General features: G+C 30.6%; 51 protein-coding genes, 1 tRNA gene and 5 pseudogenes (2 of these 57 cut by a window edge). 41 read left to right on the forward strand and 16 right to left on the reverse strand.

The window, feature by feature from the left end; all coding sequences use genetic code 11:
- The 3 genes from BST83_RS01260 to BST83_RS01270 all read right to left on the reverse strand — a co-directional run.
- Positions 1-295, reverse strand: the 5' portion of a protein-coding gene (locus BST83_RS01260) for a thioredoxin family protein (RefSeq protein ID WP_104808223.1). 251 nt of this gene lie to the left of the window's left edge; 295 of the gene's 546 nt are visible here — the first part of the coding sequence; its start codon is at positions 293-295; its stop codon lies off the left edge, out of view.
- Positions 296-410: 115 nt separating this feature from the next.
- The gene (locus BST83_RS01265) at positions 411-1,919 is read right to left on the reverse strand and encodes a peptide MFS transporter (protein WP_104808224.1); all 1,509 of its coding nucleotides are present in this window, start codon (positions 1,917-1,919) and stop codon (positions 411-413) included.
- 459 nt (positions 1,920-2,378) lie between these two features.
- A complete protein-coding gene (locus BST83_RS01270) occupies positions 2,379-3,176 on the reverse strand; it encodes a prohibitin family protein (protein WP_104808225.1) in 798 nt (265 codons plus the stop codon).
- Positions 3,177-3,456: 280 nt separating this feature from the next.
- On the opposite strand from BST83_RS01270, the pseudogene BST83_RS01275 reads away from it, so the two are divergent.
- The 5 genes and pseudogenes from BST83_RS01275 to BST83_RS01290 all read left to right on the forward strand — a co-directional run.
- Positions 3,457-4,725: pseudogene (locus BST83_RS01275) on the forward strand (hydroxymethylglutaryl-CoA reductase, degradative); the annotation flags it as partial.
- Positions 4,726-4,833: 108 nt separating this feature from the next.
- Positions 4,834-5,190, forward strand: a complete 357-nt coding sequence (locus BST83_RS20275) for a DUF1569 domain-containing protein (protein WP_240614599.1) — start codon at positions 4,834-4,836, stop codon at positions 5,188-5,190.
- Positions 5,191-5,462: 272 nt separating this feature from the next.
- Positions 5,463-6,404: a GYDIA family GHMP kinase gene (locus BST83_RS01280; RefSeq protein WP_104808227.1), complete on the forward strand. Its 942-nt coding sequence runs from the start codon at positions 5,463-5,465 to the stop codon at positions 6,402-6,404.
- A 138-nt stretch (positions 6,405-6,542) separates the two neighbouring features.
- A complete protein-coding gene (locus BST83_RS01285) occupies positions 6,543-7,754 on the forward strand; it encodes a BaiN/RdsA family NAD(P)/FAD-dependent oxidoreductase (RefSeq protein ID WP_104808228.1) in 1,212 nt (403 codons plus the stop codon).
- A 73-nt stretch (positions 7,755-7,827) separates the two neighbouring features.
- Entirely contained in the window at positions 7,828-8,385 is a 558-nt protein-coding gene (locus BST83_RS01290; protein WP_104808229.1) for a thioredoxin family protein, read from the forward strand.
- A gap of 130 nt (positions 8,386-8,515) precedes the next feature.
- Here BST83_RS01290 and BST83_RS01295 read toward each other — a convergent pair.
- From BST83_RS01295 to BST83_RS01315, 5 genes and pseudogenes are all read right to left on the reverse strand, one after another.
- Positions 8,516-8,748: pseudogene (locus tag BST83_RS01295) on the reverse strand (hypothetical protein).
- Between the two features lie 39 nt (positions 8,749-8,787).
- Positions 8,788-9,363, reverse strand: a pseudogene (locus BST83_RS01300) (thiamine diphosphokinase); the annotation flags it as partial.
- A gap of 37 nt (positions 9,364-9,400) precedes the next feature.
- Positions 9,401-10,309, reverse strand: coding sequence for a DUF6624 domain-containing protein (locus BST83_RS01305; RefSeq protein WP_104808230.1), 909 nt, complete (start codon positions 10,307-10,309; stop codon positions 9,401-9,403).
- Between the two features lie 3 nt (positions 10,310-10,312).
- Complete coding sequence (locus BST83_RS01310; RefSeq protein WP_146092084.1) at positions 10,313-10,660, reverse strand: hypothetical protein; 348 nt, start codon at positions 10,658-10,660, stop codon at positions 10,313-10,315.
- A 166-nt stretch (positions 10,661-10,826) separates the two neighbouring features.
- Positions 10,827-11,162 carry a MotA/TolQ/ExbB proton channel family protein gene (locus BST83_RS01315; protein WP_104808232.1) on the reverse strand — a complete coding sequence of 112 codons (336 nt, stop codon included), beginning with the start codon at positions 11,160-11,162 and terminating at the stop codon, positions 10,827-10,829.
- Between the two features lie 204 nt (positions 11,163-11,366).
- Here BST83_RS01315 and BST83_RS01320 point away from each other — a divergent pair, with 204 nt between their 5' ends.
- The 8 genes from BST83_RS01320 to BST83_RS01355 all read left to right on the forward strand — a co-directional run bounded on the left by BST83_RS01320 (position 11,367) and on the right by BST83_RS01355 (position 18,172).
- Entirely contained in the window at positions 11,367-12,422 is a 1,056-nt protein-coding gene (locus tag BST83_RS01320) for a sensor histidine kinase (RefSeq protein WP_104808233.1), read from the forward strand.
- The gene (locus BST83_RS01325; protein ID WP_104808234.1) at positions 12,412-13,098 is read left to right on the forward strand and encodes a LytR/AlgR family response regulator transcription factor; all 687 of its coding nucleotides are present in this window, start codon (positions 12,412-12,414) and stop codon (positions 13,096-13,098) included. Before BST83_RS01320 ends, BST83_RS01325 begins: the two co-directional genes overlap by 11 nt.
- Before the next feature lie 36 nt (positions 13,099-13,134).
- On the forward strand, positions 13,135-14,214 hold the full coding sequence (locus tag BST83_RS01330; RefSeq protein WP_104808235.1) for a diphosphomevalonate decarboxylase: 1,080 nt from the start codon (positions 13,135-13,137) through the stop codon (positions 14,212-14,214).
- Positions 14,215-14,242: 28 nt separating this feature from the next.
- A complete protein-coding gene (locus BST83_RS01335; protein ID WP_104808236.1) occupies positions 14,243-14,734 on the forward strand; it encodes a toxin-antitoxin system YwqK family antitoxin in 492 nt (163 codons plus the stop codon).
- 54 nt (positions 14,735-14,788) lie between these two features.
- Complete coding sequence (locus BST83_RS01340) at positions 14,789-15,715, forward strand: mevalonate kinase family protein (RefSeq protein WP_104808237.1); 927 nt, start codon at positions 14,789-14,791, stop codon at positions 15,713-15,715.
- Between the two features lie 10 nt (positions 15,716-15,725).
- A complete protein-coding gene (locus BST83_RS01345; RefSeq protein ID WP_104808238.1) occupies positions 15,726-16,643 on the forward strand; it encodes a geranylgeranylglycerol-phosphate geranylgeranyltransferase in 918 nt (305 codons plus the stop codon).
- A 37-nt stretch (positions 16,644-16,680) separates the two neighbouring features.
- Positions 16,681-17,649: a pseudouridine synthase gene (locus BST83_RS01350; protein ID WP_104808239.1), complete on the forward strand. Its 969-nt coding sequence runs from the start codon at positions 16,681-16,683 to the stop codon at positions 17,647-17,649.
- Positions 17,650-17,722: 73 nt separating this feature from the next.
- Entirely contained in the window at positions 17,723-18,172 is a 450-nt protein-coding gene (locus BST83_RS01355) for a DUF1569 domain-containing protein (protein WP_146092086.1), read from the forward strand.
- Positions 18,173-18,185: 13 nt separating this feature from the next.
- Here the strand turns inward: BST83_RS01355 and BST83_RS01360 are convergent, their stop codons facing one another.
- On the reverse strand, positions 18,186-18,656 hold the full coding sequence (locus tag BST83_RS01360) for an Lrp/AsnC family transcriptional regulator (protein ID WP_104808241.1): 471 nt from the start codon (positions 18,654-18,656) through the stop codon (positions 18,186-18,188).
- 159 nt (positions 18,657-18,815) lie between these two features.
- Between BST83_RS01360 and BST83_RS01365 the strand changes: the two genes are divergently transcribed.
- Entirely contained in the window at positions 18,816-19,748 is a 933-nt protein-coding gene (locus tag BST83_RS01365; RefSeq protein ID WP_104808242.1) for an NAD-dependent epimerase/dehydratase family protein, read from the forward strand.
- 274 nt (positions 19,749-20,022) lie between these two features.
- Here BST83_RS01365 and BST83_RS01375 read toward each other — a convergent pair whose 3' ends face one another.
- Positions 20,023-20,622 carry an RNA polymerase sigma factor gene (locus tag BST83_RS01375; protein WP_367889115.1) on the reverse strand — a complete coding sequence of 200 codons (600 nt, stop codon included), beginning with the start codon at positions 20,620-20,622 and terminating at the stop codon, positions 20,023-20,025.
- Between the two features lie 102 nt (positions 20,623-20,724).
- On the opposite strand from BST83_RS01375, the gene BST83_RS01380 reads away from it, so the two are divergent.
- The 15 genes and pseudogenes from BST83_RS01380 (at position 20,725) to BST83_RS01450 (ending at position 40,697) form a co-directional block, all read left to right on the forward strand.
- Complete coding sequence (locus tag BST83_RS01380) at positions 20,725-21,906, forward strand: FecR family protein (RefSeq protein WP_146092087.1); 1,182 nt, start codon at positions 20,725-20,727, stop codon at positions 21,904-21,906.
- 162 nt (positions 21,907-22,068) lie between these two features.
- Entirely contained in the window at positions 22,069-25,374 is a 3,306-nt protein-coding gene (locus tag BST83_RS01385) for a SusC/RagA family TonB-linked outer membrane protein (RefSeq protein WP_104808244.1), read from the forward strand.
- An 11-nt stretch (positions 25,375-25,385) separates the two neighbouring features.
- A complete protein-coding gene (locus BST83_RS01390) occupies positions 25,386-26,513 on the forward strand; it encodes a RagB/SusD family nutrient uptake outer membrane protein (protein WP_104808245.1) in 1,128 nt (375 codons plus the stop codon).
- Positions 26,514-26,542: 29 nt separating this feature from the next.
- Positions 26,543-27,124: pseudogene (locus tag BST83_RS01395) on the forward strand (RagB/SusD family nutrient uptake outer membrane protein); the annotation flags it as partial.
- A gap of 5 nt (positions 27,125-27,129) precedes the next feature.
- Entirely contained in the window at positions 27,130-29,025 is a 1,896-nt protein-coding gene (locus BST83_RS01400; RefSeq protein WP_104808247.1) for a hypothetical protein, read from the forward strand.
- Between the two features lie 11 nt (positions 29,026-29,036).
- Positions 29,037-29,891, forward strand: coding sequence for a carbohydrate binding domain-containing protein (locus BST83_RS01405; protein WP_146092088.1), 855 nt, complete (start codon positions 29,037-29,039; stop codon positions 29,889-29,891).
- A 72-nt stretch (positions 29,892-29,963) separates the two neighbouring features.
- Entirely contained in the window at positions 29,964-31,622 is a 1,659-nt protein-coding gene (locus BST83_RS01410) for a T9SS type A sorting domain-containing protein (RefSeq protein WP_104808249.1), read from the forward strand.
- An 83-nt stretch (positions 31,623-31,705) separates the two neighbouring features.
- Positions 31,706-33,160, forward strand: coding sequence for a glucoamylase family protein (locus BST83_RS01415; protein WP_104808250.1), 1,455 nt, complete (start codon positions 31,706-31,708; stop codon positions 33,158-33,160).
- An 18-nt stretch (positions 33,161-33,178) separates the two neighbouring features.
- A complete protein-coding gene (locus tag BST83_RS01420; RefSeq protein WP_104808251.1) occupies positions 33,179-34,384 on the forward strand; it encodes a GH35 family beta-galactosidase in 1,206 nt (401 codons plus the stop codon).
- Positions 34,353-34,676: a DUF5597 domain-containing protein gene (locus tag BST83_RS01425; RefSeq protein ID WP_104808252.1), complete on the forward strand. Its 324-nt coding sequence runs from the start codon at positions 34,353-34,355 to the stop codon at positions 34,674-34,676. The genes BST83_RS01420 and BST83_RS01425 overlap by 32 nt, the downstream gene beginning before the upstream one ends.
- Positions 34,660-35,367 (forward strand): T9SS type A sorting domain-containing protein, encoded by a 708-nt coding sequence (locus tag BST83_RS01430; protein ID WP_104808253.1) that lies wholly within the window; start codon positions 34,660-34,662, stop codon positions 35,365-35,367. Before BST83_RS01425 ends, BST83_RS01430 begins: the two co-directional genes overlap by 17 nt.
- A 49-nt stretch (positions 35,368-35,416) precedes the next feature.
- The gene (locus tag BST83_RS01435) at positions 35,417-37,006 is read left to right on the forward strand and encodes a sulfatase (protein ID WP_240614589.1); all 1,590 of its coding nucleotides are present in this window, start codon (positions 35,417-35,419) and stop codon (positions 37,004-37,006) included.
- 221 nt (positions 37,007-37,227) lie between these two features.
- A pseudogene (locus BST83_RS01440) lies at positions 37,228-38,787 on the forward strand (GH35 family beta-galactosidase); the annotation flags it as partial.
- Positions 38,788-38,809: 22 nt separating this feature from the next.
- Positions 38,810-40,390 carry a solute:sodium symporter family transporter gene (locus BST83_RS01445; protein WP_104808256.1) on the forward strand — a complete coding sequence of 527 codons (1,581 nt, stop codon included), beginning with the start codon at positions 38,810-38,812 and terminating at the stop codon, positions 40,388-40,390.
- Between the two features lies 1 nt (position 40,391).
- Complete coding sequence (locus BST83_RS01450; RefSeq protein ID WP_104808257.1) at positions 40,392-40,697, forward strand: SDR family NAD(P)-dependent oxidoreductase; 306 nt, start codon at positions 40,392-40,394, stop codon at positions 40,695-40,697.
- 134 nt (positions 40,698-40,831) lie between these two features.
- Here the strand turns inward: BST83_RS01450 and BST83_RS01455 are convergent.
- A tRNA-Phe gene (locus tag BST83_RS01455) sits at positions 40,832-40,904 on the reverse strand.
- A gap of 97 nt (positions 40,905-41,001) precedes the next feature.
- Between BST83_RS01455 and BST83_RS01460 the strand changes: the two genes are divergently transcribed.
- From BST83_RS01460 to BST83_RS01490, 7 genes are all read left to right on the forward strand, one after another.
- Positions 41,002-41,730 carry a type III pantothenate kinase gene (locus tag BST83_RS01460; protein WP_104808258.1) on the forward strand — a complete coding sequence of 243 codons (729 nt, stop codon included), beginning with the start codon at positions 41,002-41,004 and terminating at the stop codon, positions 41,728-41,730.
- Positions 41,727-42,989, forward strand: a complete 1,263-nt coding sequence (gene bamG, locus BST83_RS01465; protein ID WP_104808259.1) for a BamG family beta-barrel-assembly machinery protein — start codon at positions 41,727-41,729, stop codon at positions 42,987-42,989. Before BST83_RS01460 ends, bamG begins: the two co-directional genes overlap by 4 nt.
- 14 nt (positions 42,990-43,003) lie before the next feature.
- Entirely contained in the window at positions 43,004-44,335 is a 1,332-nt protein-coding gene (locus BST83_RS01470; RefSeq protein WP_104808260.1) for a tetratricopeptide repeat protein, read from the forward strand.
- Between the two features lie 6 nt (positions 44,336-44,341).
- Complete coding sequence (lptC, locus tag BST83_RS01475; RefSeq protein ID WP_104808261.1) at positions 44,342-44,908, forward strand: LPS export ABC transporter periplasmic protein LptC; 567 nt, start codon at positions 44,342-44,344, stop codon at positions 44,906-44,908.
- 218 nt (positions 44,909-45,126) lie between these two features.
- A complete protein-coding gene (locus tag BST83_RS01485; protein WP_104808263.1) occupies positions 45,127-46,392 on the forward strand; it encodes a hemolysin family protein in 1,266 nt (421 codons plus the stop codon).
- 121 nt (positions 46,393-46,513) lie between these two features.
- Positions 46,514-46,798, forward strand: a complete 285-nt coding sequence (locus BST83_RS20280; RefSeq protein WP_240614590.1) for a SurA N-terminal domain-containing protein — start codon at positions 46,514-46,516, stop codon at positions 46,796-46,798.
- Positions 46,799-46,860: 62 nt separating this feature from the next.
- Complete coding sequence (locus BST83_RS01490) at positions 46,861-48,603, forward strand: peptidylprolyl isomerase (RefSeq protein WP_240614591.1); 1,743 nt, start codon at positions 46,861-46,863, stop codon at positions 48,601-48,603.
- A 335-nt stretch (positions 48,604-48,938) separates the two neighbouring features.
- On the opposite strand, the gene rho is transcribed toward BST83_RS01490, so the two are convergent.
- Positions 48,939-50,675: a transcription termination factor Rho gene (gene rho, locus BST83_RS01495; protein ID WP_104808264.1), complete on the reverse strand. Its 1,737-nt coding sequence runs from the start codon at positions 50,673-50,675 to the stop codon at positions 48,939-48,941.
- A 193-nt stretch (positions 50,676-50,868) separates the two neighbouring features.
- On the opposite strand from rho, the gene BST83_RS01500 reads away from it, so the two are divergent.
- A complete protein-coding gene (locus BST83_RS01500) occupies positions 50,869-51,300 on the forward strand; it encodes a DUF4293 domain-containing protein (protein WP_104808265.1) in 432 nt (143 codons plus the stop codon).
- A 587-nt stretch (positions 51,301-51,887) separates the two neighbouring features.
- The gene (locus tag BST83_RS21265) at positions 51,888-52,172 is read left to right on the forward strand and encodes a sensor histidine kinase (protein WP_367889121.1); all 285 of its coding nucleotides are present in this window, start codon (positions 51,888-51,890) and stop codon (positions 52,170-52,172) included.
- On the opposite strand, the gene BST83_RS01505 is transcribed toward BST83_RS21265, so the two are convergent.
- Complete coding sequence (locus tag BST83_RS01505) at positions 52,155-52,658, reverse strand: metallophosphoesterase family protein (protein WP_104808266.1); 504 nt, start codon at positions 52,656-52,658, stop codon at positions 52,155-52,157. The genes BST83_RS21265 and BST83_RS01505 overlap by 18 nt on opposite strands.
- Positions 52,659-52,749: 91 nt before the next feature.
- Between BST83_RS01505 and truA the strand changes: the two genes are divergently transcribed.
- Both truA and BST83_RS01515 read left to right on the forward strand, forming a co-directional pair.
- Complete coding sequence (truA, locus tag BST83_RS01510; RefSeq protein WP_104808267.1) at positions 52,750-53,475, forward strand: tRNA pseudouridine(38-40) synthase TruA; 726 nt, start codon at positions 52,750-52,752, stop codon at positions 53,473-53,475.
- Between the two features lie 3 nt (positions 53,476-53,478).
- Positions 53,479-55,245, forward strand: a complete 1,767-nt coding sequence (locus tag BST83_RS01515; protein WP_104808268.1) for an ABC transporter ATP-binding protein — start codon at positions 53,479-53,481, stop codon at positions 55,243-55,245.
- Positions 55,246-55,288: 43 nt separating this feature from the next.
- Here BST83_RS01515 and cdaA read toward each other — a convergent pair whose 3' ends face one another.
- The 3 genes from cdaA to BST83_RS01530 are packed head-to-tail and all read right to left on the reverse strand — an operon-like array spanning position 55,289 to position 57,501.
- Positions 55,289-56,065, reverse strand: a complete 777-nt coding sequence (gene cdaA / locus BST83_RS01520) for a diadenylate cyclase CdaA (protein WP_104808269.1) — start codon at positions 56,063-56,065, stop codon at positions 55,289-55,291.
- Between the two features lie 33 nt (positions 56,066-56,098).
- The gene (gene folP, locus BST83_RS01525; protein WP_104808270.1) at positions 56,099-56,920 is read right to left on the reverse strand and encodes a dihydropteroate synthase; all 822 of its coding nucleotides are present in this window, start codon (positions 56,918-56,920) and stop codon (positions 56,099-56,101) included.
- A complete protein-coding gene (locus BST83_RS01530; RefSeq protein ID WP_104808271.1) occupies positions 56,920-57,501 on the reverse strand; it encodes an LOG family protein in 582 nt (193 codons plus the stop codon). Before BST83_RS01530 ends, folP begins: the two co-directional genes overlap by 1 nt.
- 84 nt (positions 57,502-57,585) lie before the next feature.
- Here BST83_RS01530 and BST83_RS01535 point away from each other — a divergent pair, with 84 nt between their 5' ends.
- A protein-coding gene (locus BST83_RS01535) for a DUF1599 domain-containing protein (protein WP_104808272.1) crosses the window boundary here: on the forward strand, positions 57,586-57,671 show its start. 448 nt of this gene lie beyond the right edge of the window; the window shows 86 of its 534 coding nt (coding positions 1-86); the start codon lies at positions 57,586-57,588; its stop codon lies beyond the right edge, outside the window.

Raw genomic sequence — 57,671 nt, forward strand, 5'->3', positions numbered from 1 at the left:
AGTTAGGATTACCATAAGAATCTTCTTTATAATTGACGGTTTCATTTCCTTCTCCATTAAATTTCACTGCATAATAATGTTCATTAACATACGTTGCAACATCTTGGTTTTGAAAAGTTTCTTTGTCTAAAAGTTTACAAGGTCCGCACCAATTTGTATACACATCCATCATTATTTTTTTAGGATTTTCTTTCTGAAGTTCTAAAGCTTTATTTAAAGAAAGCCATTTTATTTCTTGTGATGTCGCTTTTAAACTAAACGCTAAAATGGTTAAAAGTAAAATTATTTTATTCATGGGTATGATTTCTCAAATTAGTTGCTAAATTTACAATAAAAAGATTTTCTTAAAGATTTTTAAAATCAGAAAAACCTCACAAATTTTTGTTTATGAGGTTTTGATTGATGTTTTTTTAGTGTACGTTACCTAGTAGTTTCTTCATTAATGGAGAAAATAATAATACGATTGCGCCAGCTCCAATTGCATATAAAGCAATTAAGTGAAAGCCATCTGTATAGATTTCTAATGTATCTAAAGGATTAATAACGCGTCCTTCTATATTTTCTACAGCCAATTGTTCAGAAATAAAACCTACAATTTGAAAAGCAAAAGCAGATGATAGAAACCAAACTCCCATCATAAAAGCTACAATATTTTTTGGTGATAAATCTGTAATTTTAGATAATCCAACAGGAGACATAAATAACTCCCCAATAGAAATAATAAAATACATTGCAAATAAATAGTAGAAAGGAACCATTCCGTTTTCATTTGCGCTTGCACCACTTATAGATAGAATGTAGAAACTTGCACCGGCTAAAAGTAATCCTAAACCAAATTTATAAGGAGTTCTTGGGTTCATTTTCTTTTTAGATAAATAACCCCATAAAAGTGAAATAGGAATTGCTAAAATGATAATGAACATTGAATTTAATCCGTTTGTTTGACTAGCGCTCATAATACCATCTAGATCAACATTTCTTGACGCAAATAAAGTAATTACACTACCGGACAATTCATGAAAACCCCAGAAAAGTGTCATGAAAAAGGTAATTAAAACCGCCATAAATAACTTTTTTCGAGCTTCATTGGTTTTTAAATTATAAATAATATACCCAAGATATACTAAAACAGCTACACCTATAAATTTAAAAATTCCACTAACATAATTATGTTTCCATGAAGCCAATAACCAAGCTATTCCAGGAGCACATAAAAATGCAATAATTGGAATTAGTGTTTTTTGAGGAATACCTATTATTTTTTTCTCATAAACTTCTTTACTTGGTGGCATTCCTTTGTCACCAAAAACATTAGTTTTTATTCCTCTCCAAAATACAATCAGTCCAGTTAACATTCCCACTCCTGCCAATCCAAACCCATAATGATACCCATATTTAAGAGCTAATAGTCCACACAAAAATGGCGCAACCATACCTCCAATATTAATTCCCATATAGAAAATAGTAAAACCAGAATCTTTTCTAACATCTCCTTCTTTATATAAAGCCCCAACAAAAGTCGAGATATTTGGTTTAAAAAAGCCATTACCAACTACAATTAAAGCCAATGCTAAAAAGAACGCAATATCATTTTCTACAGCTAAAATAAAATGACCTAAAGCCATTAAAATTCCACCTAAAAAAATTGAAGCTCTCATTCCTAGTATTTTATCAGAAATTTGCCCACCAATTACGGTTGAAGCATACACTAAAGAACCATAAGATGCATAAACTACCGCAGATGCAGTATCTCGCTCAACAATGGCATTAAATATTTTTTCTACCATGTAAAGCATTAATAATGCTCTCATACCATAGAAACTAAAACGTTCCCAAAGTTCTGCAAAGAACAAATAAAATAATCCTTTTGGATGACCGAACAATTGTTGTTCTTCTGTTGAAATAATTGATTTTGACATATATGTATCCTTTATTTTTGGTTATTAGTGTTCATTAAATATTTGTTACTAAAATTAGTCTTTTTTAAAAACAAATTCAAAAGCGTATTCCTTCCTTTTATCATCCTAGTATTTTTATTTAGAATACTAAATAGGTCAAATTTTTTCAAGAATAATTTCTTTTAATTTTTTATTCTGTGAAGTTAAAGTTGATATAATTTATAAAAAAGTATACTTGTTATTAAAACTAAAAATTGGTTCACTTAGATATTGAATTATTAAAACTTTGCCAAGTTTACGGAAAAATTTATGAAAAACAGCTTTAAAAATTGGATTCTATTGCAGCCTTAGGGTAGTTAATTCATTTATTTTTTTGAGATGAAACAAGTAAAGCTGATTCCATCAATAAAAAAATCTCGATAAATTATTAATTTATCGAGATTTAACTGCACTGATTAAAGCTTATTTCTTATTAGAATCCTATTTTTTTGATTCTGAATCATTAGAGTCTCCAACAATTAAGGGCGTTTTACCATCTGTAATTATAACTTTTGCATTTGCAGATCTTGCTAATTCTCTAAAAGCTTCAATTGCTTTGATTCTTATAATTTCGCTTGTTAAACCTTCCGCAATAATAAGTTGCGCATCTCTTTCTCCTTTTGCATTTATTATTTTCCTTTGTGCTTCTAATGTTTCCTGATCTAAAACAAAGGTCATTCGCATTGCATCTTGTTCTGCTTGTAATTTTCTTTCTATAGAACTTGCCAAGCCACTAGGTAATTGAATTCTTTTTAATAAAACAGCTATAAGTTCTATGCCATTTGCTTGTTTTTCAATATTTACCATCATCTTGTCTAAGATTTCACTTTCTATTTTTGCCCTCATACCAGAATGCATGTCTTTTGCAAAAAATTGAGCACAAACATCCGAAGCAGCAGATCTAAAGACACTTGTAATTACAGATTCGTAGTCTTTTCCTAAATTTTCAAGAACAGAGGCAACTTTATTTGCTTGCAATCTGTAAAGTATAGATATTTCAGAATTTACACTCAAACCTTCTTTACTAGGCAAGCTTAAAACTAATTTTATATTACTGGTTTTTGTAGATTCTTTAATTACTCTGCTTACTAAAGGGTTATAAATGATGGTGCCTTGGGTTTTAACTTCTTTAGAAAACTTTCCTAAAGTTTGTTTAATTCCTACTTCTCCCGGTCTTACTACTGCGCAACTTGAAAGTATAAATATTCCTAAAAGTGCTACTAAACTTATATTTTTCATGATTTCTATATTTAGATTTACTCAAAGATAAATTATTGAATATGTAAAAAGTGTGGATATATATTAAACTTAATTATAATAAACATTAAATATTTTTATTAAAAATGTAATCTTTTTGCAAAAATTAGTAATAAATTAACAGATAATAATTATTTTTTTGTGCAATTTAGACGGGTAAGATTTTATTTTTAAAAAGCCTGGATCAGAAATCAATAAAATAAATGAAGCCAATTTTTTGAAGATTAACATATCTTTGCTTTTCTAAGAAAAAAGAACATAGATGTCTAAGATTATTTCTGGGTTTTCCAAATTATCAAAAAAAGAAAAAATTGAATGGTTAACTAAAAACTACTTTCATAATCAAACAGAAACTGTAAATATTATTAAGCAATACTGGAATATTGACACCGATTTACAAGAACTTCACGATGATTTTATAGAAAACACCATTTCTAATTTCTATATGCCTTATGGTGTTGCGCCTAATTTTGTTATAAATGATCGTGAATATGTAATTCCAATGGTTGTTGAAGAGAGTTCTGTGGTTGCCGCAGCTTCTTTAGTGGCGAAGTTTTGGAGCACAAGAGGAGGTTTTAAAACAAAAGTGTTTGGTACTAAAAAAATTGGTCAAGTTCATTTTATGTTTGCGGGTGATAAAAAGGATTTAGAAAATTATTTCAATAAAAATAAAACGGAACTATTTGCTGCGACTGCTTCTATTACTAAAAATATGGAAAAGCGTGGTGGTGGAATTTTAGCCATCAATTTGATTGATAAAACCGATAAATTGCCTAATTATTATCAATTGCACATCACTTTTGAAACGAAAGATTCGATGGGTGCAAACTTTATAAACTCCTGTTTAGAGGCGATTGCAAAAAAGTTTGAAAACGAACATATAGAAATTGTGATGAGCATTCTCTCTAATTTCGTTCCAGAATGTTTGGTTAGAGCAGAAGTGAGTTGTAAGATTGATGAGTTGGGAGGAGAAAACCCGCAGAAATTTGCAGAGAAATTTTACCAAGCAGTAAAAATTGCTGAAATAGAACCTTATAGAGCAGTAACTCATAATAAAGGGATTATGAACGGAATTGACGCTGTCGTTCTCGCTACAGGAAATGATTTTAGAGCAATCGAAGCTGGCGCACATGCGTATGCATCAAAATCCGGACAGTATACAAGTTTATCTCATTGTTCTATAGATAACGGAATTTTTAAATTTTGGATTGAAATCCCGCTAGCTTTAGGAACTGTAGGAGGCTTAACGGCCTTACATCCAATGGCAAAACTTTCTTTAGAAATGTTGCAAAAACCATCGGCAAGAACGTTGATGCAAATTATAGCCGCCGCAGGTTTAGCGCAGAATTTTGCAGCTTTAAGAGCGTTAACAACGAAAGGAATTCAGCATGGACACATGAAAATGCACTTACAAAATATTCTAAATCAGTTTGAAGCAAACGAAGCAGAGAAGGAAATAATTACCGCTTATTTTGATAAAAGAACAGTTTCACATTCTGCTGTAGTAGAAAAATTAAATTCGTTAAGAAAGCCTAAAATTAATTGGATTAATTTTTTGGATGAAAATTTAGTTAGAACTCATTTATCAAAATTAAATACAATTTCTGAACCTAATTTTGGTTCGATGAATGCACAACAAATGATCGAACATTTAAGTGCAGTAACTCAAATTGCAAATGGTAATTGGGTTGTAAATAGGTTTGTTTCTGATGAAAAGACCGCTCGTAGAAAACCATTTTTAAATACGGATGCCGAATTACAAATAGGTTTTAAAGCATCTTTTTTAGAGGAAGAACCAAATGAATTAAAATTTAATTCTATTCAAGAAGCAATTGATGATTTGTTAGGTCAGGTAGCAATTTTTGTAAAAGTTTTTACTGATGATGATAAAAGAACTGTGGTTCATCCATTTTTTGGAGAGTTAAATTTTGACGATTGGCAAAAGTTTCAAGTAAAACATTTTACGCATCATTTTAAGCAATTTGGTTTGTTGTAATTGGTTAGCAATGGGTTTTAACTTTTATAAAATATTGTATACATTTTGTTTGGAGTACAAAAAGCAGAATTCCTTTTTTAGCAACAAAAGCGGTCATGGAGAAGGTATAGTTTCATAGAAAAGAGAAAGGATTTTATAAACGGATATTCTGAGCATTGTCATTGTTTAGTTTCTCTTGGTGTTGATCAGATAATTCAAAAAGTGACGCAATTCCGCAGAATTCAAATCAAAAAAATGGTAATTAATTGAAAGTAGTTTATCAATATAAAAAAATGAAAAACTTTTACTCAAACGGAAAATTATTATTAACAGGAGAATATTTGGTGCTAGATGGCGCAAAATCATTAGCGCTGCCCACGAAATTTGGACAAGATTTAATTGTTGAAAAAATTAAAGAGCCTCAATTAATTTGGGGTAGTTTTACACATTCTGGAGAGTGTTGGTTTGAAGCTGTTTTTGATATACAGAAACTATGTTTAGTCAATTGTACTTTTAATTCGGATAAAGAAGGAAATGCAGATTTGATAGCAGAAACGTTGTTGGATATTTTAAAAGAAGCCAAAAATTTGAATCCAGCGTTTTTAACTTCGGACGAAGGTTTTGTAGTAAAAGCAACACTTACTTTTCCGAGAAATTGGGGGTTGGGAAGTTCATCAACTTTAATAAATTCTATTGCTAGTTGGGCAAAAGTAGATGCTTTTAAGTTATTATGGAATTCCTTTAAAGGAAGCGGCTATGATATTGCTTGTGCACAAAATGATTGTCCTATTTTTTATCAAATTAAAGGTGAAGAACCAACTATAAAAAAAGTAGAATTCAATCCAATTTTTAAAGATAATTTGTTTTTTGTACATTTAAATCAGAAACAAGATTCTAAAGAAGGGATTGCAAAATATAGAGAATATCTCGATTCCGCTCGTTATGACCTTCAAGGAAAAATAAAAAGAATTTCAGCGATTTCTGATGAATTTTTATCAGCAAAATCGATAGAAGGTTTTAATCAATTAATAGTTGAACATGAACAAATTATCAGTTCAATTATTAAACTAAAACCGGTAAAAGAGAAATTGTTTCCAGATTATTCTGGAGAAATAAAAAGTTTAGGCGCTTGGGGAGGAGATTTTGTGTTGGTAACAGGAAATGAATCAACACCAGCGTATTTTAAAAATAAAGGATTTGAAACCATTATTTCTTATTCGGAAATGGTTTTATAATGAATATTTTAGGTCTGGACTGCGCTCGACCTGACAAGTAATATACTAAATATCTCCTCAAGCATTACTGGAATCAAATTGTAATTTGATTGGAAGTACAAAACGCAGTTTTTTGAGAGGTGTAAACAATATAAAGAAATGAACAAAATAATAATTATTGGAGGTGGAGCAGCTGGTTATTTCACAGCAATTAACGCAAAAGAAAATAATCCTGATTTAGATATTATCATCCTTGAAAAAGGAAACGATGTTTTACAAAAAGTAAGAATTTCTGGTGGCGGAAGATGTAATGTTACACATGCATGTTTTACACCAAAAGAACTCTGTGAATTTTATCCTAGGGGAGAAAAAGAATTATTGGGACCTTTTCATCAATTTATGACAGGCGATACTTTCGAGTGGTTTGAAAACAGAGGAATTCCGTTGAAGATCGAAGATGATAATCGTGTTTTTCCAGAAGCAAATACGAGTCAGGCGATTATAGATTGCTTTCAAAATGCTATTGATAACCTAGGGATTAAAGTGTTCACAAACTGCGGAGTAAATTCAGTTTATCAACAAGAAAATAAATGGGTTATCAACACAAAAGAGAAAAATTTTGAAGCTGATAAAGTAGTTATTGCTGCAGGTAGTTCTAAACGTATTTGGGATTTGTGTGAAACATTAGATCACACGATTATTGAGCCTGTTCCTTCTTTATTTACTTTTAATATCAATGATAAAAGATTGGTAGATTTATTGGGGACTTCTGTTCAGAATGCAACTGTGAAAATTGTAGGTACAAAATTAGAAGCTTCAGGGCCTTTGCTAATTACACATTGGGGAATGAGTGGGCCAGCAGTTTTGAAATTATCTGCCTTTGGAGCTAGAATCTTAGCAGACAAAAAGTATCAATACAATGTGGAGGTAAATTGGTTGTCAAGACCAACTGAAAAGGTCTTAAATGTGCTCTTAAATTTAAAAAAGAAAGAACCTCGTAAAACGGTGATTTTAAAATCACCATTTACAGAAATTTCTAAAAGATTATGGGAACGTTTTGTGGCAGCATCAGATATAAGAATTGGTCAAAATTGGGCAGATTTAAATAGCGCACAGCTAGAAAATTTAGCAAATCAATTAACAAAAGGAATTTTTAACGCAAACGGAAGAACAACTTTTAAAGATGAATTTGTTACTGCAGGCGGAATCGATTTAAAAGAAATAGATTTTAAACGTTTTGAAAGTAGAAAGCATACGAACCTCTTTTTTGTTGGTGAAGTTTTAAATATTGACGCAGTTACTGGTGGATTTAATTTCCAGAACGCTTGGACTAGCGGCTTTATTTGTGCGAAAGCTTTGGCAGAAAAATAGGTGAATTTCTAGCATTATGGAAAACTATCAACTAAGAACTAAAAATCAAGAACTAATTACCAACAACCAATAAATGGCCAGAGCAGAATCAAACGAATTTAAAAACGGAACATTAGCTCCAGATTTTAGTTTAATAAATACAGTAGATGACCATTTACTTCCTTTAAATGATGCAAAAGGTAAAAAAGGTACTGTAATTATGTTCATCTGTAATCATTGTCCGTTTGTACTTAATGTAAATGATGAGTTAGTGAAAATGGCGAATGAATATCAACAAAAAGGAATCAATTTTATTGCAATAAGTTCTAATGATGTAGAAAATTATCCGCAAGATTCACCTGAATTAATGAAGCAACTGGCGAAAGATGTAAAGTACCCTTTTCCTTATTTATATGATGAAACTCAAGAAATAGCCAAAAAGTACGATGCTGCTTGTACGCCAGATTTTTATGTTTTTGATGCTGATTTAAAATCCATGTATCACGGACAATTAGATAGTTCAAGACCTGGAAATGGAATACCCGTTACAGGAAATGATTTACGAAACTCTTTGGAATTATTGTTAGAAAGGAAATCTGTTTTAGAAAATCAAAAACCAAGTGTTGGTTGCGGTATTAAATGGAAATTATAAAAAAAGAAGATTAATTCTGATATTTTTAATTTTTAGAAGCTTAACGCTAATGTATTATTAGTTTTAATCCTGAAAGGAGTTTATCGCTTTTGGCGAAGAGCTGTTTTTTTACGGAAATACATAAATTAAACTATCCAACTTCACCTCTGTGCGGCTTTAAAGCGTCTCTGTAAATTTTCATATCCGCTTCATCAACAACTATAAATGCAGAAAATAACATTGGGTTTTTTCTTGAATATCAATTTCATAAAAAGTTAAGTTTTCTATGGTTGCAAATTCTTTTAAATGAATGGTGTGATGTTCTGCTGTTTTTTTGGCATCAGGACCTCTAAAATCCCACAATAATTTTATTTTGTTAGACATTTTTTCTTTTTTATGATTGATGAAAATGAATAAATTACCACTTTCAAAAGAGATTTTTATGTTGTTTTTGAGGGCTTTATTTCTTGTGCCAATTCTTTCACCGAATGTTAAATCCTCTTTATTTAGAGCATATTGTAATCCTTCAGTAAAAATATTTGTGACATTTGGGAAAGGAACTAAAGAGATAATTTTGCCTTTACAATTCGCGATTTCTGTGCTTTTATCGGCTAAAAAATAACGACTGTGATTATCAAAGAAATTCAGTTTTAATTGATCTCTCCATTGAATAGCAGTATGCAAGTTTCCTAAAAAATGATCTTGTTCTTTTCCGCTTGCGCCAAAAACATCAATTTCTGTAAAACCTTTATCTAATAAGATTTGTAGCGTTTTGTCAAAATCTGTAAAATCTTGATTTGGCGTATGAATTACTTCTACCTCTTCTGGAATTTTTTGAGATGAATCTAAATCGCCACAAACTAAATCTGGTACAATATTGTTTTCTTCTAAATGATGATAAGCGCCATCCGTTGCACAAATAATAGCATAGTTTGATAAATTTGGAAGCATTGTTGGAGCTTCGCCATTTAACAATAAAAAGACTTTTTTTTCTTTCATCCGCAGCAAAAATAGCTATTTCAAATGAATGAGATAGCTATTTTTCTTGTTTTACAGTAAACTCATAGTTTATTTTTCTTTTTAGATATTTTTTAAGGGGTTCTAAGCCAATTTCGGCTCTTCTTTTATCTACAAATTCTGGCTTTAAAATAGGAAAAGGAATACGATTTCTATCTTTGTCATAAGTCAACTGCATGCCAAATAATTGAGGTTTTTCTGTGTTCACTAATATTCTATCCTGAATTTTTGCGTACTCAAAACAGCTGCCTTCATTTTCTAAACAAGCCTCTTTTATTTGTTGAAGATATTTTATTCTTATCTCCTCTTTTGGATGATGGTTAATAATTAATAAAGGACTATCTGCTGCCAATTTACCAACTACAGAGTATGTTGGCCAACCATCTTCTTTAATAAGTGCTTCCATTTTCTCGAAATTCCCTTCCGTTATTTCCTGTTTCATCTGGGCAATAGGGTAATACCAATGAGGTGCTTTTCCAGTTTTAAAAAAATAGTCTTTTGCCATGTCTAATTGATAATCTAAAGATTGGTCTTTCATGATCAATCGCAATAATTGTTTGGCAAATTCAGGTTTTTGTATTTTTCCTTTTTCTGTTTGATACTTTTCTAATTGTTGATTTTCTATAGTTTCCCAGCGTTTATCATTTGTTAAAGAGTACAAATCATTATCAGCTAAAGCCCAAAGTGATTTATTATTTTCTAAAGCTATATTTAAATACTGAAAAGCACTGTCTTTATTGTACATAATTGCATAGATACAGGCAATATTGTAATTGTTTTTATAAATATCAGTAATAGTTTTTAAGGACTTTTTATAGGCTTTAATGGCACCTTCTAAGTTTCCTTTTCTTCTCAAGGAATCTCCATTGGTTTGAGCACTAATGCTTAATGAAGTAATGATGTATACTAAGAATAATTTCTTTTTCATATTTTATTTTTTTGATGAAATAGGTGTTGACAATAGTTTTATAATCATGGCAATTATAATTCCTAAGGTTGGTGTAATGATCACATTTGCTAAACCACCAAAAAGAAGATTATTAGCGATTCCGTTTACTTTAGAAATAAAATAAAAGCTATGTAAAAGACCAAGCATTAAGGAAAAAGCGCTCATAAATATAGACCATGTTACCAGTTTATTCATTTTTAAATTAAGGCGTTCTTGTTGTTCTTTGTTGATAATTTTTTTGACAAAATAATAAATAGCGATTGATAAAAAGAGGAATAAGATAATGACAAATTTTAAATCTCCGTTAGCTAAAAAATCTGATAGAGGCATTCTCATAAGTATAAGTTTAATTGTTGTTAAAATATTTTAATTTTTGGAAAATTAAGATGCAAATTTCCTTGAGAATTGCATGAAAATTCTCAAATAGTTATAGAAAGGCATCATTGCTTTACAGTATAAAGATGCTTTTATTAAGCAGGAAACTATGAATTTGTAGTTATTTTCTCATCCAAGTTAAAATAATAGTAAATAATTTCCCAGCTAAAAAAATTACCATCCCAAAAGTAGGAGCGAGCAAACCAACTTTAAATCCGCCAGCTAAAACTTGGTGAGAAATATCACTTGCATTTGCAATATCTTCTAATGCTCCTAAAAATCCAATAACGAAACCTAAAACTCCAAAAACAAATGCAAATAAGCTTATTTCTTTAATAAGTTTGTTGTTTTTTTCGGAGTTGTCTTTTAATCCTTTTACAAAAAGAATTACAATAACAATTAGTAAAATTAATAACGAAACCATAAATACGGGTCCACCTTCTAAAATAAAATTCATAATTTATGTTTTAAGATTATGCTGCTAAAGTATTTGGTTAATTGCGCCAAAAATTATTTTAGCGACCAACGACCAATTTTGGTTCGGTTTTAACAAATATCGTATTTTTAATGAATTTATAGCAAAAATTGTCAAAACACGTGTTAATTTGGTATTTCGTCTATTTTTACAGCGATTAATTTAAAAAAACAGTTTATTTGTAAGATGAACAAATCTGTATTAAAAATTTTAAAGAATGCTTTTTTACATCTTATTTTTTGGATGTTGATTTGGTTTTTCTTCTCTAGTTTTTTTAGTGTAGGCTCTAAAAATGAAAACTTTATTTTTTGGTTTTCTTCTATTTTAAGTATAATTACAATTGTATCTTCTTATGTTTTTGTGTATTATTTAGTTCCTGATTTTTTAATCGCTAAAAAATACAAACAGTTTATTTTATATGCCTTTTATGCAGGCGTTTTTATTGTTTGTGCTGTATTAATGACCGTTGTTTTTGGCTTTGTCTTTTTCTACAATTTAGAATATCAAAAAATGCCCGCTTTAACCAAAAATGCTGGAGTTATTTTGGTGTGTGTGTTGTTGATAATTGCGCTGGCAAGTGCATTTAAAATTTTAAAGGATACTTATAAATCTTTGGATGAAAAGAAAACGTTGGAGAACAAATTTCTGCAAACACAATTGCAATTAAAAGAGCAAGAATTGAAGTTTTTGAAGATGCAAATTCATCCTCATTTTTTGTTTAATACGTTAAATACTTTATACGGATTATCGTTAAAGAAATCAGAAAAAACTCCAGAAATGATTTTAAAATTATCTAACTTGTTGGATTATATTTTATATCAGGTTGATAAGCCTTTAGTTTTATTAAAAGATGAAATCAATCATATTGAAGATTATATTTCTTTAGAGAAATCACGTTTTCAAGATAGTTTAAAAATTATTTTTAATAAAAACATAATCGATGATAACCTTGAAATTGCACCGATGTTATTATTGCCTTTTGTCGAAAATGCGTTTAAACATGGAGCACAAATTGATGGAATCGTAAACGTACTTATTAGTTTAAAAGTGGATGAAAACGAACTGAATTTTACGATTAAAAATTCGGCAATTAGCAAAGAGAACTCTAAAAAAGGAATTGGATTAGATAATATTAAAAAAAGATTGGAAATGTTTTATCCAGCGCAACATTTTTTAGAGGTTTTGCAAGAAGAAAAGGTTTTTATAGTCAATTTTAAAATACCTATAAGAAATGAGGAGTAAACTAAAGTGTGTTATTGTCGACGACGAGCCAATGGCAAGAGAAATTATTGAAACCTATATTGCTAAAATTCCAAATTTAGATATAACAGCCAGTTGTAAAAATGCTGCCGAAGCTATTTTATTTGCGCAAGAAAACGAAGTAGATTTATTTTTTCTAGATATTAATATGCCAGAAATTTCAGGTTTAAGTTTGGCTAAAATTATCCATAAAAAAGCACAAATAATTTTTACCACAGCCTATAGAGAGTATGCAATTGATGGTTTTAATTTAAATGTGGTCGATTATTTGTTAAAACCTATTTCGTTTGATCGGTTTTTACAAGCGGTTCAAAAGGTTACACAATCAGAAATCACAGAAAATAATACTGATTTTATGTTTGTAAGATCAGATAGAAAAATGGTAAAAATTGACTTTAATACCATTTTATACATAGAAAGTTTAAGCGATTATGTAAAGATTTTTACATCAGAAAAAACAATTGTTATTAGAGAAACAATCACAAGTTTAGAAGAAAAATTGCCGGTAAAAAAGTTTATCAGAATTCATAGATCTTTTATAATTTCTCTTCAAAATATTACTTCGTACACCAACGAATTTATAGAAATTAATCAAAAAGCCTTGCCAATAAGTAGAAGTTATAAAAAATCCGTTTTACAAAAATTAGCAGAAGTCTAGTGTAATACTTTATCTTTGTTTCAAAATTTTTAGACTTTGAATACAGATCAGTTTTTAGTTAAATCGGCATTAAAATATATTGATACAGCAAGTTTTACATGGCAAACACCAAGTAATATTGCGTTGGTAAAATATTGGGGGAAAAGTAATCCTCAAATCCCAAAAAATGCTTCTATCAGTTTTACGTTAAACAATTGTCATACAATTACAACAATAGATTTCGTTAAGAAAGAAAAGTGTAATGAAGCTTTTTTTAATTTGCTTTTTGAAGGAAAAGAGAAAGCCGAATTCAAGCCAAAAATTGCAGAATTTTTTAAAAGAGTACAACAATATTGTCCTTATATTTTAGAATATGAGATGACAATTAATTCAGAAAATTCTTTTCCGCATTCTAGCGGAATTGCGTCTTCAGCGAGTGGTTTAAGTGCCATTGCAATGTGTTTAATGAGTTTGGAAAAGGAACTAAATCCTGATTTATCAGTAAAAAATAGCAACAAAAAAGCCTCCTTTTTAGCGAGATTAGGATCTGGAAGTGCAAGTAGAAGCATAGAAGGGCCTTTGGTTGTTTGGGGAAAACATTCAGAAATTGAAGGAAGTTCAGATTTATTTGGAGTTCAATTCCCTTACAAAGTGCATGCTATATTTGAAAATTACCAAGACGTAATTTTATTGGTTGATAAGGGTGAAAAACAAGTTTCAAGTACCGTTGGCCATAATTTAATGCATGAACATCCTTTTGCGGAAAATCGTTTTAAACAAGCGAATGAAAATTTGTCTAAAATGTCGAAAATCCTTCAAGAAGGAAATACCAAAGACTTTATCAATTTGGTAGAAAGTGAGGCGTTAACCTTGCACGCAATGATGTTAACAAGTAATCCTTATTTTATATTGATGAAACCAAACACTTTAGAAATCATTCATAAAATTTGGGAGTATCGTCAGGAAAACAACAGCACCATTTGTTTTACTTTAGATGCTGGGGCAAATGTGCACGTGCTGTTTCCAGAAAAGGAAAAAGAAAACGTGCTGCAATTTATTGAGAGTCAATTATCTAAATACTGCTATAAAAATCAGTATATTTGTGATGCTGTGGGTTTTGGGGCAAGAAAGCTTTAAAATTTTCAGCAACCTAAAACATATCATTATGAAAACTTCAATGTCACTGATTGCATTAGTTGTTTGGTTTTTAACAACTTCTGTTTACGCTCAAGAAATTGTTTGGTTTGATTCTAATTGGAAAGTATCAACCAAAGAAGAAGCTACTTATTATAGGCCAAATCCGAAGAAAAAGGACAATGGTTTTTGGATTGTAGATTATTATATTTCTGGAAAAGTACAAATGGAAGGTTTTAGTAAAACATCCGAAGCAAATGTAGAAAAGTTTCAAGGAAAGGTAAATTATTTTCATGAAAACGGAAAAATTTTTCAAAAAGTAAATTATGTAAACGGTCAGCCAGAAGGTAGTTTCTCTGAGTTTTTTGAAACTGGTGAGACACAGAGAATTGGAAAATATAAAAATGGGTTGCGTGAAGGAATTTGGAAAACCTTCTACAAAAATGGCAAAATACAATCTGGAGGAAAATATAGTGCGGGAGAGAAAGTAGGAATTTGGAAGACTTACTATAAAAATATTTAAAAGGTAATACCTAATAATTTAAGTTGTATTTTTGTACTGTAATTGAAAAAGAAAATGAAAGGACCACTATTTTACGCTAAAATTTTACTTTTTGGAGAATATGGTATTATAAAAGACTCTAAAGGTTTAGCAATTCCCTTTAATGCCTATAGGGGAGGTTTAAAAACATCAAAAATTTTAGAAGGCAAGGCAAAAGCATCAAATGAAAATTTGTATAAGTTTTACAACTATATAGCGGCTTTAAATTCAGATTTAGTTTCTTTTAATTTAAAAAAATTTAAAGCTGATTTAGAAAAAGGAATGTATTTTGATTCTTCTATACCTCAAGGTTATGGGGTTGGTAGTTCTGGTGCTCTGGTAGCTTCGATTTATGATAAATATGCTTCAGATAAAATTACTGTTTTAGAGAATTTAACAAGAGATAAGTTACTAATTCTTAAAGAAATTTTTGCTTTGATGGAGTCTTTTTTTCACGGAAAAAGTTCTGGTTTAGATCCTTTAAATTCATACTTAAGTTTACCAATATTAATTAACTCTAGACAGCACATAGAACCTGCAGGAATTCCGTCTCAAAAGGAAGGAAAAGGAGCTGTTTTCTTATTAGATTCAGAGCAAATTGGTGAAACTGAGCCTATGGTTACCATTTTTATGAATAAGATGAAAAACGAAGGTTTTAGAAAAATGTTGAACGAAGAATTTGTTGCCTATTCGGATGCTTGTATCGAAGACTTCCTGCATGGAAATGTTACTTCTTTATTTACAAACGTTAAAAGCTTGTCTAAAGTAGTTCTTAAAAACTTTAAACCAATGATACCTGATGCATTTCATAAAGTTTGGGCAAACGGTATTAAAACAAACGATTATTATTTAAAGCTTTGTGGTTCTGGTGGTGGAGGTTATATTTTAGGTTTTACTGAGGATTATGAGAAAGCTCAAATAAGCTTAAAAGAGTACAAGACGGAACTAGTTTATAGGTTCTAAAACAGGGATTATGGGTGCTTCAAAAACGAAGGCGTTCTTAAAAAAAATATTCAGTTTACTATCTGTTGTTAGAGGCTATAACATACTTGTTTTAATTATTGCGCAATATCTAGCTTCGCTTTTTATCTTTTCATCCGGAACATCAATAAGACACGTTATTTTTGATATTGATTTACTTTGTATTGTTATCGCATCTGTTTGCGTGGTGGCCGCTGGGTATATTATAAATAATTTTTATGATGTCAAAGTTGATCGAATTAACAGACCTTTAAAAACATCTTTAGATAATTATGTAAAACAAGAAACGAAGCTATCGCTCTATTTTTTCTTAAACTTTTTAGGGTTTACTTTTGGTTTGTTTGTGTCTTTTAAATCTGCGTTGTTCTTTTCGGTCTATATTTTTTCCATTTGGTTTTATTCTCATAAATTAAAAAAATATGCTTTTACAGGATTAATTACTGCGACTATACTTACTATTTTACCTTTTTTCGCTGTATTTGTTTACTATAAAAACTTTTCAAAAATTATTTTTGTGTATGCAATTTTCTTATTTTTAGTAATTATGGTAAGAGAATTAATAAAAGATTTGGAAAATATAAAAGGTGCACTAGCGAATAATTATAAGACTTTTTCCATCGTCTACGGAGAGGTGAAAACAAAGCAATTATCAATATTTTTATTAGTATTGACCCTATTCCCTACATTCTTTTTGCTGAGTGATCCGGCATTAAGTTATATGAAATATTTTTTTTATTTATCATTTTTAACATTGTTTTATGTTGGGTTTTATCTCTGGAAATCGAACCAACAGAGGGAGTATACATTTCTGCATAACATTCTAAAAATCTTATTATTAATCGGTGTTTTTAGTCTAGTTTTTATAGATATTTCTATGCTTATAGAAAAAGTAATTGATAGATTGAATTAGAGATTCTAATTGAGTATCTTTGCAAAAATTTTTAAAAATGGATTCAAATAAAAACTCGTCGCGAGGACGACAAGAAGGTAGTAAAAGTAGACCTCAAAAAGATACTAAAAAAAACACTTCTCAAAAAGAAGGTAGCAAAAGTGCTTCTCCAAGAGATTCTAAAAAAAGCACATTTCAAAGAGATGCCAACAAGCCTACATTTCAAAGAGATGCTAAAAAAAGTGCACCACTAAACAGAAAGATTGTTAAAAAGGACTTTAAAAAAATAAGTCCTATTAAAAAATCTGATGATTCTTCTGGAATTCGTTTAAATAAATACATCGCCAACTCGGGTGTTTGTTCGCGTAGAGAGGCAGATACTTATATCGAGCACGGAAGTGTAGAAGTAAATGGGAAACTGGTTACAGAGATGGGTTACAAAGTTCAGCCAGACGATATTGTTCGTTTCGACGGAACTTCAATAACTCCAGAACAAAAAAAATATGTCCTTTTAAATAAGCCGAAGAATTACATAACAACCATGGATGATGAGCGTGGTAGAAAGACAGTTATGGAATTGATTATGAATGCATCAAAAGAAAGAATTTATCCCGTAGGAAGATTAGATAGAAATACTACCGGTTTATTATTGTTTACAAATGATGGCGATTTAGCTAAAAAACTAACGCATCCAAAACATAATGTACGTAAATTATACCATGCTTCTTTAGATAAAAAGCTAGAGTTAAATGATTTAGAGAAGTTAAGAGGCGAAGTTATGATTGAAGGTAAAAAAGTATTTATTGATGCAATTTCGTACGTTAACGGAGAACCGAAAACAGAAATTGGAATAGAAATTCATTCTGGTAGAAATAGAATTGTTCGTAAAATATTTGAACACGTTGGTTATAAGGTAAATAAACTTGATAGAGTTGTTTTTGCTGAATTAACGAAGAAAAATTTACCAAGAGGAAGATGGAGAGAGCTTACCAATTTAGAGGTTACAAATCTTAAAATGATGAAATAAAATTATAATCCAGCTATTAGCTGGATTTTTTTTGAACTATATTTATCTATATTCCTATAAATTGAGAGACCAAATGTTACACAAAGAATTTAGCTTCATAAAAGCAAACATACAGCATCTAGAAAAAGAAAATTTAAAGGTTTCAAAAGGAAATCTCGGTTGGCATTTAGATCATTCCTTAAAAGTGATAAATAGTGTTTATGAAAATATAAAAGAATCAAAACCTGCTGATTACGAGAAGGAATTTAATTTATTGCGTTTGCTCACTTTCACTTTAGGATCCTTTCCAAGAGGAAAAGTAAAATCGCCAAAAAGAGTTTTACCGCCAGAAATTATCTTAAAAGAAGATGTGGAAAATCAGTTAGGTGAGGCAATTAAAAATCTAGAAATTATAGAAGGTTTTGATGAAAATCAATTTTTTACGCATCCGTTATTTAAGCAATTAAATAAAAAACAAACCATTAAGTTTTTAGGATTGCACACCAATCATCATTTAAAAATTGTGAAAGAAATTTTAAAATAATTCTTAAGAAAGCTTAAATATAATACTCTGTGCTTGCCATTATTTCTTTTAATACAAAATAACTCTCTAGTACACCAATATTTTCAATTCTTGATAATTTAGTTCTTACAAATTCATGATAATTATCTAAACTTTCCATATTTATTTTTAAGAAGAAATCAACTTTTCCTGCCATGTGATAACATTCTTGTACTTCTTTTAGTTCTTTAATTTGCTTCTCAAACTTATCAATAAATCCTTCGTTATGATATCTTAATGAAACCATGCAAATTACTGTTATTGGTATGTTTAACCTTTTTTTATCTAAAATTGCCACATATTTTAGTATCAATTTTTGTTTTTCTAATCTTTTAATTCTCTCATAAATAGGTGAAGAAGTTAGATGCAGCATTTCAGCAATTTCTTTAGTTGTTTTTTTAGCATCTTTTTGTAGGATTCTTAAAATTTGAAGATCGGTTCCGTCTATTTTTTCATTTGGCAGCATATTTTTCTTTTTAGAGGATAAATTTAATACTTTAAAAGATAAAAAACTTTTTATTCGTTTAAATATAGATTAAAATACTTAATTTACTTTAATTTAAAGTAAATATGGCCTTTTTATTTATAATTATTATAATTTTATTCTTTTAATATTTTATAAGATATGAGTAAAACTGTTATTTTAATTATTGGTTCTAATGGTCAATTAGGAACCGTTTTATCCGAAGAATTGCGCAAAATTTATGGTGATTCTTATGTTATTACTTCTGATTTGTTTAAAAGAATTGATTCGGTAGATAATTTTATAAAATTGGATGCCACAGATTTTAAAGCAGTAGAAGAGGTTGTTGTAAAAAATAAAATTACCCAGATTTATCATCTTGCAGCAATTTTATCAGCAAAAGGAGAACAAAACCCTTTGGCTACTTGGGATTTGAACATGAAAACGTTATTCAATGTTTTAGAGGTTTCGAGATTGCATAAAGTCGAAAGAGTATTTTTTCCTAGTTCAATTGCGGTATTTGGTAATAATGTAGATAAAGAAAATACCCTACAATCCTCAAATTTAACACCATCAAGTGTGTATGGTATGAGCAAGGTTGCTGGCGAAAATTGGGCGCATTATTATTATGTAAAATATGGTTTAGATGTTCGTTCTCTGAGGTATCCTGGAGTAATTGGTTATCAATCTTTACCAGGAGGAGGAACGACAGATTATGCTGTTAGTATTTATCACGAAGCGATAAAAAACATTGAATTCGATTGCTTCTTAGCGGCTAAAACAACTTTACCAATGATTTATATGGATGATGCAATTAGAGCAACTTTAGAGCTTATGGAAGCTCCTAAAGAGCGTATTTCTATTAGGACTTCATATAATATTGCAGGAATGAGCTTTAATCCAGAAGAAATGGCAGCATCCATTAAAGAACATTATCCTGATTTTAAAATTAAATACAATCCTGATTTTAGACAAGGTATAGCTGATTCATGGCCTAAAATCATTAATGATACTGATGCTAGAAATGATTGGAATTGGAAGCCTGAATACGATTTAAAACTGATGACTAAAACAATGATTGAAAACCTGAAATAAGTTTTCAATACTTTTTAAAAACAAAAAATCCGAACAAATTAATGTTCGGATTTTTTTGTGGTACCTCCAGAATCAGTTAGTAAAATGTTAGGTCATGAATCACTAAAAACGAGCCTACACTATGCGAAGATTTCGGATAGAAAAGTTAGTGAGTATATAATGGTGTCGAAAAATAAACTCAAAAGACAAAACTTAAATGACGATAGTTTAAGTAATTTAAGTTTTAAGACATTATCTTAAAAAATATGCAAGTTTAAATTCAGGGTTAAACTAATTATAATTTAACCCTGTTTACTTTTCCAAATAACAAGAATAGCATACTTTTCAATTGCTTACCAATTTTATTTTTGAGTACTTTATATGCTTTTGTTAGTTGAGCTTCTACAGTTTTAATAGATACATTCAAGTATTCGGAAATTTCAATATTTGTAAGTCCTTCTTTTTTACTCAATAAAAAAGTTTCTTTACATTTAGGTGGTAAAAGATCTATTCCTCTGTTTAATAAAGCTATTTTTTGCTCTAATAAGTTTTTATTGTCTATTTCAGAAACCACCTCGTCAAGAGCCTCAATGTATTTTTTTTCAAGTATAGAAAAAGCTCTATGTTTATGATATTGGTTAATAAACTCATTATAGGTAGACGTATATAAAAAACTTTTTAGAGAATAGTTAGGATTCAACCGTTTCCGATATTCCCAGGTTTTCAGAAAAACAGTTTGAATAATATCTTCCGCTAGTGCTCTGTCAGCATTTAAACTTAAAACATAATTGAAAAGAGGCTTATGATATGTTTCAACCAAATAAACGTATGCTTTTTCGTCACCTCTTTTAAGATGATCTATAAAGTCTATATTATTTTTATAAATAGGTTTCAAGTCTAAAAAATATTAAATACTCACAAATGTTATGTAAATATCATAAAAATAATAATAAAACTAATAAAAATTATTAAAAAGTAAGGGTTATTAAATTCTGACTTGTATAATATAAAAAGAATCACATTAAAAATGACTCCAAAAATAGATAAACAGATAGTTAAGTACATTTCTAAATCGGCAACTGCCAAAGATTTAGATGAACTTTCAGTGTGGATTCAATACCCAAATAATAAAATACTCTTTAAAGAATATGTAAAAACACATTATATAATTAACTATGCTATGAATAACTCCGAACAAGACAGAGGTATTGAGCGTCTGCTTCTTAAAATAAGAAAAGATAAAAAAGTGATTTTTATTAAAAAAATCAAAAGTTTCACAAAATATGCTGCCGTAATTCTTGTGATTTTTTCAGCAAGTATTTTTTATTTCAGCAAACTGGATATAAATAATAATGATCTGAATATTGTTTCTAATGTAGTTACTCTAAAAACTGAAAGAGGAAAGGTAAAAACAATAAATGAAAATGTCGAATCCTTAATTAAAGGATCTAATGGGAATATTATAGGGAATCAAAAAGGAAATAGTATCACTTATAATAAAAACTCAAATTTAGACAAGTTAGTTTATAATACTATTACAGTGCCTTATGGTAAAAGGTTTACAATTAATCTATCAGATGGTACAAAAGTTAATTTAAATTCAGGCACTTCATTTAAATATCCAATAAACTTTCTAAAAGGTCAAGAGAGAAAAGTATTTATTGAAACTGGTGAAGCGTTTTTTAATGTCAAAAAAGATGAAAATCATCCGTTTATTGTAAATAATAGAAATATCAATATAAAGGTATTAGGTACAGAATTTAATGTTAGTTCATATCCAGAAGATGATCGTATAACTACTTTTTTAGTTGAAGGTTCTATTGAACTTTCACAAAACAATTCATTAGATAAAATAAAATTAACTCCAGGCTATAAAGCATCATATAGCAAAACAAGTAAAAATTTAGATGTATCTAAAGCAGATTTTGAAGTTCATACAGCTTGGTTAAAAGGTAAAATTGTTATAAAATATATGAAATTTGGTGATATTATAAATAAGTTAGAAAGACGTTACGATGTTTCTATAGAAAGCAGTGATGCTATTTTAAACAATGAGTTTATTACAGCAACATTTGAAAATGAAACAATAAGTCAAGTTTTGGAAGTGATCAATAAGTTACATCCAATAGATTATAAAATAAAAGGTAATCAAATATTAATCTCAAAATATAACAAGTAAAAATTAAATTATGTAATAAAAAGAAATCGAAAGGTGCAGCAACACCTTTCGATTAAGTAAAAGTGACTAATATTAATTAACCACATAAATCGACTACAAAAATATGAAAAAGTATTTAGGTTAAGGTGTATAAACCTATTATCTATAAATCTAAAATTAAAAATGAAGTTTTCAGTATTCATATTAGTATTCTCTCTATTTCAGCTTCAGGCTAATACTTCATTTTCTCAAAAAAATGAGGTAACTCTTGAATTCAAAAATGTGAATCTAGAAAAGGTATTAAATGAAATAGAAAATTTAACGGAATACAGATTTATTTATAAAAATAAGGAAATAGATTACAATAGAAATGTTTCAATAACAGCTAAAAAAGAGAAGTTACCTAGTGTCTTAATGAGATTGTTTAGCGACTCTGATATTACTTACGAAGTAGTTGGTAAACAAGTAATCTTAAAAGCTAAAAATGAAAATATTAGTGACATTAATGACCAAATAAATACTAAAAAAACAAACCAAGATTTCATGATTAATGGAGTCGTAAAAGATAGTAAAGGCATGACTTTACCTGGTGCAAGTGTATTAGAAAAAGGCACTTATAATGGCACACAATCAGACTTTGATGGAAACTTTTCTCTTGCTATAAAAGATTTAAATGCTACTCTGGTTGTTTCTTTTTTAGGGTATATCAGTCAAGAAATACAAATAAAAGATGATAGTAACTTAAATATTGTTCTATTAGAAGACACTGCAAGCCTCGAAGAAATAGTGGTGGTAGGATATGGTTCTCAAAAAAAAGTTACTGTAACAGGTTCTGTTTCTGACATTAAAACGAAAGAAATACAACAAACACAAACCGCAAACTTAGCCAATAATCTTACAGGTAGAGTACCGGGTTTGGTAATCAATTCTAGAGGTGGTGAGCCAGGAAGTGATAACGTAAGTATTTTAATTAGAGGTATTTCTACAACGGGTGATAATACTCCTTTATATGTGATAGACGGAATTCCAAACAGAGGAAGTTTTGAGAGATTAAATCCAGCAGATATTGAAAGTATATCTGTTTTAAAAGATGCGTCAGCGGCAATTTATGGTGCTCAAGCAGCAAATGGTGTAATACTAATTACTACAAAAAGAGGTAAAACGGGCGAAACAATTTTTAGTTACAATCAAAGTTATTCGATCTCTCAATCTACAAGAAGACCTGAGTTAATGAATGCTCAGCAATATCTTACGTGGGTTGATGAAAAGAATGAAAGAAATGGAAGGCCAAGAGAATTTCAAAGTATCATTAGACAATATAGAAACGGAACAATTGACACTTCTGTTTGGGGCGACACAGATTGGTGGAGCACAGTTATTGAAGATTGGACACCACAAATTCAACATTCTATTAATGCTTCTGGAGGTGGTGAGAAAACACAGTTTTTTGTTTCTGGTCAATTTTTAGATCAAGATGCCTTATATGTTGGAAGTGCTTATGGATACAAACAATATAATATTAGATCAAATATTGATACTCGTTTTAGCGATAATTTTAAAATGAGCTTTGATCTTGCAGCTCGTGTTGGAAATAAAAGTGGCCCAACTTTAGATACAGATGGTTTAATTAGACAAGTCTTTGTCCAGGCTCCTTATGAATTTCCTTACTTTGAAAATGGTTTAGTAGCAAAAACTTCTTCAGGGAATCCAATTAGTTTAGTAAATGGAAATAGTGGTAATAGATCAACTAAAACTAAAAAGTTTGATTCTAGATTTGCTTTTAAATGGGATTTACCATTTATAACGAAAGGACTTTATACAGAAGGCTATGCTGCTATAGATTTTTATACTACTTCAAGAAAAGATTTATCTAAACCTTTTGACCAATATGAGTTTAATGAACTGACAGGAGAGTATACTAATTTAAAATTCCAAACGGGTAGTATTAACTTGTTTCAGCAGAATAGTGAAGAACTAAATCAAACGTATCATTTAAAACTTGGATATAATAAAGAGTTTGAAAAACACAAAATAAATTCTTTCATAGCTTTCGAACAATATAAACAAGAAGGCGAGTTTTTATTCGCTTCAAGACAAGATTTAGTTTCTGAAGATATTCCATTTCTTTTTTCAGGATCAGATGAAAATAAGGAAAATGGAGGTGGTGGTTATCAAGCAGCAAGAAGAAACTACTTTGGTAAATTCAACTATTCTTATGACGATAAGTATCTTCTAGACTTAACATTTAGATACGATGGTTCTGCAAATTTTGCTAAAGATAAAAGATTTGGGTTTTTTCCAGCAGCTTTATTAGGTTGGAGGATATCTCAAGAAGATTTTTTTAATACTGATTTGGTTAAAGAATTAAAAGTAAGAGCCTCTTGGGGTATTTTGGGTAATGATAGAGTCGCAAATTTTCAATACTTCCAATTGTATAATTTAGTAGAAAATTCATATATTTTCGGAGAAAATCGAGTAAGAGAAATTGGTTTAACACCAAGCACTGTTCCTAACCCTAATATTACCTGGGAAACATCAGAGAAATATAATTTTGGTGTAGATTTTAGATTAAAAAATAATATATTAACTGGTAGTTTAGATTTATTTTATGAAAATAGATCTGATATTTTAGCTCCAAGAAATGCCTCTATACCTGTGTATTCTGGTTTAGAATTGCCAGATGAAAATATTGGTAGAGTTACCAATCAAGGGATGGAACTACAGTTAAACCATAGAGGAAAAATAAAAAACATTAATTATACTTTAGGTGGGCAATTTACCTATGCTAGAAGTGAAATTAAATTTATTGATGAAGCTGCGAACGTTCCAGATTGGCAAAGAAGAACTGGTAAGCCTGTAGATTTTTTATTGGTATATCAAGCAAACGGTATTTATAATAATCAAGAAGACATAGATAACTCTGTACATTTTCCAGATGCAAAACCTGGTGATGTAATTTTTGTAGATCAAAATGATGATGGCGTTTTAAATCAAGAAGATCAAATCATTTTGGAAAATTCTCCAACTCCAAGAATAGTTTACGGATTTAATGTGGGATTAGAATGGAATAACTTATCATTAAATGTTTTACTTCAAGGACAAGCTGGCGCACAAACTATTTATAGACCTTTTGATTTAAATCAGCAATCTTATTTCTATGAAAATAGATGGCGTTCAGAACGCTTAACTCCAAATGCTACTTATCCTGCTGCTTATGATTTAGGTAGTAGTAGCTTTCAAGAGGTTTCTACAGTATGGGTAAAAGATAATTCATTTTTAAGAGTAAAAAACGTTGAGCTTTCTTATGCTCTTAAGGATAATTTATTACAATCTATTGGTTTGGATAGTTTTAGGATATTTCTTACTGGCCATAATTTGTTTTTGATATATGATAATGTAGGTATTAATGACCCAGAAAGTACTTCCTCCACTGGTTGGTTTTATCCCCAACAAAGACTTTTATCAACAGGGATTAGTTTAACCTTTTAATATAAATAACAATGTATAAAAAAGTAATCTATTATACTTTATTCTTTTTGCTAATTACAACATCGTCTTGTGATGATGATTTTTTAGACTTACAACCTCAAAACGCAATATCTGAAGCAAGTGTTTGGGAAGATTTAAACCTCATAGAATTATACGTAAATGATCGTTATAATGAATTACCTCACGGTTTTACACAATGGGCTGGTGGTTTAAGATTAACTGGTATTACTGATGAAAGTTATCATATGCACGAAGCTAGGTTTCTAGATAAATACACAAAAGGTGGCCTTACTTCTGGTTCTTTAAATATGTATTATTTCAATGGCTTTTGGTTAGATGCATATTCTGCAATAAGAAATAATAATATTTTTTTAGAAAAAATAGGCAATTACGATGGTGGTGAAGAAGATAAAATAAAGAGTTTTACAGCAGAAATTCGTTTTTTAAGAGCATTCTTTTATACAGAATTAATCTCTAGATATGGTGGTGTGCCTTTAATAGAGAATACGTTTAATTTAAATTCAGATTTTCAAGTTCCAAGATCATCTTTTCAAGATTGTGTTGCATTTATTGTTAAAGAATTAGATTTAGCAATTGCTGACTTACCAAACCGTTCGGATGTTTTAGGTGCAAATTTTGGAAGAATAACAAAAGGTGCTGCTATCGGTTTAAAAATTAGAGCATTAATGTTTGATGCAAGTCCTTTATTTAATACAACAAACGATAATTCTAAATGGCAATTAGTAGCAGATGCTTGCGAAGAATTATTCAATGTAAATCAATATAGCTTATCATCAGATTATAAGGGATTGTTTTTGAACCCAATGGATTCTGAAATTATCTTTTTTAAACAGTTTATAGAGCAATATGGACCAAGTGTAACTGATGTACTTTCAGATTTTTATTATCACTATACTGGTGGGCATAAAATAAACGAATGGCGCTTTCCAAATGGAGATGCTGGTTGGATAAGTGAAAATCCTAGACACGAATTTATAGATCAATATGAAACAATTACCGGTGTAATTCCTGTTCAAGGATATGCAGGTAATCCTGATAATTTGATACAAATTATTAATCCTAATGCTAGAGGTATATATAACCCAGCAGACCATATGAAAATAGAGATCCAAGATTAGGATATTCTGTATTACACGATGGTGCTCCTTTCAAAGAACGTGAGTTAGAATTTTGGCAAGGTGGTAAAGATAGTAGAGATCCTAATGTAGATGGTTGGTGGAATGGCAGCAGATTAGGGTATGGTATAAGAAAGGGGTTAAATGAAAATTGGTCAATAGATGATAATGAAGGGAGTGAACAACCTTGGATTTATATGAGACTATCAGAATTCTATTTAACGTATGCAGAAGCACAATATCACCTAGGTAATACTGGGTTGGCTGTTGATTTTGTGAATTCTATTAGGGGTAGGACAGGTGTTAATATGCCGCCAATAGATGCTTCTGGTGATTTACTTGAGAAAATAAAACACGAAAGAAAAATTGAACTCGCATTTGAAGGCAATAGATGGTATGATTCCAGAAGATGGAGAGATGCTGAAGTAGATTTTGCAAAAGATATTGTAGGAGTTGAAATACAAAAAAATCCTGTAAACGGTAACAAATCTTACAAGTACTTCTATTTTGAAGGTGGCACTGGTAATAGAAGCTTCCCTGAAAACCATTATGTATGGCCTATTCCTATTGAAGAAATACTAAAAAGCAATTTGCAACAAAATCCAGGTTATTAAAAAGTATGTTTAACGCAAAACAATATATATTAATTTTAATATACTTCCTCTTTATTCAATGCAACAGCAATGTTGAAGACGAAGAAATGGCTGCGCCTGAAAAGTTTCAACTAGAAGCTTTATCAAGCCCATCTCATTATCCTGGAATAGCTCTTTATACTCTTGATATGGCTAAAAATAGAATTTCTGATGTAAATTCTGAATGGGTATTAAGAAAATCATCTTCTGTTACTATTTCTAGCGAGATTAAAAGAAATCAATTTAATGCAATACATAAAATCAATTTTGAAAACCTTAGAAATGATGATGACTATTTTGAATTTGTTTTAGCAATTCACGGTAAATTAACCAATAGAACACCAATACCCAATGAATATCTAAAAGATTTAACAGGAATAAGTTTTAGAGCTGTAAGTTATGATGTACCAGTAAAAATTACTATAGAAGCTCTAGATATTAATAATGTTATTCTTAAAAGTCAAGATTTTGATTTGAGTACTGATAAAATGAATATGTTTAAGATGGATATCTCAGACCAATCACTACATCATTTATCATTAAAAATTCAAAAAAACAAACAGAATGAAGTTTCTTTAAGAACAGGATCTATCGCTTTAGATGATATCTATTTAAATAATATATCAAATATTACGTTTTCTCCACCTACAAATGATACACAGTTATTACAATGGCTAAAAGAATCCAGTATTAAATATTTTCTTTGGAATTATAAAGCAATTGGAGTAAATCAAGGAGTGGTTTTAGAAGCTAGTGATGATGCAACAAAAGTATCTGTCTCTGGAATTGGTTATGCCTATGCAATGTATATTTTGGCAGAAAGTGAAGGAATGATCAATCCACAAGAAGCTAAAGATAGAATTGAAGCAATGTTAAATTGGCAAAAAGCACAAAATTGGTTCAATGGTTCACAAGGTAAATTTGGTTTTCCTTTTCATTATTACAATTCAGATGGTAGTGGTTTGTATAGCAATAGTCCAGAAGCAGCAAGTACTATTGACTGGGCAATTTGTGCAGCAGGATTAAGAACGGTAAAGCAAAAATACAGTTCAGACCCAACAATTGCATCCATTTGTGATGAATTATTAAATCGTCCTGAATGGGGAAAAATGATTCACAATCAAGCAAATGACACCTATAAATATGGTAGAATTACTAAAGGTATTAGTGGAATTACAGGCGAAAAAAACGGTCAAGTATGGGGTGATGCTTTTACTGAAGAATCAGAAATTATTTACCTAGAAGCTTTAGCATCTGGGAAAGTCAATAATTTAGATTTAGATCGAATTTTTAGAGAAAAGAAAAATGGATTTTACGTAAGTTGGTTTGGTTCTGGGTTTACTTACAACTGGTCACAACTTTGGACAGGTGCAATAGAACCTTACAAAACAAATAGTGTAAATGCATATCAAGCTGATGCTTTAAGTTGTTTATCCTCTTTTGGCAAACCGTTTATGGGACTAACAGCTTGTAGTACTATATCTAATTCAGACAGTAATGGTTTTTTGAATTGGAATGCTTATTTAGGTAATCAAGGAGCAAATGTATCTGGTGCCAATAAATCAGAAGTGATACAGGTTTCACCTGCGCCTTATGGTGCAACTTTGGCTTTGCCTTTCGCTTCGGATAGAGCAATCACAGCTTTAAAAGAGTTTGTAAAAGTTGGTTACTATCATCCTTTATTGGGTTTGCCAGATAATATTAGACTAAAAAACTATCCAACGAATATTGATGTTCCTGTTCCTAACTGGTCAACTTTTGATATAAATATAGGGCCTATGGGAATGGCAATAGATATGTATCAAGACAAAATTATTTCTAACCTGTATTTGAAAGATAGTAATGTAAAAAATAGTTTAGATAAATTAATACAATCATTTTAAATAAATAGAATATGAATAAAAATGCATTAATCATTATTTTAAGTATGTGCCTTTTATGCATCAATTGTAAAGATGATGGAATCTCAATGGATGAATTAATCTTTGACCCTGATATTAGCACAAGTAAAATAGACCTTGGAGGACAAGTAGTTTGCACAGATTATTCAACAGGTGTTAAATCAAGACTTTGGACATTTCCTGGAGGTTCTCCAGCAACATCAACAGATGAAGAAGTAAGTGTTTCTTTTAGTAAAGAAGGCCCTGTAACTGTAAAAGTAGAAGTTACTTTTATAGATGATTTTACGGAAACAAAAGAGTTTGTTATTCAAGTGGGTAATGAATTATATCGTAGAAATATCTTTGGTTTTGAAGACGCTACAGCAGCAACTGAAGCTTGGGGTTTTTGGGTTTCTGATGATAGCGATGCTATGGTTTTTTCAGTTGAAAACACTACACAAGGTGGAGCTAATAATACTGATGGATTTGCAAAAATTACAATTAATAAAGCAAATGTAGAATCACAATTATACACAAAAGGGAATACAGAGCCTTTTAATGGAATTTTAGAAAGTAATAAAACATACGAGTTTAGTTTTTATGTAAAAAGTGATGATTTTGATCAATTTACTGCTGCTGAAATTTCTAATGAAAATGAGGTGCAATCTTGGTATAATTTTGCTTGGTACAGTCCTATCAGAGAAATTAACAGCGATTGGTCATATAAAACAGTCACTTTTCAAACAGGTGATTTAACACAGACCTATGCTGAAGGTTTTGCAAACAATGCTTTCACTCAATTCAAGTTTCTACAAAATGGAACAGGGGTTTTGTATATAGATGAAATATCGCTAAAAGAAATTCAATAATAACAAAACTGGAGGGCACTTAATTTATAATTGATTGCCTTACTTTTAATTCTAACCTTTAATTAATTTATCATGAAAACAAAAATTACAATTCAAAATTTTGCAACAACTGCATTAATTGCATTGATGCTGCTATTTGGTTTTAATGCCAAAGCGCAAACACATGTTTACAATGATGCCACGGCTTCGGGTATTTTTATTGACGGTGGCTCGGAAGTAACAAACCCAGTATCAGATGGAGTAAATTCTAGTACTACTTGTGCTCAGTCTGGAACTGAATGGCAGAAAATAGAATTTTTTCCTACCTATACTCCTGTGAGTGGAGATAAACTTTACTTTTCTGTATATAACCCTAATAGCGTAACGGCTGCTCAAATTAAATTTGATTATACATCTGGTAGCACTGAGGTGTGGGGAGGAAATGTAACATATGAAGCTGGTGCAACTTCTGGATGGGTAGAACACAGCCTTGATCTTACTGATCATGTGGGTACAGAAATTAATAAAATATGGTTATATGTAGCAAGTGGAGAGGCAAACTCTGCTTATGTTGACAACGTTTATTTTCATACAAATTCAGTGTTAGGTTCAGGATCATCGGAAACTGATGTTTACAATGATGACACACCTTCAGGTATTTTTATTGATGGTGGTTCGGAAGTAGCAAATCCAGTATCGGATGCTGTAAATTCTAGTACTACTTGTGCTCAGTCTGGAACTGGGTGGCAGAAAATAGAATTTTTTCCTACCTATACTCCTGTGAGTGGAGATAAACTTTACTTTTCTGTATATAACCCTAATAGCGTAACGGCTGCTCAAATTAAATTTGATTATACATCTGGTAGCACTGAGGTGTGGGGAGGAAATGTAACATATGAAGCTGGTGCAACTTCTGGATGGGTAGAACATAGTCTTGATCTTACTGATCATGTGGGTAACCAAATTAATAAAATATGGTTATATGTAGCAAGTGGAGAGGCTAACTCCGCTTACATTGACAATGTTTATTTTCATACAAGTTCTGTAATTTCTGCCCCAAGTACGCAAACTTATTTCTATCAAGAAGCAGTAGAAAATGGAACCATCTGGCATAATGGTGTTACAGATATTAGTAACCCATTATCAGACAGTGTAAATCCAAGTAGTATTGTCCTACAAAATGATGGTACAGCTTCGTGGCAAGAAACGCAATTGTTTCCTAGTGCATATACAATACAATCAGGTGATAAATTTTATATTTCTTTTTACAATCCAAATAGTGCAGCAAATTGGCAATTAAGAATGGATTTAAGTACAACTGGTTCATTTACCCAAATTAGTGGTGGTGATCCAGCTCACGATTCAAATACATCTTCTGGATGGGTAGAGGTAAGTTTAGATTTATCTTCTTATGTAGGTGAGAGCATTTCTAAAATCCAATTATACCCTGTTGCAGGAGAGAGTATTTCTATCAGCTATGATAATATTTATATCAGTTCAGCATCTGTATTAAGTACTTCGGATTTTCTTAAAAATGAAAGTAAAGTTTTTGTTGGTGCTAATGGTATTGTGAATTTTTCTAAAGTACAAGAAGATGCTACATTATATATTTTTGATGTAAAAGGTGCTTTAATTTTAAAAGAGCAAATCAATGGTAATTCATCTAAAAAAGCTTTAAATAAAAAAGGACTTTACTTCATCAAACTAAAAAATAATTTAGGTTTTAGTAATCATAAAGTACTATTCCATTAATTTTCGATTCCTATTTGATTAATTAAGTAAAGCTCATCAAAATGTTGAGCTTTACTTTTAAATACAAGAATATTCTTTAAAAAATGAGATCTAAAATTAACCTAAAAATTATTTTTTTCCTATCAATTACGCTATTTATTTCTTGCAAATCAGATAATGATAGTATTGTTAAATATGATAGTTTATTTGATGATAATTTAATCTCAAATAAAAGCTTTTTAAAAGTAGATTCGCTTAAACTTCAAAAATTAAGTGATGACCAATTTTTAGAAAGAATTCAGTATGATTACACAAAAGATATTTTAAACAAAAAAGAAGATTCTATCATCGTAATTGAAAAAGACGGTTATAGAATAAACTTATTTGCAATTGGAGTCTATAACGGATGGTTTTCGAGAGAAAAAGCATCAAAAAAAGTACTTTCATACCTACAACAATATGAAAAAGCAAAGCATATAAAAGGCTTTTTCCCAAGATCTTTTAGTAGAAAAACTGGCGATTTTATTCCCGGCAAAAAATATTACAATTTTGGGCAACCCTATGATGTAGTTGGAACAGCATTTATGGCTACTTCTTTAAAGTTTGTCATAAGACAGTTCTTTGATAAAAAAAATGAAATTGAAGTTGAAATAAGACAATTATGTGATATAATATGCAATAGAATAGATTGGGATTTTGCCTATAGAAAAGACAAGAAATGTTTTACTTGGTTTAAAAATGGTAAAGACGGAACCTTGTTTGACGGTAAAGATTTGTTAGGAGAAATGGATGAAACCTTTTTTATACAACTATTAGTATTGGGTTCAAAAAACTGGAGTTATGGCAACGAAGCATATAAAAATTATACTTCAAAAATTTTTGTTGATACTCAATATGGTTACCAATATTTTTCTACCAAACAATACGATTATAAGAATTCAAAACAATTTACAGGAATCACAGTTAAGAATCCAGAAATCTTAAAACTAGATAATTATCCAATTGCAAAATTAGGCTATTTAGTGCAATCGCATATCTGGTTTGATTTGGCTAATTATAGAGATTCTATCTGCCAGGTTTATAATATGGATTATTTCCAAGGAGTACAAAATGCTGTGAAAGCTCAAATAAAATATGCTCAAATCAATCCAGGGGAAAATAAATTATATGGAGATGTGTGGGGTTTTTATGACACCTATTCACCTATTTCTAAAAAATGGATGGTTACTGGTTTGCCAGCAGAGGGAGATTATGATGAAGGTACAATTGCAATTTCTGCGGTAATGAGTGCCATAAATTTTCAACCAAAAGAGAGTATTGAATGTTTGAGGAAATTATATTCAGAATTCAACAATATTGGTATATACGGAAAAGAGGGCTTTATGATGAGCGTAAATACCAATACCAGAGAAATTGCAAAAAATCCAGATTATTTTTTTCAACCTATTAATGTTTTATCAATAGAAAATTATAGATCTGGTTTGTTGTGGGAATTGGCTAAAAAAGCTCCAGAATACCATATTGCTTTTAAAAAAGCAGGTTTAAAATATCAAAAATAAATACCAAAATTTAAAAAAATGAAAACAATTAAATTTTTAGGGTTTCTACTATGTATTTGTTGGCAAAATACTGCTCAGAATAACATACCACATTTAGCAAAAAACGGAAATGCAACACAATTAATGGTTGCTAATAAACCTTTTTTAATGATTGCTGGAGAAGTTCATAATTCATCTGCCTCAACCATTGAGTATATGACACCACTTTTTCCAAAGCTTAAAAAAATGAATCTAAATTCAGTTTTTGTTACACTAGCTTGGGAGCAATTTGAGCCAGAAGAAGGAGTTTACGATTATACCTTGGTAGATGCCATCATTGAAAACGCAAAAAAAAATGATTTAAAAGTCTGTTTACTTTGGTTTGCCAGTTGGAAAAATGGCGAATCTAGCTATACCCCACTTTGGGTAAAAAAAAATACCAAACGCTTTTTTAGAGTAAAAACCAAAGAAGGCAAAGAAATAGAAACGATGTCCCCTTTTTGTGAAGCCACAAAAATTGCAGATGCCAAAGCCTTTGCTATTCTTATGAAGCACTTGAAAGAGGTAGATACAGCCCAAACGGTTATTTTAATGCAACCGCAAAATGAAGTGGGCATGTTTCAAGATATAGACTATAATAAAGTTTCTTTAAAACTATTCGAAAAAAAAGTACCTAAAACTTTAATTAGTTATTTAAAAAAGAATAAAGCTCATTTAGATGCGTATGTTAAAAAAGCTTGGTCTATAAACAACTACAAAACAAAAGGGACTTGGAAAGAAGTTTTTGGAGATACACCAGAAGCCAAAGCGTTTTTTACAACTTGGCAGTATGCTACCTATATCAATTATGGTGCAAAAACTGGTAGAGCAGCATACAACCTGCCAATGATGGTTAATTCTTGGATTGTACAGAGACCAGAAGACCTGCCAGGTGTGTATCCAAATGGTGTCCCTGTATCTAGAGTCATCGATATTTGGAAAGCTGCAGCACCAGATATCGATATACAATCTCTTGATATTTATTTATCTAATTTCAAAGAAATAGTTGCGATGTATGATAGAGATGACAATCCGTTACTAGTTCCAGAATCTAAAGCTGAGGTTAGTAGAGCTTTTTATGCTTTTGGTGAGCATGATGCCATCTGTTTTTCGCCTTTCGGAATTGAAGATGCCGCCGATAATTTTGTATTTACAAAGTCTTATGAGCTTTTAAATGAAGTACAACATCTCATTAAAAAAATATAAAGGTACGGGTAAAATGAGAGCTGTTCTTCAAGAAGGAAATAAGCAATACAAAGATTTATATATGGGTAATTATAAAGTTAAGGTAATGTATGAAAAACTTAATGAACCTTCTTTTGGTATTATAATTCAAAAAAATGAAAATGAATTTATTATTATTATTGGAATGAACTTATCTATTTATTTTGAATCAGAAATAAAAGATACTATTGGTTATATAGTTCAAGTATTAGAAGGTCGGTATGAAAATGAAAAATGGATAACAACAAGAATGATGAATGGTGTCAAATGTTGATGGAAATGGCTTCGTATCATATAATTCTTACGTGTCTAATCAAGGCTCCGAGGCTCATGGATCAGTAAATTTAAATGAAGTGATTCAAATTTCTCCGGCACAATATGGCGCTGTTTTAACATATCCCTTTTTGCTTGGTGCTTCTATGACTGCTTTAGGAGAATACGGAAAAACAGGGTATTTTCATTCATTCCTCAGATTTCCAGACGATATAAGAATGAAAGAATTACCTGGGGGTTTAAATGACAAATGGGCACCCAATTGGGAAAGGTTTGATATAAATACGGCTGCTATAGCAATGGCAATTGAGCAGGTTCAAGACAATACGATATCAAATTTGATGCTTTCAGATTTAGATTTTAAAACAGCATTAGAAGAATTGATATTAAACACACAGTTAAATACTTTATCAATTGAGAAAGAAGAAGTTGAGGATGGTAGTTTAATACGAGTTTCTGTCTACCCCAATCCATCAGAAGGAATATTTACTATTGAATTACCTTCTTCACCTTTTGGCGAAGTGGATAGTTTTCAGGTTATAGATTTATCTGGTAATATTGTATTTACTAAAAAAATAGCTGCTAAAAAAGCTCAAATAAAAATTGATTTAAGGAATTATGCTTCAGGGCTCTATATTTTGAGGTTATGTTTTGTAAATAAAGTTCAAACAGTCCTTCTGGTAAAAAAATAGTAACGCCGCAAATCTATAAAGTGATTACTTATAAGAGATAAAAAATGAGTTGAATGATAAAATTATTATAAATTATATAAGGCAAAATAATAGAATCCATAAAGGAATAGTTTTTCTTTTTGTACTAACATCTGTAATGAGTTGTAATCTTTTTAAAACAAAGGAAAAATTTGAAAAGCGTCCTAATGTTATATTGTTTCTAGTGGATGATTTAGGCTGGCAGGATACGTCTGTTCCTTTTTGGATAGATACTACAAGAAATAATAAAGTTTATCAAACGCCTAATATGGAGAGATTAGCTAGTAAAGGAATGAAGTTTACACAAGCTTATGCTCATAGTGTTTGTTCTCCTTCACGAGTTAGCTTGATGACAGGAATGAACCCTGCCAGACATCGAGTAACAAATTGGACACTCGAAGAAAATACTAAAAGGGATGTTGAATTAAGACACCCTACCCTCGTCTTTCCTGATTGGAATGTAAACGGAATAAGTCCTCAGAAAGGAATAGCAAATAGTATATACGCCAAGGCTTTGCCAAAAATATTAAGCGATAATGGATATAGAACTATTCATTGTGGCAAAGCTCATTTTGGTGCAATAGGAACACTTGCAGAGAATCCTACTAACATAGGTTTTGATGTAAATATTGCTGGTCACGCAGCCGGTGCTCCTGCTAGTTATTTTGGAGAAGATAGCTTTGGGACGGAAAAAAATAAAATATGGGGAGTTCCTGGTTTGGAAAAATATCATCATACAGAGACCCATTTATCTGAGGCTTTAACACTTGAAGCAATTTCTGCCATGAATCAGTCTCTGGATGATAAACAACCTTTCTTTTTATACATGTCTCATTACGCAGTGCATACACCACTTCAAGGAGACTCACGTTTTGTTGATAAATACATCCAAACAGGAATGGATGATATTGAGGCCAACTATGCTTCAATGATAGAAGGTGTTGATAAGAGTCTGGGAGATCTGTTACTTTTTTTGGAAGAGAAACAAATAGTAAATAATACTATCATCCTTCTGATGTCTGATAACGGTGGGTTGTGCAACACTCCTCCTAGGGGTGGTATACCCTTTAAACACAATGCACCTTTGTCGAGTGGCAAATCATCAGCAAGAGAAGGTGGGATAAGAGTGCCCATGATAGTTAGTTGGCCCGGACAGATCAAAATGAATACGACTAATGATGCACAGCTGATTATTGAAGATTTTTTTCCAACGATTTTGTCAATCGGACAATGTGAATCATTTGAAATACCTCAGGTAGTTGATGGTGAAAGCTTTCTTCGTTATCTAAAAGATCCACTTGCTGATAATCAACAAAGAGAGCTGATATGGCATTATCCTAATGATAATGGTAATCCTGAAGGACATGGTTTTGGTGCATATAGTGCTATAAGAAAAGGGGATTGGAAGCTTATTTATTATCATAAAGATTCTAGTTTTGAGTTATTCAATCTTAAGAATGACATTGGAGAAAGCAATAATTTGATCAATTCTGAACCACAATTGGCAACTGAATTGGCAGGGCGATTGAGTGATTACTTGATAAAAGTAGAAGCACAAATGCCTAGACGTAAAAAAGATCAAAAATTAGTGGCTTGGCCCAAGGAGACATTAGCAATATAAGCTTTTTAAAATATGAAAACACAACAAAAAGCAATACGATTTATAAAACAAATAATCAATTAATAAATATCTAAATCATAATTAAAACTTAAACCTATGATAACATTTACAAAACATTTCAAAAAACCAGCGCTAAAATTGACAATCTTATTTTTGTCAGTCTTTTTTTATGCAACCTCTTATGCTCAAAATAGCATTCCCCATCTTGAAAAAAAGGGACGTCAACACAACTTATCGTTAATGATAACCCTTTTATAATGATTGCAGGTGAAGTTCACAATTCTTCAGCTTCAACTATTGAGTATATGAAACCTTTGTTTCCAAAATTAAAGAGAATGAACCTAAATTCAGTTTTTGTTACACTAGCTTGGGAGCAATTTGAACCCAAAGAAGGTGTTTACGATTATACCTTGGTAGATGCCATTATTGAAAACGCAAAAAAAAATGATTTAAAAGTCTGTTTACTTTGGTTTGCCAGTTGGAAAAATGGCGAATCTAGCTATACCCCACTTTGGGTAAAAAAAGATACCAAACGCTTTTTTAGAGTGAAAACCAAAGAAGGCAAAGCAATAGAAACCATGTCGCCTTTTTGTGAAGCTACAAAAATTGCAGATGCCAAAGCCTTTGCTATTCTTATGAAGCACGTGAAAGAGGTAGATACAGCCCAAACGGTTATTTTAATGCAACCGCAAAATGAAGTGGGTATGTTTCAAGACATCGATTATAATAAAGTAGCACTCGACTTATACGAAAAAGAGGTTCCAAAAGCATTAATCACCTATTTAAAGAAAAACAAAAAACATTTAAAAGATTATGTCCGTAATACTTGGGCTAAATCTAAATTTAAAACAACAGGTACTTGGAAAGAAGTGTTTGGAGACACACCAGAAGCCAAAGCTTTCTTTACAACTTGGCAGTATGCTACATATATCAATTATGGCGCAAAAGCAGGAAGAAAAGCATATAATTTACCCATGATGGTGAATTCTTGGATTGTACAAAAACCAGAAGATCTTCCTGGTATGTATCCAAATGGGGGACCTGTCTCTAGAGTTATGGATATTTGGAAAGCAGCTGCACCTGATATTGACATTCTATCCCCCGATATTTACCTTTCTAACTTCAAAGAGATTATCGCTATGTACCATAGAGACGATAATCCTTTGTTAGTGCCTGAATCTAAAGCTGAGGTTGGTAGAGCTTTTTATGCTTTTGGTGAGCATGATGCCATCTGTTTTTCGCCATTCGGAATTGAAGATGCTGCAGATAATTTTGTATTTACAAAGTCTTATGAGGTATTGAATGAAGTACAACATTTGGTGAAAAAATATCAAGGCACAGGAAAAATGCATGCAGTTCTTCAAGAAAATGGCGATACTTACAAAGATTTTTATATGGGCGACTGGAAAGTAAAAGTGATGTATGAAAAACCAAATGAACCTTCATTTGGTATTATAATTCAAGAAAATGAAAATGAATTTTTAGTTATAGGTATGAATATGTCAATATACTTTTATTCAGAAGTTAAAAACTCAATAGGTTATATAGGACAAGTCTTTGAAGGAGGGTATGAAAATGAAAAATGGATAACTACTAGAATGATGAATGGTGATGAAACCTATCATAATTCAAGGTTAAGAGTTTTTGGTAGAAAATTTAAGACAGAGAAAGATATTGTAAAAATCACAAAGAAAGAAGGAGAACCAGATGCATATTCTCCTTCCACTAAAGAGGTAATTACTACTCCAGGTATTTATAAGGTAATTACATATATAAGGTAATAAAAAAACAAAAATCAATTAAATGCAAATACTAACATTTTTAGGGTTTACTATTTTAGTCGCAGTAATCTCATATTTAGCCACAAGAAAAACAGCAGAAGATTCATCAGACGGTTATTTTCTTGGAGGCAGAAGTTTAACTGCAGGTGTAATAGCAGGTTCATTATTACTAACCAATTTATCTACAGAACAAATTGTAGGCTTAAATGGTGCTGCTTATACAAGTGGATTGTCAGTAATGGTTTGGGAAACATTAGCTGCTATTGCTATGGTGGTTACGGCATTGTTTTTATTACCAAGATATTTAAAAGGGGGTTTAACGACAGTTCCAGGTTTTTTAGCAAAACGTTTTGATGTTACTACAAAAACATTAACCTCTGTTTTATTCCTTTCTGGTTATGTAGTGGTTTTACTACCTGTAATTTTATATTCAGGTTCTTTGGCCATAAGTGGGATGTTTGATATTCCGACATTATTAGGAGTTACCCACACAGAATCTATTTGGATTTGTGTTTGGGGTATTGGAATTATTGGTTCTATTTATGCTGTTTTCGGTGGTCTAAAAGCGGTTGCAGTATCTGATTCTATCAATGCAATTGGATTGCTAATTGGTGGTATTTTAATTCCGATATTTGGTTTAATGATGATTGGTGACGGAAGTATGCTAGACGGTTTAAGTGTCTTAACTTCAGAAAATCCAGAGAAGTTTAAATCAATGGGTGGCGCAAATGATCCTGTGCCATTTTACACCATTTTTACAGGAATGATGTTGGTACAGTTATTTTATTGGGGTACAAATCAGCAAATTATTCAAAGAGCGTTGGGTGCTAAAGATCTCAAAGAAGGTCAAAAAGGGTTGTTATTGGCATCTTTCATAAAAATACTAGGGCCTTTAATTGTGGTTTTGCCAGGATTAATAGCCTTTCATTTATTTGAAGGAAATTTAGAAAGTGCAGACAGTGCGTATCCAGAATTGGTAAGAAAAGTATTGCCAAGTGCTTGGGTTGGTTTCTTTGCGGCCGTGTTATTTGGTGCGATATTAAGTTCTTTTAACAGTGTTTTAAATAGCTCTGTAACCCTTTTTGGTATTGATGTTTACAAACAGCACATGAACAAAGAGGCAGATGAAAAAAAGGTTGTAAAATACGGAAAAACATTTGGTGTTATTTTGGCAATTGCAGCCATGTTTATTGCCCCTTTAATAGCAAATGCAGGCAGTTTGTTTGATTACTTGCAAAAGATTAACGGTATTTACAGCATTCCTATTTTAACCATTATTATTGTGGGTTATTTGACAAAGTACGTACCTGCAATAGCAGCAAAAATTGGTTTGGTTTCTGGTTGTTTACTTTACATTGTCTATTTATTGATAGATATATATGCTCCTGCAACATTTTCTAGCCTTCACTTTTTAGATATTATGGCAATTTTATTTGCGCTGAATGTTGCAATTATGTTGCTGATCGGAAAGATAAAACCAAGAAAAGAGCCGTATGTTCAAGTATATACAAAGCAGGTAGATATTACTCCTTGGAAGTATGTAAATATTACAGGGTTAATTATATCGTTAATTGTAGTATTAATTTATATTTATTTTGCTTAAAATGAAACAAAAAATATTGGTAACAGGAGGCTGTGGTTATATTGGTTCTCATACAGTTGTAGAATTGATCAAAAATAATTTTGAAGTACTTATTATTGATGATTTATCAAATTCAAATAAAGAAACAATATCAAATATTCAAAAAATCACAGGCGTAAAACCAACATTTTATGCCTGTGATTTAAAAGAGATTCATAGGGTAAGAAATATTTTAAAAGAGAACAAAGATATTGAAGCTACCATTCATTTTGCAGCATACAAGGCAGTCACATCAATTTATTACAACCCAAGAGTTTTCGGTGTATAGTAATATTAAACAGGAGGTGGTAGAAGAATATCTTATGAAAGTTTCTTAAGCAAGTAATTGTTTTTTATTAGCACCCTATTTAGCACCCTAAAAATAAAAAACCCTATAAACATTACGTTTACAGGGCTTTTAAGTGGTACCTCCAGGAATCGAACCAGGGACACAAGGATTTTCAGTCCTTTGCTCTACCAACTGAGCTAAGGTACCGTGCCTTAGCGGATGCAAATATAAAATGTTTTTTCATATCTGCTAATGAAATTTTAAAAAAATCTATTGTATTTTTGAATTTCATAGAAAATAAAAGATGAATCTAATTATTGATGCGGGTAATACAAGAGTAAAAGTAGCTGTCTTTGAGCAAAGTACGCTTATAGAAGTTCTTGTAATAGATAGGAAAAGATTTTTATCAGAAATAAAAAAAATAGTAAAAAAGCACAAAATTTCTAACGGAATCTTGTCTTCTGTGAGTTTTATACCAGAAAAAAAGGTAGAAAAATTAAAATATTTGCTCAATTTAGTCCTTTTATCGTCTTCAACAAAGGTGCCTTTTATCAATTTATACGAAACTCCAAAAACTCTAGGGGTAGACAGAATTGCATTAGTTAGTGGCGCAGTAAAAAAGTTTCCAAATAAAAATATTTTAATTATTGATGCCGGAACTTGCATTACATTTGACTTTGTAAATGATAAATCAGCCTATTTTGGCGGTGCAATTTCGCCGGGCATTGAAATGAGATACAAGTCACTTCATGCATTTACAAGTAAATTGCCTATTTTGGAGAAAAATTATCCCCAAAATTTCATCGGAAAGAATACAAATGAAAGTATTAATTCTGGTATTGTGAATGGTGTTACTCAAGAAATTAAGGGTGTAATTAATCAATATAAAAAGAAATATAAGGATTTAACAGTTGTTTTAACAGGAGGAGATACAAATTTCTTGGCAAAACAATTAAAAAGTAGCATATTTGCGCATCAAAATTTTCTCCTAGAAGGATTAAATGAAATATTGATTTTTAACAAAAACAAATGATTAATAAGATTCTAGTAGCTTTTTTACTGTTAACTTCTGTAACTTTTTTAGCACAAAGAACAAATTCATCCCCTTATTCTTATTTTGGGATTGGCGAAGAATTTAGCGAAACGACTGTAGAACAAAGTTCTATGGGAGGCATTGGTGTTGCTTTTAACCATTACAAATATTTAAATTTCACAAATCCGGCGGCTTACTCAGATTTAAGATACACAACGTATAGTTTTGGTATTCTTAATAACGATTTAACCGTTAAAAGCGGAACTTCTAAACAAAATGTAAATTCAACAAGTTTGTCTTACTTCGCTTTAGCTTTTCCTATTGGAAATAAAGCGGGTCTTTCTATTGGATTGCAGCCTGTATCTTCTGTAGGGTATTCTTTAACTAATACAGCAACCGATTTTAGTGAAAGAACTAGTTTTTCTGGAGATGGAGGTGTAAATCGAATTTACAGTAGTTTTGGAATTAAAGTAGCAAAAGGATTCTCTGTAGGTGTAGAAGCAGATTATAATTTTGGTAACGTAGATAACAGCATTTTGAAAGAAATTAATGGAGTTAGTTTAGCAACAAAATATGAAGAAAATACGTTTATTGAAGGTACTTCTGTAAAATTAGGAGTACAATATCAAAAGGAATTAAAAAATAAATTGATTTTAAATGCGGGTGCTACTTTTAAGTTAGGTAATAGCTTAAAAGTAACGGGTGACGATTATTTATATTCATTAACTTTCACTGGGTCTCCAAAAGATACAGTTTCGTCTAATAAGATTAATGGAAAATTCAATTTACCTTTAAAATCTATTGTAGGAATAGGAATAGGTAAATATGATAATTGGTATGCAGGTTTAGAATATGAAAATCAAGAAGCAATTTCTACTACAGGATTAGTAGCAAGTACAAGCGGAGCATATAGATATGGTAGTTCTAATAGAATTTCTTTAGGAGGATTTTATTTACCTAAGATAAATTCTATATCAAATTATTGGAATAGAGTAACTTATAGAGCAGGTGCTCGGTTTGAGAAGTCTGGCTTAATGGTTGACGGATCAGGAAATAACACAAATTTTACTCCAATTGACGACTTTGGCATATCTTTTGGTTTAGGTTTACCATTACAGCGATTATCTTCAGTAAATTTGGGATTTGAGTTTGGTAAAAGGGGTACCACAAATAATAATTTAATTGAAGAAAATTATTTTAATTTTAGATTAAGTTTATCTTTAACGGATAAGTGGTTCGAAAAAAGAAAAATTGATTAACAAAAACATTAAAAATGAAGAAAATTACTTTTTTACTAGCAGTTGCAGTGCTTTTAGTTACTGTGAAGACAAACGCACAGGACGATGCATTAAGAGAATGCACCATAAAGTATAACCTTTTTAAAGGAGATTTCCTGTCAAAAAAATATGACGACGCTTATCCCAACTGGATTTATTTAATGGATAATTGTAAAGATTTATCTATTAATATCTATAAGTATGGTTCAGATTTGGTTCAAGATATTAGAAAAGATCCAGTTTTAGCAAAAAGAGTATATGAACAAAGGTTAAAATATTATCCAAATGAAAGTCCTGCAAAAGTACATAGTGATTATGCTACTTACTTGGCAGATAACAATTTGGCTTCGGATAAAGAAGTATTTGTTATATTAGAAAAAGCATACGAAATTTCTCCTCAAGATATGGGTGTTAGAAATATTTATAAATACTTTCAAGGAGTTACAGATAAATATAAAGACGAAAATCCTCAAAGAGTTTTTGATACTTATGATGATGTTGTAGAATCTGTAGGTGAAAAATTAGACGGTTATGCTAAACGAATCAATGAACTGTCAGACTCTACAAGAGTGCTAGATAGTAAAGAAAAGAGATTGTTGCAAGCATATCAAACTAATTCTACTGCTCTTGGTACTATTGAAGGAGGCTTGGATGCTATCATTTCTGAAATTGCTACTTGTGAGCGATTAGTGCCTCTATACAAAAGAGATTTTGAAGCTAACAAAGGGAATTCTATTTGGTTAAGAAGAGCGGTTTCTAGAATGTTTAGTAAAGAATGTCAAGATGAACCAATGTTTGAAACTTTAGCAAAAGCATATGCAGAAGCAACACCTTCTCCTGATTCGTACTCATTTTACGCTGGTATCTTAGAGAAAAATGGAGATGCGAGTGGTGCAGTTGCTATGAGAAAAAAAGCATTTGATTTAGAAACTGATCCGATAAAAAAATCTAGATACAAACTAAAATTTGCGGAAACAGCAAAAAATAGAGGACAGTTAAGTGAAGCTAGAAGTTTAGCAAGAGAAGCGATAAGATATAATCCTAGTTCTGGTAGAGCTTATTTGTTAATTGCTAGATTGTATCAATCTAGTGTAAATAACTGCGGTAGCGGCGAGTTCGAGAAAAGAATGGTGTATGCAGCTGCTTTAAGACAAGCCCAAATAGCGGAAAGTGTAGATCCAAGCATGTCTTCTGTTGCTAGAAAATATGTAGACAATTACAGAGCTAATTTACCAAGTAAAAAAGTAATTTTTACAGCCGGTGTAACACCTGGAAGTAGTTATACTATCAAATGTTGGATTGGTGAAACTGTAAATGTTCCTAATTAATTATTCGTGAGTAATTACAAAAAAATAATATTTAAAAGCATTGCTGTTCTATATGCAACAGTAATGCTTTTTTCTTGTGATAATAATACTCAAAAAGTAAGAGATTTTTTAGCAGATAAAAATTTACCTGTGGGCACAGCGAAAGACGCCTACCATGTTTATAAAGATTCTGGTAGAATTACATCAAAATTAATAACACCTTTGTTGTTAGATTATAGCAATAGAAAAGAACATCCTTATAGCGAGTTTCCAAAGGGAATTAAAATCATTAACTTTGAAAAAAAGGGAATGGATTCAGTCACTATTATTGGAGACTATGCAATTTCATATCCAAAAACGTCAATATCAGAAATTAAAGGAAATGTAGTTGTAGTAAATCATAGAGAGAAATCGAGATTAGAAACAGAACAGTTATTTTGGGATGAAAATACCAACTATTTTGTTTCAGAAAAAGCCTTTAAATTGATGACTGAAAAAGATACAGTTTTTGGAATTGGCTTTGAATCTAAAGATGATTTGTCTAAGCACTTAGCTAAAAAAACTACAGGAAAATTAGAAACCTCAAAACAATAAATTATGAATGGAATTTGGAAATTTTTTCAATACGGATATTTAATGATTGCTTTTATTTGTTTAATTGAAACATTCGTTAAATGGAATATAGATAGGGATAGAGCTTATTTTTTTCTTGGTTTTGCTATTTTTATTACCTTAGTGTTTTTCTTTAAAAGACATTTTAGAAAAAAAGTGGAAAAAGAAACAATCAAAATAAATAGAATTTTAATCTTTAGATGGAAGTTGAACTCATAGTTATAATCATTTCTATTTTATTTTCTGCCTTTTTTTCCGGCATGGAAATTGCCTTTTTTTCCGCGAATAAGATGCATATTGAGTTAGAGAAAAAAAGAGAAGGTTTTATACCAAGAATTTTAACAAAAATAACACAAAAATCTTCAAAATTTATTACTACAATGTTAGTTGGTAATAATATTTCATTGGTTATTTATAGTTATTTTATGGGTAAATTCTTAATAAGGATATTGCCAATAGATAGTTTTAATGAATTTACAATTTTATTTATTCAAACAATTATCTCTACAATTGTTATTCTAGTAACAGCAGAATTTTTACCAAAAGCAATTTTTAGAATTTACGCAAACGAAGTCCTAAAAATCTTTGTTATTCCTGCTTATATTTTCTATACTTTGTTTCATTTTTTCTCAGAATTTATTACGCTAATTTCAGATTTCTTCTTGCGTGTTTTCTTTAAAACGAATGCAGATGAAATGAAAACTGTATTCAGTAAAGAAGAATTAGGAAACTATATAAGTGAACAATTAGAAACAGGTAATACGGATAACGAAGTAGATTCTGAAATTCAGATTTTTCAAAATGCGCTAGGGTTTCATAATGTAAAGGCGCGAGAAGTTATGGTTCCTAGAACCGAAATTGTATCTGTCGAAATTCATGAAACTGTGGTCAATTTAAAAAATATTTTTATTGATAGCGGATTGTCAAAGGTTTTAGTTTACAAAACTTCTTTAGATGATGTTGTAGGTTATGTAAATGCATTCGAATTATTTAAAAGTCCCAAAACTATTAAATCAATTTTATTACCATTAGAAATAGTGCCAGAATCTATGATGATTAACGATATATTAAATACGTTGATCAAAAAACGTAAAAGTGTAGCCGTTGTTATCGACGAGTATGGAGGAACTTCCGGCATGATAACTGTAGAAGATATTGTGGAGGAATTATTTGGAGAAATAGAGGATGAACACGATTCTCAAGAGTTTTTAGAAGAGAAAATTAGTGAATCAAAATTTAATTTTTCAGCAAGATTAGAGGTCGATTATTTGAATGAAGAATATGATTTAAATATACCTAAATCAGAAGCTTACGAAACTTTAGGGGGCTATATTATTGAGCATACAGAGAATATACCTAGTGAAAAAGAGCTTATTGATATTGAAGATTTCGAGTTTAGAATTTTAAAAATGAGTGGTGCTAAAATAGATGAAGTGTCTCTTAAAATTATAAATCAAGGAGATTAAATTTATAAAGTAAAGTGCTACGCTATAATATCACGTAACTTGCTACTAATAAGTGAAAATTGGATTGTAATATTAAAACCAAAAAGCGTATATTCGCGAACTGAAAATAAATAAAAGACGTATGGCAGTTTTATCAAAAATTAGAGAACGTTCAATGTTCTTAATCATCATTATTGGATTGGCGCTTTTTGCTTTTGTGTTAGATCCTTCTACACTCGGTGATTTTTTCACCTCTAGTAAAGTAAATGAGATAGGTGAAATTAATGGAGAATCAATTTCTAGAGAAGAATTTGTACAAGAGTTAGAAGATTATAAACAACAAGCTGGAGGTCAGGTTTCTGAAATGCAAGCAGCTAAAACTGTTTGGGATAATATTTTAAGAAAAAAATATATAAAAATCAGTTAACACAAGCTGGTATTACAATTGGTGAGGCAGATGTTTGGAAAGAACTTGTAAATGCTCCTTTTGTGCAAAATAATCCACAGTATCAAACTGAATCTGGTTTGTTTGATGAATCTAAATTCAAACAATTCTTAGCAACAGAAAAAGAAAATAAAACGGCAATGTGGTCTCAATGGTCAAGTTATATGAACCAAATTAGAGACAATGCAGAAACAAATACATATAATAATTTAGTAACTGCTGGTTTAGGAGCTTCTTTAAAAGAAGGTGAACTTGAATATGTACTTGACAACACAAAGTTAAATGCGCAGTTTGTGTATGTGCCGTATACAAGTATTCCAGATAGTTTAGTAAAGATTAAAAAATCGGAAGTTGAAAGATATATTAAGAGTCATGAAAATGATTTTAAAGTAGAAGCAACTAGAGATATTTCTTATGTTCAGTTAAATATTATTGCAACTGCGGCTGATGAGGATGTTATAAAAAATGATGTTGTGGCTTTAATTGAAGACTTTAAACAGAGTACAAATGAAAGTGCATTTTTGGCAGAAAACACTTCAGATACAAGTATTAATGAAAACTTTCAATTTAAGAATTTAGTAAATAAGGAAACATCAGAGGAAATTTTTGAAGCTAATATAGGAGATGTTGTTGGCCCATATAAGGACACAGAGTTTTTTAAAATTTCTAAGATTACAGAGATTTCTCAAATGCCAGATTCAACAAGAGCAAGCCATATTTTAATTCCTTTTGTTGGTTCTCAGAGAGTTGCAGCGGATGTTACAAGAACGGAGGATGAAGCTAAAGTTTTAGCAGATAGCCTTTTATCAGTTGTTAAAAGTAGCGTAAGTAAATTTGGTGAATTAGCAAAAACTTTTTCTTCTGATTTAGGTTCAGGAGCAAAAGACGGAGATTTAGATTGGTTTACATATGAAAGAATGACTCCTCTTTTTAGAGACTTTTCTTTTCAAGGGAAAAAAGGAGATATCGGTGTTGTTAAAACTCCGTTCGGCTTTCATGTTATAAAAATTGATGATCAAAAAAACAGCCAAAAAGTAGTAAAATTAGCTACTTATAGTAGAAAAATAGTGGCATCTGAAGCTACTGAAAATGCTACTTTTAGAAATGCTGAAGAATTTGCATTAGCAATTTCTAAAGATAATAAGTTTGGTGATTTAGCAAAAGCAAAAAAATATGAACCAAGATCTGCTGTCGGCTTAAAAGTATTAGATGAAAATGTTGCAGGTTTAGGTAACCAAAGACAAATTGTAAGTTGGGCTTTTGGTAAAGAGACGGAGGTAAATGATTTTAAACGTTTTGATTTAGACGGAAGTCATGTAGTTGCTTTTGTAACCAGTTCTGAAGAAAAAGGATTAATGTCTGCTGAAAAAGCTACAAATACCATTAGACCTATTTTACTAAATGAAAAGAAAGCAGCGTTGATTACGGATAAATTAAAAGGTTCTTCTTTAGCTGATATTGCAACTTCGAATAATACAACTGTTAGAACTTCTAATGGGCTTACTTTAAAAAGTCCTACGCTTTCTGGAGTTGGTGTTGAACCAAAAATTGTTGGAGCAATGTATAACTCAGCGTTAAATAAAGTAGTTAATTCTGTTGAGGGTGATAGAGGTGTATATGCTTTTATGGTAACAAGTAAAGAAGTAGCTACAGCATTACCAAACTATGATACAAATAGAAAAAGAATTTCTGAAGCTAGAAAAAGATTAACTTTTAAGATGTATGAAGCAATTAAAAATGCATCTAACGTAGAAGACAATAGAGCTATGATGTATAGTGCAAACTAGTATTTTCTTTTTCAATACATATAACGAAATCCGTTCAAATTATTTTGAATGGATTTTTTATGCTTTAACCTTAGTTTTAAGGAAGTTTATAGTACTTTCAATAAGGTATTTGTTAGCTTCTTAGAAGTTGTAAAACAGCAAATATTCGTGGTTCTGATTATGGAAATTCGAGTAACTATTGATAGTCTTAATCTTTTTTGAAGAATAAATAAGACACTACCTTATGATTGCACTCAAGATAAAAATCCAAGTAGAAAATAACTTCACAAAAAAAACCTTTTTGATTGCTCAAAAAGGTTTTGTATTTATTTTTACTTCTAAATAATTAACTATTTTTAACCATTCATTGAGATTAAAAATTCGTCATTATTTTTAGAAAATTTAATTCTATCGTTAATAAATTCCATTGCCTCTATAGGATTCATGTCTGCAAGATACTTGCGTAAAACCCACATTCTTTGTACCGTTTTTGCGTCTAATAATAAATCATCACGTCTTGTAGAAGATTTAATTAAGTCGATAGCAGGATAGATACGTCTATTAGAAATATTTCTATCCAATTGAAGTTCCATGTTTCCTGTTCCTTTAAATTCTTCAAAAATTACTTCGTCCATTTTAGAACCAGTTTCTGTAAGTGCAGTTGCAATAATAGTTAAAGAACCACCACCTTCAATGTTTCTTGCAGCTCCAAAGAAACGTTTTGGCTTGTGCAATGCGTTTGCATCAATACCGCCAGAAAGAATTTTCCCTGATGCGGGAGCAACTGTATTGTAAGCTCTTGCCAAACGTGTAATTGAGTCTAAAAGAATAACAACATCATGGCCGCATTCTACCAAACGTTTCGCTTTTTCTAAAACGATATTTGCAACACGTACATGTTTGTCTGCTGGTTCATCAAAAGTTGATGCGACAACTTCACCACGAACACTTCTTTGCATGTCTGTTACTTCTTCTGGTCGTTCATCAATTAATAAAACAATTTGATAAACTTCTGGATGATTCATTGCAATAGCATTCGCAATGTCTTTTAATAACATTGTTTTACCAGTTTTTGGCTGCGCAACGATCATACCTCGTTGCCCTTTTCCTAAAGGAGAAAATAAGTCAATAATTCTTGTTGATAAAGAACTTCCTTTTTCTGCCAAATTAAATTTTTCTTCCGGAAATAAAGGTGTTAAATGCTCAAAAGAAACACGATCTCTAACAATATTTGGATTTAATCCGTTAATTTTAGAAACTCTAATTAAAGGGAAATATTTTTCACCTTCTTTTGGCGGTCTCACGTTTCCTCTAACGGTATCACCGGTTTTTAAACCAAATAATTTAATTTGAGATTGAGAAACGTAAATATCATCTGGTGATGATAAATAATTATAATCAGACGAACGTAAAAAACCATAACCGTCAGGCATCATTTCTAATACGCCTTCACTTTCAATAATTCCATCAAATTCAAATTCCGGATCTTTATATCTGTTTCCAGATTTATTTCCTCTGTTTGTATTGCTTTTAGGATTATTTGGTTCTTTACTTTTTGGAGGATTATTTTTTCTTGGAGGGTTTCTGTTTGGATTATTATTAACAGGTTTTAACTCCTTTTTTACTTGGTTTTCAACATTTACATCAGCCGTTTTAGTTACTTCAAGCTCTTCCTTTCTTTCCTGTTTAACTTTGGGTTTTAGAGGAGCTCTTTTTTCTATAGCCCTCTTTACTTCTGGCTCATTCTCTAAAGCACCTGTTTTTTCTGTAGGTACACTTTTTTCTAAAGCAGGATATTTCTCTGGAGTGTTATTTTTCTCTAAGGAGCTTGTGTTCTCTAAATTATTGGTGTCAACCGTAACTTTTTTAGGCTGAATTTGTTTAACCACTCTTCTTCTTTTAGGTTTTTCAGCTTTTGTTGTTTCAGATTCCTCAAGTTTTGAGACTTTTATAGGGTTTGCAGCCTGTGTATCTAATATTTGATAAACTAAGTCTAATTTTTTTAATTGACTTGTTTTTGTAAGTCCAATAGATTTGGCAACTACCTGCAAGTCAGCAAGTGTTTTTTCTTTTAGTTCAGAAATTTCGAACATTTATGTATATATTAAGTTAATTTAATCTTAAGACGTTAAGATGTTTACAAATTGTTTTTCTTGATTTTACTTATTGTATATAGTACTATACAATATTTTTTGTGTGGTTATTATAATACAAATATAAACCTTTTTTTTAATTATTGGTTTTCTTTTTAAAAAAAGAAGTACTATTTTTGTAAAAAAATTAAACATGCTACAAAGAATACAAACTATATATTTAATTTTGACTTCCGTAGTTTCTGGAGGATTAATTTTTGTATTTAGTTTATGGAATACTTTAAAAGAACAAATTTTTGTTTTAGATTTGTTTTTTTGTGAACTATTAATGTTGAGAGTAATTCCATTTATGTTCATTACGTCGGCCATTTTATCATTCGTAACCATCTTTTTATTTAAAGATAGAAAGTTGCAGTTTGTATTAGGACGTATTATAATTTTGATCAATCTTTTTTTATTAGGATTGTTGATTTATGTATCTCTAACATTACCTGGAGAAGCTTCGGTTTCGGAGAAGGGTATTGGGATGTTCTTACCAATTTTTGCTATTTTGCTTCTTGTTTTGGCAAATAAAGCAATTAAAAAGGATGAAGATCTCGTAAAATCTGTAGATAGATTGCGATAAGACTAACAAATAGTATATTTAGTGCGAAAAAAAACCGAGGAAATTTCTCGGTTTTTTATTTTCAAGAATAATGTGATAAAAATTCTTTTTATCAGTAGTTGTAAATAATAATTTATTTGATTCTCGATGCATATTTAAGGTGTTGAAAATTGGGTTTTTATAAATAGTCTTTCCTTCGAAACAGGCAGGCTTCTACTTGTTTCTAGGTAGAGGGTAATTTCATTATAAATGGGTATTGTATAAACTGTTTAAGTACTTTAAATTTGAGAAAATAAATTGCATACACATTGCACGATAGTAAGTTCATTATTATCATCGGCAAATCTTCACGTACAAGCACCAATAAAACAATTCAAGGGCAAAGTACTTAATGAAATTGATAAAACTCAAAAAATTATTAAGGAAGCTTCAAGAAAAATTAGAAATTTATCACATTCTTTAATGTCGTCAGTTTTATTAAAATTTGTATTAAATTTTGCGATAAAGGATATTACAGAGAAGTATTCAAATTCATAATTATCCATCGATACTCAGATTGAGGGTTTAAAGAGAAATAATCAAAATTTTGAAATTAAAACGTAAATATTATTCAAGAATTTATAAATAATATTTTAAAACATAGTAAAGCAAATAATGCATGTATTAATCTAAAAGAAATAGAAGGTACGCTTGTTTTAGAAATTTCTGATGATAGAATTGGTTTTAATAAAAATACAATCACCGCTAAAGAAGGGGTAGGTATTAATCAAATGGATGCTAGAATAGTGATGATGCAAGGAAAGTTTACTATAGTTACGTCTAAAAGTAACAGAACCGTAATTAAAGTATTGTTACCAATTCAAGAAAAAAAACGGTTAACCTCTTTTAGCTAATTCTATAATTTCTAAATTTTTAATTTCTCCTTTTTCTAATTCAAAACGAAGCATAGTTCTTACGGCATGAAATCCGTGATTTCCAGCAGCTCCCGGGTTTAAATGCAATAAATTTAATTTTTTATCAAACTGAATTTTTAAAATATGAGAATGACCAGAAATAAAAATCTTTGGTGAGTTTTTGCTAATTTCTTCTCTAATTCTTATATTATATCTATTTGGATATCCGCCTATATGAGTGATCCAAACAGCAACATTTTCAATAGAAAATTTGGCGTCTAAAGGAAACTCAGCTCTGGCATCCGTTCCATCAATATTTCCAAAAACGGCTCTTAAAGGTTTTAATTTTTTTATAGTATCAGTAACTTCTAAATTGCCAATATCGCCTGCATGCCAAACTTCATCTGCTTGTTTTACAAATTTTAAAATTTGATCGTCAATAAAACTATGAGTATCGGATAATAGTAAAATTTTTTCATTAAAAATAGTAAGAAAAGTTTAACGTCGGTTAGAACCTCAAAAGTAAGGATAACAAAATAAATTTCGTAATTTTGATCACTTCAAAAAACGAATATTCTTGAGATATTTTATAGAGCTTTCTTACAATGGAAAAAAATACCATGGTTGGCAAATTCAACCAGATGCAATTTCTGTACAAGAAAAATTAAATAACGCGATAAGTACTGTTTTTCAAGAAGAAATTCAAGTTGTTGGTGCAGGTAGAACAGATACAGGAGTTCATGCATCGCAGATGTTTGCACATTTTGATATAGAAAAGGAATTGAAAAAGAATATTGTTTTCAAACTAAACTCTATTTTACCAAATGATATTTCTGTTCATCAAGTTTTTCTAGTTGATGATGAAAAACATGCGCGATTTAATGCAACATCAAGAAGTTATGAGTACAAAATTTGGTTGGGTAGAAATCCGTTTTTATTAGACTTTTCTTGGCAAATTCACTCTCAAAGGCCAGATATTCATTTAATGAATGAAGCATCAAAATTACTTTTAGAATATACCGATTTTCAAACTTTTTCTAAAGTAAAAACAGAAGTGTATACATTTAATTGTGATGTTACAGAAGCTTTTTGGGAATTAAAAGAATCTGAGTTAACGTTTCATATATCAGCAAATAGATTTCTTCGAAATATGGTAAGAGCTATTGTTGGTACGTTGGTAGATGTTGGCTTAGGTAAAATTTCTATTGAGGGCTTTAAGGCAATCATAGAGAGCAAGAATAGAAGTAATGCAGGCTTGTCAGTTCCTGCGAAAGGCTTATTTTTAACAAAAATTAAATATTAAATTGTGGCAGAAAAAACTGGAAATGCTTTTGATATGCAAATTTTCTCTAGACTAATGTCTTTTGCAAAACGCTATCGGTTGTACTTTTTTATTGCATCCTCATCGTCTATTCTATTAGCATTATTTTCGGTTGTATCGCCTTATATTTTAATTAATACAGTAGATGATTATATTTTATCAAAAGACAAAGCGGGTTTATTAGATTACAGTTTGTTAATGCTTGCTGTTCTATTGATTGAAGTAGTGTTGCAATTCATTTTTATCTATTTTGCAAATTGGGTTGGACAACATATAATTAGAGATATTAGATCGAAAATATTTAAGCATATTTTGCAATTTAAAATGTCTTATTTTGATACAAATTCAGTAGGTAAACTAGTAACAAGGGTTGTTTCTGATATTGAAACAATAGCTGCTTTTTTTAGCAATGGTGTTTTTACAATTTTTAGTGATATTCTTAAAATGCTTGCTGTAACGGTAGTGATGCTTTTTTTAAACTGGAAGTTGGCATTGATTACTTTGTCAATTTTACCAATTTTGTTGTATGCAACAAAACTGTTCCAGGTTGCTATAAAAGCTACGTTTCAAGAAGTTAGAAATCAAGTTGCAAATTTAAATAGCTTTGTGCAGGAAAGAGTTACGGGAATGAAAATTGTACAACTTTTTAATCGTGAAAACATAGAATATCATAACTTTAAAGAAATAAATGACAAGCATAAAAAAGCACATGTAAAAACAATTTGGTATTATTCAGTTTTCTTTCCGATTGCAGAAATTTTATCCTCGGTAGGAATCGGATTGATTGTTTGGTTCGGTGGAGGTCAGTCTATTCAAAATTCAGGAATCTCTGTAGGTATGATTATGGGTTTTATACAATATGCACAAATGCTCTTTAGACCTTTACGACAAATTGCAGATCGTTTTAATCAACTTCAAATGGGTATTGTTGCAGGTGAACGTGTTTTTAAAGTGATGGATACAAATAGCAGTATTGCTAAAAGCGGATTGCTAAAAGCCAAGAATTTAAAAGGAAATATCACTTTTAAAGATGTAAGATTTAGTTATATCAAAAATGAAGAAGTTTTAAAAGGGGTTTCTTTTGACGTAAAAAGCGGACAAACTGTTGCTATTGTTGGCGCTACGGGTGCAGGAAAATCTACTATTATCAATTTAATAAATCGGTTTTATGAAATTGATAAAGGAACAATTTCTATTGATGGTACTTCTGTAGATAAATATTCTTTAGAAAGTTTACGAAATCAAGTAGCAATTGTGCTGCAAGACGTCTTTTTATTTTCTGATTCTATCCTAAATAATATCACTTTAAAAGATAAAAATATCACTTTTGAAGATGTTGAAAAAGCGGCAAAACAAATAGGAATTCACGATTTTATAATGACGCTCCCTGGAGGTTACGAGTACAATGTAAAAGAAAGAGGGGCAATGTTATCTTCTGGACAAAGACAATTAATTGCTTTTTTACGGGCGTATGTAAGCAAACCAAGTATTTTAATTTTGGATGAAGCTACATCATCAGTAGATGCGCAAGCAGAAAAAATGATACAATATGCGACAGAAACCATTACAAAAGAGCGAACTTCCATTGTAATTGCGCACAGATTAGCAACTATTAAGCAAGCGGATAAAATTATTGTAATGGATAAAGGTTTAATTGTTGAAGAAGGTACACATCTCCAATTGATAGAAAAAGAAAATGGCTATTACAAAAACCTTTATGATAAGCAGTTTAGCCTAGATAAGGCGTCTTAGCCTTTTTAATATTTGGATAAATTATTAAAAAGAGTGTCTTAAATTACGCTAAATCTTTTCTAAGTTTTTCGTTTAATTCATCATTACTCGCGTATAAAACAAACTCGCCATCTTTTATATAAGAAATTTCGCCAGTTTCTTCGGAAACTAACAAACAAACTGCATCTGTTTTTTCAGTTATACCAATGGCAGCTTTGTGTCTTAATCCAAATCTTGCAGGTATCTTCGTGCTATCTGAGATCGGTAAAACAACTCTAGTTGCAACAACATAATTATCTCTAATAATTGTTGCGCCATCGTGTAAAGGGCTGTTCTTAAAGAAAATACTTTCTAAAATAACTTCATTTACAAGCGCATTCATAGTGTCACCGTTATTTATCAAAAAGTCTAAACTATTGGTTCTTTCAATAACAATTAAGGCACCTGTTTTAGTTTTAGCCATGTTGCTACATGCTTTTAATATTTTTCCTGTTTCGGTTTCAATAGTAATTTCTGATTGCAAAAACTTTAACTGATTTAGAAAACCTTTCTTGTTAGTGTAGTTTGTAGTACCAATCATAAGTAGGAATTTTCTAATTTCTTGCTGAAAAACAATGATTAACGCAATAACTCCACCCGAAAGTAAGTAGCCTAAAATACCGCTTAACATTTCCATTTTTAAGGCCTGTGTTATTGTCCAGATTAAAAATATAAACGCAATGCCGATTACAATATTGATGGCCACAGTACCTTTTAGAAGTTTGTAAACATAATATAGTAAGATCGCGACAAGTACAATGTCTAAAATATCTAAGAAAGAAAATTCAATAAAATCTAGCATGAAAACAGATTGATTTTAGGTAAAAGTACAAAATTAATTAAGTTGTTCCACAATTTTTACAGCTTCAATCGCTTCTTTTACGTCATGAACTCTTAAAATAGTTGCTCCATTTAAAAGTGCTATTGTATTTGCTGATGTGGTTGCGTTTAAAGCTTCTTGTGCAGAAATATCTAAGGTTTTATACAACATTGATTTACGAGAAATTCCGGCTAAAATAGGTGTATCTAAACTTTTAAAAAGTGATAAATTCTTTAAAATCTCAAAATTATGTTGATTGGTTTTTCCAAATCCAAAGCCAACATCAATAATAATATCATTTAATTTTAGTTGATGAAGTTTAAAAATTTGTTCGGCAAAAAAAGAAATAATTTCTTGAATAACATTTTTATAAACCGGATTTTGTTGCATGTTTTGTGGTGTGCCTAACATGTGCATTAATATATAAGGAACTTGCAAATCAGCAACTGTTTCAAACATTTTTGCATCCATTTTTCCACCAGAAATATCATTGATAATTGCTGCGCCAGCATCTACGGTTTCCTGAGCAATTTTACTTCTAAAAGTATCTACAGAAATAATAATTTCAGGAAAGTTTTTTATTAGCAATTCTATAACCGGAACAATTCTTTTAAGTTCTTCCGCTTCCGAAATATGTTGAGCACCTGGTCTTGAGGAATATGCGCCAACATCAATAAAAGTCGCGCCTTCAAAAAGCATCTTTTCTGTTTGTAAAAGAACCTCTTTTTCGTTTTGAAATTTTCCTCCGTCAAAAAATGAATCCGGAGTAATATTTAAAATCCCCATCACTTTTGGTGATGATACATCTATTAAGTTTCCTTTACAATTTATGGTCATTAACGTACAACTTTATTAATTACATGACTTATTTCTGGTGATTTGTAGTTGTTCATTTTATGCAGTAATTCATCTACAGTGCTTGCAACTAATAATAATTTTAGGTTTTGAGGTTTGATATATCCTTCTTCTACCATTTTATTTAATTGCAATAAAGTTGCATCAAAAAAGCCATTTACATTTAAAAGACCAACAGGTTTTTGTTCTATTTGTAATTGGTTTAAAGTTAGTGCTTCAAAAAGCTCATCTAAAGTTCCAAAACCACCAGGAAGGGTAATATAGCCATCTACTAATTTACTCATGATTACTTTTCGTTCACTCATGTTTTTGCAAACAATCATTTCTTCAACTTCATTATGTAAAACTTCTTCTTTCTCTAATAATTTAGGAATTACACCAATAACATCTCCATTTTTAGCTAGCATCGTATCAGAAATAACTCCCATCATTCCAATTTTTCCACCACCATACACCAAACCTATATTATTGTTTACAAAATAGTTTCCAAGTTCTACAGCAGCTTTTTTGTAAATAGGATTAAAACCTAAACTCGAACCACAAAAAACAACAATTTTTTTCATTTGTATGATTGATAAATTCACAGTAAAAATAAGCGAATTACGTTTAAGTTTTACTATTTTTGAGAAAATACTTTTTTACAAAAAATGCAAGATACATCAAAAGAATATGATGCTGTGATTGAAGGTTGCAGAAGTTTATTTATAAAAAAAATGTCTGATTATGGCAGTGC

The organism is Polaribacter filamentus (assembly GCF_002943715.1).
Taxonomy (GTDB): domain Bacteria; phylum Bacteroidota; class Bacteroidia; order Flavobacteriales; family Flavobacteriaceae; genus Polaribacter; species Polaribacter filamentus.

Excerpts from the sequence above, each read along its gene's own strand:
- BST83_RS01365 (WP_104808242.1), top strand. The coding sequence starts at position 18,816 with ATGAGTAAAACTGTTATTTTAATTATTGGTTCTAATGGTCAATTAGGA.
- BST83_RS01315 (WP_104808232.1), bottom strand. The coding sequence starts at position 11,162 with ATGAATTTTATTTTAGAAGGTGGACCCGTATTTATGGTTTCGTTATTA.
- BST83_RS01270 (WP_104808225.1), bottom strand. The coding sequence starts at position 3,176 with ATGAAAAATATAAGTTTAGTAGCACTTTTAGGAATATTTATACTTTCA.
- BST83_RS20275 (WP_240614599.1), top strand. The coding sequence starts at position 4,834 with ATGATCGAACATTTAAGTGCAGTAACTCAAATTGCAAATGGTAATTGG.
- BST83_RS01355 (WP_146092086.1), top strand. The coding sequence starts at position 17,723 with ATGTTACACAAAGAATTTAGCTTCATAAAAGCAAACATACAGCATCTA.
- BST83_RS01280 (WP_104808227.1), top strand. The coding sequence starts at position 5,463 with ATGAAAAACTTTTACTCAAACGGAAAATTATTATTAACAGGAGAATAT.
- BST83_RS01285 (WP_104808228.1), top strand. The coding sequence starts at position 6,543 with ATGAACAAAATAATAATTATTGGAGGTGGAGCAGCTGGTTATTTCACA.
- BST83_RS01320 (WP_104808233.1), top strand. The coding sequence starts at position 11,367 with ATGAACAAATCTGTATTAAAAATTTTAAAGAATGCTTTTTTACATCTT.
- BST83_RS01430 (WP_104808253.1), top strand. The coding sequence starts at position 34,660 with ATGGTGTCAAATGTTGATGGAAATGGCTTCGTATCATATAATTCTTAC.
- BST83_RS01310 (WP_146092084.1), bottom strand. The coding sequence starts at position 10,660 with ATGCCTCTATCAGATTTTTTAGCTAACGGAGATTTAAAATTTGTCATT.
- BST83_RS01340 (WP_104808237.1), top strand. The coding sequence starts at position 14,789 with ATGAAAGGACCACTATTTTACGCTAAAATTTTACTTTTTGGAGAATAT.
- bamG (WP_104808259.1), top strand. The coding sequence starts at position 41,727 with ATGATTAATAAGATTCTAGTAGCTTTTTTACTGTTAACTTCTGTAACT.
- BST83_RS01410 (WP_104808249.1), top strand. The coding sequence starts at position 29,964 with ATGAAAACAAAAATTACAATTCAAAATTTTGCAACAACTGCATTAATT.
- BST83_RS01325 (WP_104808234.1), top strand. The coding sequence starts at position 12,412 with ATGAGGAGTAAACTAAAGTGTGTTATTGTCGACGACGAGCCAATGGCA.
- BST83_RS01450 (WP_104808257.1), top strand. The coding sequence starts at position 40,392 with ATGAAACAAAAAATATTGGTAACAGGAGGCTGTGGTTATATTGGTTCT.
- BST83_RS01420 (WP_104808251.1), top strand. The coding sequence starts at position 33,179 with ATGAAAACAATTAAATTTTTAGGGTTTCTACTATGTATTTGTTGGCAA.
- BST83_RS01470 (WP_104808260.1), top strand. The coding sequence starts at position 43,004 with ATGAAGAAAATTACTTTTTTACTAGCAGTTGCAGTGCTTTTAGTTACT.
- BST83_RS01265 (WP_104808224.1), bottom strand. The coding sequence starts at position 1,919 with ATGTCAAAATCAATTATTTCAACAGAAGAACAACAATTGTTCGGTCAT.
- BST83_RS01390 (WP_104808245.1), top strand. The coding sequence starts at position 25,386 with ATGTATAAAAAAGTAATCTATTATACTTTATTCTTTTTGCTAATTACA.
- BST83_RS01445 (WP_104808256.1), top strand. The coding sequence starts at position 38,810 with ATGCAAATACTAACATTTTTAGGGTTTACTATTTTAGTCGCAGTAATC.
- BST83_RS01350 (WP_104808239.1), top strand. The coding sequence starts at position 16,681 with ATGGATTCAAATAAAAACTCGTCGCGAGGACGACAAGAAGGTAGTAAA.
- BST83_RS01460 (WP_104808258.1), top strand. The coding sequence starts at position 41,002 with ATGAATCTAATTATTGATGCGGGTAATACAAGAGTAAAAGTAGCTGTC.
- BST83_RS01405 (WP_146092088.1), top strand. The coding sequence starts at position 29,037 with ATGAATAAAAATGCATTAATCATTATTTTAAGTATGTGCCTTTTATGC.
- folP (WP_104808270.1), bottom strand. The coding sequence starts at position 56,920 with ATGACCATAAATTGTAAAGGAAACTTAATAGATGTATCATCACCAAAA.
- BST83_RS01500 (WP_104808265.1), top strand. The coding sequence starts at position 50,869 with ATGCTACAAAGAATACAAACTATATATTTAATTTTGACTTCCGTAGTT.
- BST83_RS01485 (WP_104808263.1), top strand. The coding sequence starts at position 45,127 with ATGGAAGTTGAACTCATAGTTATAATCATTTCTATTTTATTTTCTGCC.
- BST83_RS01360 (WP_104808241.1), bottom strand. The coding sequence starts at position 18,656 with ATGCTGCCAAATGAAAAAATAGACGGAACCGATCTTCAAATTTTAAGA.
- rho (WP_104808264.1), bottom strand. The coding sequence starts at position 50,675 with ATGTTCGAAATTTCTGAACTAAAAGAAAAAACACTTGCTGACTTGCAG.
- BST83_RS01415 (WP_104808250.1), top strand. The coding sequence starts at position 31,706 with ATGAGATCTAAAATTAACCTAAAAATTATTTTTTTCCTATCAATTACG.
- BST83_RS01345 (WP_104808238.1), top strand. The coding sequence starts at position 15,726 with ATGGGTGCTTCAAAAACGAAGGCGTTCTTAAAAAAAATATTCAGTTTA.
- BST83_RS01425 (WP_104808252.1), top strand. The coding sequence starts at position 34,353 with ATGAAGTACAACATCTCATTAAAAAAATATAAAGGTACGGGTAAAATG.
- BST83_RS01530 (WP_104808271.1), bottom strand. The coding sequence starts at position 57,501 with ATGAAAAAAATTGTTGTTTTTTGTGGTTCGAGTTTAGGTTTTAATCCT.
- BST83_RS01400 (WP_104808247.1), top strand. The coding sequence starts at position 27,130 with ATGTTTAACGCAAAACAATATATATTAATTTTAATATACTTCCTCTTT.
- BST83_RS01305 (WP_104808230.1), bottom strand. The coding sequence starts at position 10,309 with ATGAAAAAGAAATTATTCTTAGTATACATCATTACTTCATTAAGCATT.
- BST83_RS01385 (WP_104808244.1), top strand. The coding sequence starts at position 22,069 with ATGAAGTTTTCAGTATTCATATTAGTATTCTCTCTATTTCAGCTTCAG.
- cdaA (WP_104808269.1), bottom strand. The coding sequence starts at position 56,065 with ATGCTAGATTTTATTGAATTTTCTTTCTTAGATATTTTAGACATTGTA.
- BST83_RS20280 (WP_240614590.1), top strand. The coding sequence starts at position 46,514 with ATGGCAGTTTTATCAAAAATTAGAGAACGTTCAATGTTCTTAATCATC.
- BST83_RS01290 (WP_104808229.1), top strand. The coding sequence starts at position 7,828 with ATGGCCAGAGCAGAATCAAACGAATTTAAAAACGGAACATTAGCTCCA.
- BST83_RS01335 (WP_104808236.1), top strand. The coding sequence starts at position 14,243 with ATGAAAACTTCAATGTCACTGATTGCATTAGTTGTTTGGTTTTTAACA.